The sequence below is a fragment of the Chitinispirillales bacterium ANBcel5 genome, from assembly GCA_029688955.1.
GTDB lineage: Bacteria > Fibrobacterota > Chitinivibrionia > Chitinivibrionales > Chitinispirillaceae > Cellulosispirillum > Cellulosispirillum alkaliphilum.
In genome coordinates, this window is sequence record JARUKZ010000010.1 from 57672 (window position 1) to 115342 (window position 57671).

The window sequence follows — 57671 nt, forward strand, 5'->3', positions numbered from 1 at the left end:
ATCTCCCTTTTTCACCATTCGTGAATCGTAGACAATATCAGCCACATCTACATCTTGTGCAATATCATTGCTTTTAAATGGAATTTGAACTTTCTTAAATAACTCTGTTAGTTTCATTCAACAACACTCTTTTTTTGAATAACTATACTACCCCTAAGGTTGTCTACTTCGCTTCGGTGTTTATAATTATTAATTTCTGTGTACATCATTCCCCAAATAAGAAAAGAGTGTACACGGTGTATCGATCGCCACTATACTCCCAGGTGCAGGTACCTGGCGTTTAACTCTTCCGGATCCAACGATGTATGGATTTAAACCTTTTAAATTCAATAGATTGAATGCATCCCGGAGTTCCTTACCAGTACAATCGGGGATAGAGAAAGTTTGTTCACTTCCGTAGAGCTCAGACTCAGTATAAAGAACAACATCTCCACCTCTCTTTATTAAACTTCCAGCAGCCGGACTCTGGTATTTAACCACATCCCCATCACCTATTACCGTAAGGGAAAAGATATCAGGATTGATCTTTGCCTTAATTTTCCCGACCTCTTCTCCCCTAAAATCAGCTATCCTTAAGGAACGCTCAGAGTTGGTGTGAAGTCTTGGCTGATCATTAAGAATTTTCCGTGCATATTCAAGACGTGAATGACTGAGTATCTGAGTCATAATTTTACTGAAAACCGGTGCAGCAGCAAGCCCTCCCGTTTCTCCACCTGCAGGCTCATCAATCAATATTCCACAAAGCAAAACAGGATCCTCTGAAGGCATAAACCCTATAAAAGAGGACCAAAACCGGGTTTCCGAATACCTGCCACTATCAGGTTTTTGACTTGTACCCGTTTTACCGGCAACACTAACTCCCGGTACCGCTGCGCGTCTTCCGGTACCGTTTTCAACCGCATCTCTGAGTATATACCTAAGCTGTTGTGAAACTTGCTCATTAATTACTCTTCTCACCGGTTTTACCCTCGCACTCTCAACCACTGAACCTCTGGGAGCCTGAACTTTTTCATAAATTAAAGGCGAAACTAGTACTCCACCATTTGCAATACTTGCAAATGGCAGCATCATTTGCAGAAATGTTGCAGATATCTCATGACCCATAGCCATCGTTACTCTCGTTCTGCCAGACCAGTTACGAACAGGGTGTAATATTCCGTTTTCTTCACCCGGAAGCTCAATACCGGTCTTCTTTCCCAAGCCAAAATCACGTACATAATTGAACAGACGCTCATTCCCAAGCTCATCAGCTATTTTTGCCATAGCAACGTTACTGGAAAAACTAATAGCCTCTGTAAAAGTTATTTCACCTCTCGGAACAATATCTCTAATAACCTGATTATAAACCCTATAGACTCCCTGGTTTGCGTTAATAGTATCTTTTGGAGTAGCAACCTTCTCCTGCAGCGCAGCTGCTGCAGTAACAACTTTGAATGTAGAGCCGGGTTCGTAAATTGTGCTTATAGTTCGGTTTTGTCTATCTGATACAGAGTATTGTGAAGGAACGTTAGGATTAAATGAGGGCTCATTAACCATGGCCAAAACTTTCCCTGTCCGAGGCTCCATTATAATGACCTTTCCCCCTTTTGCATCCAATTCCGAAACAGCCTGCCTTAAAACGGATTGGGCAATTCTTTGAATATCGATATCGATTGTAAGATATACATCCGAACCATTAATGGGTTCCTGTTGGGGTAATCCTATTTTTTTGTAAGCCCTGTTATGCCCGTCTCTGTGAATTATGGCCCACCCCTTTTCACCTCTTAAGTGATGATCTAAAGTAAATTCTATTCCTGCCAGTCCATACCCATCTCTGCCTACATGCCCAAGAAGTGGACCGGCTAAATCACCTCCCGGATAGATTCTGTTCAAAGTCCTTTCACCAGACCTACCCTCTCCTCCCCAGATACTTCCATCAATTGCCACCTGTTGGCTTGTGGCGAGTATTCTCCCGTACCTATCTTTAATAGATCCCCTTCGTGGTGAAACCATCTTGCGCTGCTTAGCCTGACTACGACTACGTAAAGCATACCTTTCACCATCGATAATCTGTATGGCAAACAATCTGCTCACCATCACTATCCCTATGGCCAGGAATATGAGACAGACAAAAATTAATCTCAATTTAAATTGAGTCACTCCTCGTTTTCTCCATCAAAAAATGCGCTCGCTAATGTACTCATTTGCTCTGCCGAAGCAAACCCGCTCTCTTCTACATTATAATAGGGCACTATTACGATCTGCTCAGAAGTGGGATAATCAAGGTTTAAAACAGTACGGGCGATATGCTCTATTCTCGTCCTGCTGGATAATTTTTCACATTCCATTTTAACAGTAGTTATCTGTTTCTCCAAAACAGAGAGCGAATCGGACAACAGATCCAACTGCAGTGAAGCAGTATTTATATAGGCCTGCTTCCACACTACAAGCAAAGGCCCCGACAAAACAGTAGACACTATCAGAAGAGCCCATAAAACGATTCGTAACTTTAACACCGGCTTAGACTTAGTTTTTGCCACTTTTTACCTCCTACGCTACTTTTTCAACCACTCGCAAGCGAGCACTCCGTGCACGCGGATTAAACGCTATCTGCTGCTCATCTGCAACTATAGCCTTTCTGTTTACTCTTTTGAGCTGTTTTTTTTCATTACATACGCAAACCGGTAATGAGGATGGACATACACAGCGTCCTTCTTTGCTCCGAATAAACTGTTTTACTATTCTATCCTCAAGAGAGTGATACGATATTACCGCCAAACGTCCCCCCGGAGCAGATAAGTATTTCATACTCTTATTCAAAAATATTTGAAGTTCCTCAAGTTCTCCGTTAACAGCAATGCGTAATGCCTGAAACAATTTTGAAAGAACTTTAAACTTTACATTTATACCATATTCATGTTCGATGCATTGCTTTAGATCAGATGATGTCCTTATCTCCTTATTTTTCATCCACTGTTTTATGGCACGCGCCATTCTTTGAGCATTTTTTATCTCACCGTATTGATAAAGAACTGTACTTAGCTGCTCTTCGGATGATTGTTGGAGAACTTCCCTGGCAGAAATTCCACTACCCGGATCCATCCTCATATCCAAATCTGCCTGTTGTTTGTACGAAAAGCCCCTGTCTTTACTATCGATCTGACGAGAGGAAACTCCAAGATCCAAAAGAAACCCATCTACCTGTGTGATGCCGTAAGTCTCCAGCACACGGTCAAATTCAGAAAAACGAGACTGCTCAATTACTATTCGAGGGTTACTCTCACTAAACAGTTTTTTGCGATTATACTCTATTGCTTCCCTGTCCCTATCTATGCCAATCAAGGTCCCCTCTTTTGAGAGTTTTGATGCAATTGCCCTAAAGTGCCCTCCGCCACCCAGGGTACAATCAACATAGATACCAGCTCTTTTTTTGAGCAGATGACCCAAAACCTCGTCCAGAAGAACCGGGATATGATACTCTTCTACACTCATTGGCTCTTTAATCCTGCTTCAACAGATTGAAAAAACATCTCATCAAAATCATCAGCACTCAGCAGATATTCTTCATATTTAACCCTGTCCCAAATTTCTATATAGTTGGACTGGCCTATAAGAGTAACTTCCTTCTTTATGCCTGAAACGACCATCTGTTTTGCTGTTAAGGTAATGCGTCCCTGGGAATCAAGGGTAGAGTCACTTAAAAGACTAAATAAAAGACGCTTGTGGCGAAGTGTTTCGGGTGTTTCGGGGCGTGATGCAAGCTCATCTTCATAGGCATCCCAAAGATCCTGGGGGTAAGCTCTGAGGCAATTAGTAGGACCACGCACGACCACAAAGGTCTCATCAGCTTCGGGATTAAGGCATTTGCGGAACTTTGCCGGAATATTTACCCTACCCTTTGCATCTATTGAATAATCGAAGCTGCCACGAAAACGGCCCATTCACTTTTCCCCACTTTTACCCACAATTCCCTACTTTTACCCCTTAGAATACTTTATTATAGCTTCAGTGTCAAGCTTTTTATATATAGAATGAATGGTATCGCAGCGATCCAACGGAGAAACAGAGATAATTAAGCAAGATACACCTCTTTGCTTAAGTGCTCCCGACTCTGGGACAGAAAACCTATGGCCTTGATATAGGTTTAGTTGCAATCAACAATTAAAGTAATCAGATAAAGGGAGGAAAGTAGAGCGGAAACTATTTTAAAAAAAGTGAAACAAAGTGAATAAAAGCAAAACTGGTAATGAAAGAACCTGTTTAGAGCTTTTTTTGGACATTTTCACCTACAGGTCTTATTTTTGATAGGTTATTAAAACCAAACTGTTGACCGACTAATTCAGTTACCAGCATATCTGTACCATAAAGGAGTGAAAATGAAAGACTTACCAATCATGTCTGTTTCCGGAATAAGAGGTATTTACGGGGTTACTCTTGATGAGCTTTTTGTTTCAAGAATTGCCTATATCCAAACCAAACTATCGGGTGCAGGAAAAGTGGTAATTGGCCGTGACACACGCCCCAGTGGGGAGCGACTTATGCGGGCCATATGCAGAGGTATAAGAGCTGCTGGTGGTGAACCTGTGGATATTGGGATTGCTCCCACCCCGACAACCTGTGTTGCTGTTTCGGAGCTTAAGGCTTCAGCGGGTATAATTATTACTGCAAGTCATAACCCGTCCCAGTACAATGGCTACAAAATGGTTCACTCATCGGGACGTCTTTTTAAGGGCGATGAGTGCGAAACAGTTTACAGCCATTTTAAAAGGGGGGAGTATCCTCAAGAGCAGGAGCTTAAACAATACGATGACTCACCAGCTAAAACGGTTGATGCGGTTTCGATTCACATAAACAAAATCATTTCTACTGTCGATGTATCCCTTATTGCATCAAAAAGAATGAAAGTAGCAGTAGATTCAATTAATGGTGCTGCGGGGGCTATTTTTCCGGCACTCTTAGAAAAGCTTTCCGTAGAGTGGACAGGTGTTCATAACAAACTGGATGGGGATTTCGTTCACAACCCAGAGCCAAGACCTGAGCACCTCACCGACTTAAGCTCATTACTGAGCACAAGCGACGGATTCTGGGGTGGGTTTATTTTCGATCCAGATGCAGACCGGCTTGCAACAATGGGACAAAATGGTGAAGCTGTATCAGAGGAGATGACTCTTGTACTGGCTCTTGAAAATATTCTTGAGCATACTAAAAGTGATATAGCTACCAATCTGTCTACCTCGATGTTGATAGATGATGTAGGGGCTAAGTTTGGAGTACATATTTTCAGAACAAAAATTGGTGAAGCCAATGTAGTTGAAGGAATGAAAAAGTTTAACTGTAAAGTTGGCGGTGAAGGTAATGGCGGAGTGATCTATCCAGCTATGTCGACTGTAAGGGATGGACTTGGAGCTATGGCACTTATTCTTGAGCTTATGGCTAAAAGGGACAAAAAGCTTTTTCAGCTTACAGCAGCCTGGCCTTCATATCCTATTGTTAAGGATAAAATATCCTGTGAATCTCTTGAACCTAAACAGCTAATAGAGAAGATAAGCGCCAGATTTCCTGATGAGAAGAAAGATCTTCTTGATGGCCTCAAAATCATTCGCGATTATGGATGGGTGCACTTGCGAGCTTCAAATACTGAACCGATCATTCGTTGTTATGCAGAAGCCAAAACGGATCAGCAGGCAAAGGAGTTATCCGAAATGGTTCTTGCAGAAGCGAAGAGATAACTTTTATTACTTTAACCCGGCCTAATCAACAGAATGGCTGGGTATTTCCACTGATGGTGGGCTTGACAGGTACAATTCTTTGCTTATTTTTCTTAAGTAGAGACGTGCCTGCCTCGCCTCTTCCAGGGTTATCAGAGGGTCACCATTTTCAGCACCTGACAGTTCCAGAATTATTCCTCCCCTGAAATTAGTTTCTCCAAGCTCAAACAGTACTTTATGCCAGTCTATTACTCCTTTTCCCGGAGGTAAGTGGCTGTCGTACTTTCCGGTATTATCATTTGCATGAACGATTCTCATATGGCCCGAAAGTTTATACATGACGCTGTATATGTCACCAGATAACCTGGCATGGCCGGTATCAAGACAGGTACAGATATTTAAATTATCCATAGCTCCCATTATCCACATCATATCACTTGTGCTTCCAAAGGGTAAATGGGGAAGCATGTTTTCAAGCACCAGCCCCACTCCAAGTTTCTGACACTTGTTAGCTACTTTATTTAATACATCGGCGGCGTTTCTGAGTCTCTCTGCCCGCTCTTCAATTGAAAACTGAAGCATATTGTCCGGACCAGGGTGTATTACAAAATGTCTTGCTTCAAGTACCCCGGCAGCTTCTGCGGCGCGCATTATCTCATTTTTTGATTTCTCTCTCTGTTGTGGATCGATGGAGGATATATCAACATCGATAAAGGGAGCATGGAAAGAGTAGGGTTCCATGCCAAGTTTTTTCATTAATACGGCTGCTTTTTTAACAGCCTTAATGTCATGGAAATTAAGGTGTGCAGGTGAGGAACATACTTCAATTAAACAAAACCCACCATCCCTAATCATTTCCAGACAATCAAAAATACTCTTCTGGTAAAAACAGCCCGTTGAAAGGCCTACTGGCCAGTCGCTCATTTTTAACCCTTTCTGAAAGAGATTTTCTATAGTTTTCCAGACTACATCTTTGACCGCTTCTGAAACAATATCCCGATCCCTCAACGGATTGGCAGTCAAAAAACTTCAAATCATCTCTGTTTGTTTTTATAAGGCCGGAGAAGATCCTGGTATAGAAGTCAGCTCTTGTGGCTGCGTCATAGAAATACCACTCACTTCCCCATCCATAATCACGTTCAAATTTAGAACGTATTAACCCGGCCACATGCCTGGGGTGCCATCCCAGTGCCAGAAAGATTCTTACTACAAGCAATATGCATGCAGGTTTAAGCAAAAGGTCATTGGGATTTTTGAGGATATGCCTGGCACAGGGAGGTATCATATTCTTTGGAATTAGGTCGTAAGTAAACTCCCAATTTTCTGTTGTATGGTGTTCAAGAGAGTAATACCAGTCGTGAAATTGTGCGACATCGCTTTTTTGATAATCTTCAATAAGATCAAGCATCTGCTCAGATTGATCGGGTATTTGAATAGAGGCTCTCTGAGCTAATTCTGCTGCTTTGCTCAGATCCCTCATACGCTCAACACCTTCTTCTATTCCCATTTCAAACAGTGGCACTGAAGCCATAAGGGGAATTTTATCTTTTATTTCTTCTGTAAGTATTCCGCCTTTTCTCCAGGGTTTTAAATACACACTGTAAGGGATACGTACAACACGGGTATGCAGCTGATCCCCGTATTCTGAGATATCAATAGAAACCATTTCTCTCCCACGCTGCTGTGGAGGGACTTCAATCGCTGTTAGTTCCACAGGAACGCTGGTCTGAGGGGTTGCCCTGTCTCTCACCCGATAAGCTAAGTATTCCATCAACAGACCTAAACCAGAGTAGGCTGCTCCTAAATCTCTGTTAATATTTCTCTGCACCGGCCAATGAGGCTCTGCATAACAAAGTTCAAGATGTGGAGGTACCCTGCCTATACTAGAAAGTTTACCAAATGCAGCACACTTTCGGCTTAAGCACCATATAAAGTGATGTCCCCTTCCGCTTAATACATGAAGTGGAGCTATGCCGTATTCCAAAAGTATCTTTTGTATTGCATTTTCTGATGCACTCTGGAGTGAAAAAGATCGAAACTGATCAAGATAGGGCTCCGCCGGGAAGTCGAAATTAACATACTCCAAGTCCAGATGTGCAATGAGTGAATGTTGGTCCCAAAGAGATCGACTTACATCAAGGCCCGTAGAAAGCAGCTCTTCCAATCCCCCCGGAGTTGTAAAAGAGCTCCCAAGTTCCAACCACGGTGTATCACACTGGGTAATAAAGAACGCAGATACTTCGTCCAGTTTCTTGCCCCCCAGAAACTCAAGCATTCTTTTTTTTACATACACATCTTTGTAATAGTCCTGTATATCCATCGTTCTGTATCCCAAAAAAGCTAAAACGTCTTTCCCTGGACCACCAGAGAGTCAGTTCAAGATCTGTGCCAGTAATCTGTTTTATTCGAATGGCAAAATATTTGCTCATATAGAATTTTGTATACAGTTCTATTTGACCTAAGGAGTGTAATTAAATATGAATGACGCCTTATTTGTTGGGCAAAAGGCAATAGAGTTATCAAAACTTGTGTTAAAAATGACCACAAGCGCAGGTTCAGGCCATCCCTCTTCAGCATTGTCTCTTGCGCACATCGTTACCTCACTTATGTATATTTGTATGCGGTGGGATCCCGATAATCCGTGGAATAAATCAAACGACCGTATCATCTTAAGTGAAGGTCATGCTGTACCTATTATATACGCTGCAGCAGCAGATCTAAATGTCAAAGTAGGAACAAAACAAAATAACAGAAAATTAACTACAAAAGATCTGGATAAATACCGAACTATTTCTTCTGAGTTGGACGGCCACCCTAATCCCTCTTCTGATTTTCCTCTCTTTGACTGTGCAACCGGTTCTCTTGGGCAAGGTCTTTCATGTGCCTGTGGTCTTGCTTCCGGGTGTAAACACTTGGGAATAGAAAACTACTTTTATACGATTATCGGTGATGGAGAAGCACGAGAGGGGCAAATCTGGGAAGCGTGTGATTTTTTGGTAGATTATAAGCTTTTTAACGTTATACCTGTTTTCAATTGTAACGGAATGGCTCAAAGCGACCCAATATCTCCTCAACAATCCATAGAAAAGCTTCATTCGAAGCTAAATGCCTATGGTTTCTCGGTAGAAACTATCGATGGGCACAATTGCGAGGAGGTTCTTTCTGCTCTACAGCGGGCAAAAGAGAATAGAGGTCCCAGTGCCATAGTCGCCAAAACGGTAAAAGGATGGGGGGTTACAGGTTTATCTAAAGAAAATCATCATGGTAAACCATTAAAAGAAAGTCAGCTAACCGATGCCTATAAAGATCTTGATTCACTCCTTCCTCATCCCTCTTCCCCTGTTTCTGTCAAAGTAGGACCCCGGGTACCTAAAGGATTCACCCCTTTAGACTACCAATCGCAAAGCCTTCCAGACCCCGATTTTCAGTTGTTATTAAAAGATGATCCTACTGTGCTTGCAACTATTGAAAAAGGTATTCTTAGCACCAGGCGGGCATACGGTCTTGCACTCAGGGAGCTGGGACGAGTGGACCAACGTGTTGTGGCCCTTGATGCTGACGTAAAAAATTCCACGTTTTCTGAATATTTTGCCAAAACTTTTCCGGACAGGTTTTATGAATGCAGAATAGCAGAGCAAAATATGGTCTCGGTAGCAGCTGGCTTGGCCGCTACAGGGCTGACACCATTCATTTCAAGTTTTGCAAAATTCATAACACGAGCCTATGACCAGTTCGAACTTGCAATGATAGCCCAACTCCCGTTAAAAATGTGTGGTTCACACTCGGGGCTCAACGTAGGTGCAGACGGGCCCAGCCAAATGGGTCTATCTGATCTTGCCTATATGCGCGCATTTAGCACTGTTAAAAATAAGGCTTCAAAACCACTGCTTACTATTTTTAATCCCTCTTGTGCGGTTTGTGCTTATAAATGTGTTGAGTTAATGAATCAAATTGAAGGCGCCTGTTACCTAAGATCCATCAGAACTGATCTGCCTATTCTATACTCACCTCAGGAAGAATTTAAGCCCGGAGGTGCAAAATTTCTACGAATCGGCAGAGATTTGATAATTATCTCCAGTGGTTTTATGGTTCATGAGTGTATCAAAGCAGCAGATAAACTGGAACACGAAGGGATCGAGGTCACACTTATAGATTGTTACAGCTTCCCGGTAGATAAGCAGGTGATACGAGATGCGCTTCAAACTGGCAGCAGCGAAATAGTTACAGTCGAAGACAACCTGGGAAATAGCCTTGGTGCAGAAATAGCCTCTATAGTAGCTTCTGATACAGAGATTAGTGCCAAAGTAACACAACTGCACGCACAGCAAATCCCCCCTTCAGGTTCGACCAAAGAGGTATTGAGGTTTGCAGGACTGGAATTGATGGATAGATGGTACAGAAAAGGGTAATGAAAACCCGATTCGGCTTTCATTACCCTTAACAGTAATTTTTGTGGTTTATTTTACCTCATAATGATAGCATACTGGGCATCCTGGCGGACAAAAATCAACGCATCACCATCCTTCTTTATATAATAGTCGCCGCTAAAATGAACTATGCCTGAGTTAATTAGGGTAAAAGATGGCTCCGGTGATCCAAAATCGTAAGTAACTTGTGACCTAATATCATTATAGAAAAACTGAGTACCTTCAGAATTATATGAGAATTCCTCAAGAGTGTTGGTCTGAGCATTATATTCAACTGTAAAAGCCGTAAGAACACTCAAGTCAGGGCCACCGGTACCAACAACTTCAAATTCCTGATACATGTTATCTATACTTGGCAATGGATCTGGCACAGGAACAGAGAACTGGTCCAAAAGTGTTTCTTCTTCAGGCTCTTGTTCAACAACTATTACCGTTCGCTCCGCTACAACAGTTTCTCCCCCAGAGGAGACTGTGTAAATCACCTTATATTCTCCCGGCACACTAGTATTAACCTGATCATCAGTCTCTACCAGATGGCCAATATCGAAGCCTCGATCATTGTATGCAGTTGCCCCCGGATCCCTAAAATCTGAGTACTGTTCTACAGTAATAGTACTTTCACCAACCATTTCAATCCTTAAGCCATCAGAAGGGGCTTGGTCACCACTATCGCCGTTGTCACCTGTATCGCCATTATTCCCATTATCGCCATTATCGCCATTATTCCCATTATCTCCATTATCCCCGGTGTCTCCAGAATCTCCATTGTCCCCGGTGTCTCCGTTATCACCACCATCTCCATTGTCGATGATTTGTTCATCCTCTCCGGGATCATCCGGTGATACTGAAGAATCGCAGTTATAGAAAAAAAGTGAAACCGCAGCCAGAAGACAAAAAGTTTTACAAGTTTTCCGGGAAAATAAACCCCACACTGTTTTGTTTTTAAAACAAAGCATAGAAAAAACCTTTCTTTTTATGGTTACTCTGATAATCCTAAAACCCTAATTCCAATTAAAAAAAATCAGCTTACTTTTATTCACCCATTGGAAAAAACCTCATTTAATCGCTTTAACTAAGACCTTATAATGGGTAGTACATTATTGTATAAGACTATAATATGATTAATTACCACATGCTCCAACAATGGATATTAAGTTGATTTTTCATTTCCCAGACAGAAGAGAGGATTTTTAGGGGGGATCGTTGAATTCGGGGGCACCCAAAGCTGCATCCAGAAACGTTTCTGGATGCAGCCGGCCTTTTCTATACCTGCATAACACACACCGACTCGGGAACATTTACCCTCAGTGCAATGCTTTCGGAAACAAAGAACACATACTCCATCCCCTCAGGGCCTTCAAATCCGGCCATTAAATCCTGTCCAAGGGCAATAGTGGCAAACTGCTCACCCGATGCAACCAACACCCCACCGGAGTTTAGTGCAGAAGCTTTTATTATTGAACCACCAACAAGGGATTTTAGGTGCTCAAATTCAAGCACCTCTTCCTGTGGATAACGCCTAAAGAGGCTGTTATAGAGTGTAGGTTCAAGAGCTAAACTGTATGGTCCATGAAAGCCAGCTTTGTCTAATTCATTTATGGCTTCAATTACCGATTCTGTTGCATCACCAACACCACTCCACTCTCTAAGCTTTGTCTTTTTTGTCCCTGGGGAATTGGTAAGACCATGTGTTTTCATTGGCTCTGAGCCATAATAGAGAAGTTTATCCTCCATTTTTGCACAGGTAAGAACACTTGAAACAAGGTCTTTCATATCAAACACTATTTTTGACTTGGTGTAAAGATCCAGATCGCGTCCATCCAAAGAGAATGAGCTTGAGATTAGAACAAGCGGTATTGACTGAGCGCTTATAAGTTGGGGACCGCTCTCTCCGTTACCCTCTATGTGCTGATCATGCATTGAAATACTTTTTACACCCAAGCCATATGGTCCTTCAATATGTAACAACTTTCGTGCGCTTAATTGCTGTGTTGCGACTGATTTTACAGTACTATCGATTAAATCCCATACACTTTCTTCAAAAGGTGCATCATCTCTATTTAGAAATTCGCTCATTACTAAGCCTCCCTAAGTGCAACAATAGTTAAGAAATAATCCTAATCTTTTAAATTTCCAACAGTTTTAATTTCCTTTTGCTGTGCAGCACCTTCTTCAAGCATTTCTTCAACTTCTTCGGCACCTTCTTGCATTAATTTTTTCTCATCTGGCAATAACAGCTCAAGCAGTTTCTGAAACTCCCCGGCATGGACCCGTTCTTCATTTGCCACATCCTGCAAAACAGCCTTGGCAAGCTTGTTATCGGTTGCATCTGCCAAAGCCTCATACAGATGAATGGCCTCTTCTTCAGCAGCAAGCGATAAGCGTATAGCCCTGCTTAATTCTCTTTCTGAAATTTTTTTCCCTGGAACCACACCAGAGAACGGGTTTACAAACTCAGCCATTTCTTTACTCCTTTCCCGATCGTGTACCAACACATTTTTTTATCTCTATTCCTGTCCAAAAAGTATATCAAACAGATTTATTTCATTATCATCAGTGATATTAATGCGCATTACACCATAGTACGCAAGGAGTACAGAGATACCGATGGTGAGCAATACTTTAAAAACCCTTCCCCTTTTTACCCCAATCTCTATTCTACCCTCTGTAGCATTTACAAAATAATCGATTACATCTTCTGGTAAATTACAGGTGAATTTGAGATGTATACCACTTAATTCTTCAAGAATGTTTGCAATACTTGGTGGACGTTTTTTTGCCTTTTTTGACATGCATGATTCTACCAGTCGAATCAATTGTGGTGGTAACTTCAATTTATATCGCTTAAGGCGCCTGTAGCGATTTTTCCTTTTAGCCCGATGTAGTCTTTTTCTCTTTTTTTGGCTAAATGCAGCTTGCCCTGTAATAAGTTCATACAAGATACAACCGAGTGAATAGATATCTTCTTTTACTCCCGAATCTTTTCCCTTTAATTTTTCGGGTGAACAGTACTTAACAAAGTTATCGTTTTCTTCAATTTTTTCTTTCCCCGCAAGAGGGGTACTTAAGCCTATATCAGTAACCTGTATGGTTCCGTCTTTAGTTAAGAAGACGTTTGAGGGCCTAAGGTTTCCATGAATAAATGAAATGGCATCATCCTGAGGACAATTAAGCTGATGTAAAGCCTTCAAAGCCTTACATACCATTATCCCCACTGAAGTACATACCTCCAGGGGAAATGCACCTCTGGTTGAGAGAAGCTCAGCTAATGTAGGCTCACTTACCCATTGCTGCTCAAGAAATGGCAAACCGTTATAAAACCCACTACCTAACACCGGAACAACTAAAGGGTGGTGGATCGACTCAAGGAGCTTTTTATCTACTCTAAAGGGTGATGATTTTGTCCTGAAAAGCTTAACTGCTCTAAGCTGCCCCTCAGGTAAAAGAGTCTGGTACACGATAGAATCGCTACCCTCTGAAACAGTACTGATTATTACTCCTGAACCAATTTGTCGTGTTTTTTTTGAATTCATGGTGTTTTAAAACTTTTAGTGTTTACTTAACATCTCAACACAGGTATTTAAAAATTGTGGTAAATCTTTAGGACCTCTGCTTGAGACCATATTTCCATCTATAACAACAGGTGCGTCTATATATTCTGCTCCTGCGTTTTTTATATCAACAGCAACTGATTTCCATCCCGTTAGTTTTCTCCCTTCAAGCACTCGAGCTGAAATAAGCAGCTGAGGTGCATGGCAAATTAAAAAAAGAGGCTTTTGAGTTTCCATAAATGCCCTCGCAAATACAACCGGCTCTTTATGAGCCCTGAGCCTATCGGGAGAATACCCCCCGGGAATAAACAGAGCATCGAACGCAGCCGGATCGGCTGATCCGGTTTCTAAATCGATTGCCACAACGGTCCCTTCCTTTTTTCCCTTTACCTCCGCTCCCTTCTTTAGTCCCAGGTGAACCAGCGAATGCCCAGCTTCCCTGAACGCTTTAGCGGGGGTAGTGTATTCAACGTCTTCAAACATATCATCAATGAGTATAGCAATAACAGCCATTCTCTTCTCCTTTTCTGTTTTTTAAGGTATCGCTTATTTCAGCAACACTGAGAGTAGAGCAAACTCTATTCCATTTACCTACCAGCTATGTAGTCACCGTCATATTCGTTAGAATTGAAAATGTGGAAAAGGATTTCTTAATACTGCAAACCTTCCACGACCTTTCCCCTAACCTGGGCATCGATACTAATGAATTAGATGCAGCCTGAGCTGGTCATGGTTTTTGCTTATCTGAGGATATTCAATTTAAAACGATATCACAGTTTCTAATTACTCGGTTTTGAAAGGATTTGTCATTATGATCAGCTATGGAATAAGCAAAAACTACTCTCTACCAATCCAAACAGTTCTCAAACAACTTCCAAAAGAGCTTACTAAAAAAGGGTTTAGTGTACTCTCAACCTATGACATTGAAGAAACATTTAACGAACATCTTGGGGTCAGCTTTAAACCTTATTATATAATCAGTGCAGCTATTCTCCCGCTTGCTTATAAGGCGCTATTGAAAGAAGAGCATTTTGGGGTAGTCCTTCCCTGCAACGTTGCAGTATTTAAGAAGTCAGATCAAACAGTAGTGACAGGAATTAATCCAAACACCTTCATGCACGTTATCAATAACGAAAATTTAAACGAAGGGGCCCTTGTGGTGGAAAGAAAGCTTCGTGAGGTGCTGATTGCACTGGAGAAACGTGAAAACAAGTTAAAGAGGGAAAAAAACAGCTACAAAGCTACTAAACAACTGGATAAAGTTGTAGCCTAACCATTACCAAAGGAACCGGCTTAACCCCGGTTCCTTTGACTTGAGTTTTCCTGACGCCACAACTCAAACATTTGCCAGAACCTCTCACGTGAAGAATGATCCGTTACCGTGTAAAGCAGGGTATCAGTTTTAAAATTAAATATTTTTTTAAATTGAGCAGCATTTTTAAGCTGATTATTTCTGGACAGTTTATCACTTTTGGTAAGAACAGGGAAAACCGGCAACTTAAGTTCATACAGCCAGCTTGCAGCCTCCTTATCAGCAGCGATGCCCGGATGCCTTATATCCAGTAACCATATAATCCCAGCCAAGTTCTCTCTTCCGGAACAATATTCACCAATTAATCTGCTCCATCGTTCCATCTCCCTGATTGAGGCCCGGGCGTATCCGTACCCGGGAAGATCGACCCATGCACTGCCATCACTGACCTTATACAAATTTGCAAGCGTTGTTTTCCCTGGTTTCTGTGATGTTCGCGCTATTACCCCCGATGAAAATACATGATTAATAAAGGATGATTTACCAACATTTGAACGCCCAAACACAGCATATTCATCCTCAGTAAGGGGGGGTAAATCTGAGAAATGCGCTGCTGATGTAACAAATTGAGCTTTATAAAGTTTGACCTTACCATGGGTTTTATCATTCATCATTTCATAAATTCCTAAAAAAAATGGTTATCTGTTTTGAACGTGATGGTGTAAGTTTTTATTTTTTATCTGCCACCCGGGCATAAATATAACCTTTTTTCCACTCTGCTGTTAAGCAATGCTTAGTATTGGTATAAATAAATAGGAGATTGTGCCTTTAAAGTAGCTTATCAGGCAGCCGGAGTAAATATATGACAATCAATGATGCCATAAAAACAATTGTATCTGGAAAAAACCTCAGCCTTAAAGAAGCCAGAGACACATTCACTACTATTATGAACGGAGAGGCGACCAGCGCTCAAATCGCCGCATTCATTATGGGGCTGCGAATGAAAGGGGAATCGGTTGAAGAGATCACCGCTGCAGCTGAAACTATGCGGGATAAAGCAACCAAGGTGATTCCTCAGAGTTGTGAACATCTGGTCGATACGTGTGGAACCGGAGGAGACAGCTCAAATACTTTTAACATCTCTACAGCTACGGCACTAGTTGCAGCAGGGGCAGGTGCCAGGGTAGCCAAACACGGCAACCGCTCAGTATCAAGTAAAAGTGGGAGTGCTGATGTACTTGAAGCACTCGGTGTGGATATCACTATTACTCCCCAGCAAATGAAAGAGTGCATTGAAAGGGTGGGAATAGGTTTTCTGTTTGCTCCAACACTCCATAAGGCGATGAAGTTTGCTGCAGCGCCCAGAAAAGAGATAGGAATACGAACGGTATTTAATGTTCTGGGCCCTCTTACAAATCCCGCTTTCACAAAACAACAACTCCTTGGAGTCTTCTCAGCCCACCTTACCGAGACTATGGCTACAGTGTTGAACAACACCGGTGCTACCAGAGCATTCGTTGTACATGGCCTCGATTCACTGGATGAAGTCTCTATATCTGCAGGCACCCGTGTATCGGAGGTAAAGGATGGGAAAGTAAAAACGTATACGGTTGAGCCAGAAGACTTTGGCCTAAAAAAATCACCCGCCAAACAGATTGAAGGTGCTGAAGCGAAGCAAAATGCAGCAATAATTACTACTATTTTAAACGGGGAAAAGGGTGCGCCCAGAGATATAGTAGTTCTTAATGCTGGGTTTGCATTGTGTGCAGCCGGAATGTGTGAAGAGCCAAGGGAGGGAGTAGAGCTTGCTCAGAGATCTATCGATTGCGGTTCTGCCCTTAACAAACTTGATGAGCTTGTTTCCCTTACCAACAGTTTCAAAACGGTTGCCCAGCCTTAGAGCTAAGCAACCATTCCTATATCATCGCGGATCTAAAAGACGGGCCATTATCACCCCGTCTATTGCCTCAATTTTTCCAGTTATATCCCCGCCAACTTTACCATCAATATCTATGATGTTGTAAGCAAGTTCTCCTTTATGCTTGTTGATCATATCAGCGATATTAATTTTTTCAGTAGCAAGCAGTGATGTAATCTGCCCCACCATGTTAGGGATATTTTTGTTGGCAATGATTAGTCTTGCAGTACCTGAGTAATCCATCTGACATTCAGGAAAATTAACAGAGTTTTTGATATTACCGTATTCAAGATAATCACGGACCTGATTTGCTGCCATTACTGCACAGTTGTCTTCAGATTCCGGAGTTGATGCACCCAGATGAGGAAAAGGGATGACATTTTCCTGTTTAAGAAGCTGCTCGTCGGGGAAATCGGTGACATAGGTGGATACGGTATTCTCTTCAAGAGCCTCAATCAGGTCGTTATTGTTAACCAGTCCACCACGAGAAAAGTTAAGCAGCCGTACGCCTTTTTTCATTATTGCAAAGCGTTCTTTATTAATCATCCCTTTGGTTTTTTCATTAAGAGGAACATGTATTGTAATGTAGTCTGATTCTGCAAGGAGGCTCTCCAGTCCCCTTGCTCTCTTAACACTGCTTGAAAGCCCCCAGGCCGCCTCAACAGAAATAAAGGGATCGTAGCCTGTAACTTCCATACCTAAAGCTATAGCATCATTTGCCACCATTACCCCTATTGCACCCAGACCAATAACACCAAGTCTTTTACCTCTAATCTCCGGGCCCGCAAAATTTGATTTACCTTTCTCAACGAGTTTTGGTACCTTATCTCCTTCACCAATAAGCCCTTTAGCCCAAAGTACACCGGGTACAAGTTTCCTTGAGGACATGAAAATACCTGTAAGTACCAGTTCTTTAACACCGTTTGCATTTGCCCCGGGAGTATTAAAAACCACCTGTCCATTTTCGGTGCATTTATCAACAGGGATGTTATTAACTCCTGCCCCTGCCCTGGCGATAGCCTTCACCGATGCGGGAATATCCATATCATGCATATTAAAGCTTCTCAGCACTACTGCATCAGGGTTGACTATCTCTGAAGCGATCTCATAATCATCTCGTGGAAACTGTTCGAGTCCCTTGTAACTAATCTTATTTAACGTCTGAATTTTGTACATTTTTTTCTCCTCAGTAGCTTTTGTTGGCACTTTTAGCTGTTTTCCTGTTCAAATTTTCTCATAAATTCCACCAAAGCTTTTACCCCCTCAACCGGCATAGCATTATAGATACTTGCCCTCATTCCACCTACCGATCTGTGCCCTTTGAGGTTAATCAGGCCGGCTTCTGTAGCACTTTTAATAAATGTTGCGTTAAGAGCATCCGTGGGAAGCACAAATGGTACATTCATAAGAGATCTGTGCTGTGGCTCAACGGTGGCCTTAAACAGTTTTGAATCATCCAGAAAACCGTAGAGGATTGCAGCCTTTTCATCATTTATTTTCTGTATTGCTTCAACACCTCCGGCTTCCTTTAACCACTGGAAAACTAGCTTTGCCATATAGATTGGATAGCAGGGAGGGGTATTATACATTGAACCACTCTCAGCGTGTGTTTTGTAGGTAAGCATAGTAGGTGTAAAATCCAGTTTCTGATCCAACAGATCATCTCGTATTATTACTACTGTAACACCTGCCGGGCCGATATTTTTCTGTGCCCCTGCGTAGATAATACCAAAGCGTGTTACATCCATCTTTTCAGAGAGGATATTTGAAGACATATCGGCTACAATCGGTACATTACCGGTATCAGGCAATTGAGTGTACTTGGTACCAAAGATAGTATTATTGGTAGTGATATGTACATATGCAGCATCGGGATCGAACATATCCTTTGTAAGTGAAGGTATGTAGGTAAAATTCTTATCCTGTGATGTAGCCACTTCATTAATCTGTCCATATCTTTTAGCTTCAGCGATTGCCTTTTTTGACCACATTCCTGTGTTTATATAATCTGCTTTTTTGGATTTACCCATAAGGTTAAGAGGAACCGCAGCGAATTGAGTTGATGCACCACCCTGAAGAAACAGAACTTTGTAGTTTTCAGGAATGTCCATGAGTTGCCGGATAAGTGCTTCTGCCTGGGTAATGATATCCATAAAGGCAGAGGAACGGTGGCTCATCTCCATTACAGATGTTCCGGTTCCGTTATAATCAAGCAACTCTGATGCAGCCGTCTTAAGTACCTCTTCTGGAAGTGTAGATGGTCCTGCACTAAAATTATACACTCTGCCCATGAAACTTCTCCCTTCTTAAAATTAGTAAAATAAAGCTAATTGTTTTCTCTTAAATGTAACAGTGCTGAAAGCACCCTGAATTCACCGGTCAAATCCACATTACGAACAAGTACAGAAGAGGGGGCTTTTATGACTACCGGGGTAAAGTTTATTATCCCCTCTATTCCCCCATCAATCAAACGTTGAGCAACCTCCTGTGCGCCCGATGATGGAACGGTGAGTATTGCAAGCTCAATGTGCATCTTCTTCACTGTTTCTGTTATTTCATAAGCCGGAAACAAATTGACCCCGCTGTGCATTGTTTCAATCAGATTTATGTTAGAGTCAAACCCTGCAACGATTTTAAACTCTCCCCCCCTGAAGCGCTCATGATGAAGAATAGCAGACCCAAGATGCCCAAGCCCTACCACACAAGTCACCTTCTCTCTGTTAAAACCCATTCTTAGCGCAATAAGCTCTATGAGGTTTATTACATTGTATCCCCCACCCGCGCTGGCGGTTTCACCAAGATAGCTTATATCTTTTCGCACATTGTGTGCACCCACCCCCAATATTTCACCCAGTGCAGAGGAGGACACCCGCTGCTGACCACTCTCGTTAAGATCACAAAGGACCTGATAAAGAGTACAGAGCCGGGCTACTGCAGGGAGTGGAATTGAACTAGCCATTAAGCCTCCTGTGAAAGTTTTCACAATTAATATAACACCATCACGGGAAACATGCAAGCATTTTTTTGTTTCAGAGCACAGAAAACGCAGCAAATTAACCCTTTTTGTGATTTTTTTCACAGACGTTAAACCCTTACAGCTAATATTAGGGGTTGATTTATCCACTGAAAGGTGAGATAATATCAAAACAGTTAACCAGATTATCGCCATCGCCGTATCAGGCTGCACAAAAGGGCCATTTGCGCAGTCTATTTAGTTTTAGAGGAGCATTCATGGCAATAAATGTTAATGAAGTAAAAAGAAGGTTGCTTGTATTACTCAATAACCCCAATTTGGTGAATGAGTATATACGGCAGTACGGTCCTACAATTGACATAAAGTGTATCAAAGCAGTAAAAGAGAGCCAAAAACGCAATATCCCCCCTGATGCTAAGCACCAGGATGGTGATGATCCCATTTTTGAGATAAAGGCAAAGTGCCCGGTGTGCAATAAAGAAGAGATTACGGGGTATGAACTCAGGGCAAAAACGCAGCAAGTTACGCAAAACCGCTTCCTGGTCCCTTCTTATACCGGAACACAAAATTATAACACTGTCGACTATTCGTTGATCGCAGTAACCATTTGCCCCCGCTGTCTTTACGCATCCCCGGACAAAAAGGATTTCATCCGTCACCAGATCGCTTCGGGTGTTGAGGTTAAAAGCCAGCTTTCGGGAAGTATCCTGATAACTCTTCAGGAAAAAATTGGTGAACGCAAAGCCTTGCTGAATTCGATCACCGATTATGAAACCTATTTTGTCCGTCCACGCTATTACGATTCAGCTATGGATAGTTACCGTCTGGCGATGTCCAGAGCCAAGGTAGAAGCCTGGTATGAACTTCCCTATTCCTATTACAAATTAGGCTCCTATGCATTAAGAATCGCCAAGATTATGAAAGACAGCTCTTTGGATGACACCGAAACGCTTGAAGAAGCCTTAAGTTATTTTGAAGTAGCGTTCAGGACTTCAAACTGCCCGGCTGAAGACCTTGAGATGCAGGTAATCTATCTTATCATTGCAATCAATATACGGTTGAACGACTTTAATAAGGCAAATTCCTATATTTCAGTATTCAGCAATCTAAAAAACACAAGAATCGCCGAAATGAAAGAAAATCCACAACTTACTACTACTATTATCGATAAGTGGAACGACAGAGCAAAATTTCTCTGGGAGGATCGCCATTGTCCCTCGCTCTTTGAGTAAAAATGATGTAGAAGAACCCAAAATCCTCCATAGCCCCCCCCTGAGTTTTGCTGATTAAGTCTTAGAATTTATTCTCTACGTATCAGATCAGCAAAACTTTTATAATTCATAGAATTTATTTTCTTCTGTTTCGTATTTTTCATCTATATTCATTAGTTTGTTTCAGGTTCCGCATAGAGTACAGAAAAACCGAACTGAATTTGTAATCTTATTTTGGAAGAGTTTGCACGTATGGAAAAAGTTACCATAGGAAATGTAGAGTTGGTTCTTTCACATCCGGTTAAAACAGAAATGGAGTGGATCGGACAGGGCGAACCGATACGTCAGCTTGCAGCCTGCTGGATGGTGCTTGAGGAGTCTGATATAGCACTTACTCCCCGCATTATCGGTCTTCCCGGTATAGGGAAAACTACCCTTGCCATGGCTGCGGCGAGGCAGCGAAATCAGGATGTGTACGTAATGCAATGCACATCAGACACCCGACCTGAGGACCTGCTGGTAAGCCCGGTTCTGTCCCAGGATGGAAAAATATCCTACCATGCCAGCCCTCTTCTCAGTGCAGCTATAAAGGGAGGGGTGGCGATCCTTGATGAAGGCAACCGAATGTCTGAGAAGTCCTGGGCATCTCTTGCCGGGCTGTTTGATCACCGTCGCATGGTAGAGTCGATAGTAGCAGGTATCACTGTAACTGCACATGCAGATTTCAGAGCTGCAGTTACCATGAATGAAGATTCCTCAACTTTTGAAATTCCCGACTATATCATGTCTCGTCTTCAACCCGGTATTCGCATTCCGTTTCCACAGCGCGAAGATGAGTTGCGCATCCTCTCCTACAGCCTTCCGTTTAGTTCTAAAGAGGTTTTGGATATCTGTGTTGATTATTTGCAAAGAGCTCATGAACTTGATCTTCCCTACTCGGTCCGTGATGGAATCAATGCTATGCGATATACACTTAAGTTACTTAATAGTGGTGAGCAACAAAAGGACACCCAGAGTGTGTTTAATGAAGCACTGAAGCAAATTTTAGGAGATGAAGCTCTTGATCTTGAAAAACTTGCTTCCAGACGCAAAAATTCCGGTGAACACCTTCCATCAATGAATCTGGGGGATTTTTTCTTTCCCGATGATGAGGACCTGAATCCAGATAATGATGAGGAATACTGAGTGAAACTTGCTTCTGAAATAACTTTAATACCTGTTTTGCACGGTAAAATCGCATTTGCTGCGCATGTTCGTAAACTCTGCAATTCCGAAAATTTTGATGCTATAGCTATCGATGTACCGCTTACTTTTGAGCAGGATTTAGGAGAAGCGGTTGACAGACTACCTTTTATCAGTGCGCTGACAGCTAAAGACAATGAGGACCATCTCTTTTATGTACCCATCGATCCCTGCGATTCGACTATTGAGGCTGTTCGCCAGGCAAGGCAAAAGAGAATACCCTTTCACTGTATAGGATTTCCAAAGCTCTCTATCCCCTCACCGATGCAGGGGCTTCCGGATGAGTACGCAATTAATTCTGTAGGATTTGATACCTTTAGCGCCTTGTGTCTTCATGCTGCAAAGTTACCGCAAAAAGGTTCTTATAACGATGAAGCTGCACGGTTTATTGCACACAAACTTTTACAATTAAAACAGTCCCAAAAAAATGTTTTAGCTTTGGTGCATTTTCGAAGGTTTGCTGCGGTTGTTAAACATTTTGGCAAAGAGGAGACCTATAACGCTCTCTTTGCTCCAGCACCTACCTATTCTCTTTCCAAATTTCTTATTAATCCAGACCACCTGTACTTTGCACTTGGAGAGCTTCCGTTTGTAACTGCAAAATTTGAAAAGGAAAGACAAAACATATTTTCTGAGCCTGTCGATATAATTGATTGCATAAAGGATCTTTTCAGAGAGACCAGGGATGATTATATGGACCACAGCATTGCAGCCGAAGAACTTTCACCTGTCAGGATACAGGCTGCTTTGAGCTATCTGAGAAATTTAACCGTTATGTCCCAACGATTCTTGCCATCACTTTTTGATATAATTGAAGCTGCAAAGGGGGTGGGTGGAAACGCTTACGCAGTACGAATACTTAAAAGTGCACGATATTACCCTTTTCTGCCCTTCGATTCCAATGAAAGAATTATGGATACAGGAATCAGCAATGTTGCGTTATCTTCTGAAGTGGGGCCGGGTGATAAAAAGGAAATTTTCGAATCAACCAATTTGTTCCGGGATATGCAGATGCACTGGAAAACTCTTTCCATCAAACCTGATCCGTCTTTAGAGAAGAGGAAAAAATATAAGTACACCTGGAATCCGTTGGGTATGTGCTCACATCAGCCTGAGGATATACGTATAGAAAATTTCAATTCACACTTAAGGCACCGTTCACTGCAAATTCTTTCAGAGAGCTACAGCAAATCAGAAAAATTTACATCTTCTGTAAAAGATGGGATAGATATACGTGAAACATTACGAAACTGGTACACAGGTGACATCTATGTAAAAGAAATACCGCCGGTTAAAGGCAAAATTGATACTGTGGTGATTTTGTTTGATGAAAATAATGATCACCTGTATCCTCACCGCACTGTCTGGTATGCAGAACATGATCAGGAATCGACTCTTACTTTTTATGCTTCTGACCCCTTTGAAGACCTTATCGGTCCCGGTGTTGCCAGATGTACTTATGGTGGTTTATCTCTTCTTTTTCCACCAAGAACGATTCCCAGTGCATTTGAAGTTACAGGTGAATTGAACCTTACTGACTGTGCTTCTAAACTTGTTGCGGGGGCACTGATGTTTAGCAGAGAGAAAGCTGTGGCAATTGTATCGGCCCAAAAGCCAGATATTAAAAAACGTATGCTGGCTTCCAGGTTTAAAAAGCATCTGGTATGGATACCCATGGCCTCTTTTTCAAGCGAAACATTACGCAAACTTCGCCGGTTTCATATACTGAATGGTAAAAACGTGAGAAGCTGGGCATCTCGTTTCATAGGGGATTAACGTATGATGAGTAAAAAAGTACGTTTCATTCTATTTGTGGTTACAGTGCAGGCTTCAATACTTTTTGCACTGGAGCCGGAGTTTTTTGATTCTCTTGAGGTACGTCTCAGAAATGATTACCGAATTTGTACCGGAAACAGATCTAACCCTTCAACACACTACCTTATAAGGTGGAAAAGGGAGATTGATGAGCTGTTATCATCAACTGATTCCGATTCTCTGCAAAAAGCCTACCTGCGTATGACCAATCGAGATCCGCATGATGTCAGGCCTTGTGAAATTGCCGTCTGGTATAAAGAACAGCTCACTCAGGAGCAGCAGCTTCAAGTGTCGTTAGAAGAGATTGTTAGAAGTAAGGAACTTGCTGAAGCTGATTCTGTGTCTGTAACCCATGAGTTATCTTCCCTGCAAAACCGACCTGCTGATTTTTTTGCAATGCCCGCAGGTATTACACCCCAGAGCTTTAAATGGCTTTTTAAAAGAAATACAGACAGAGAGCTTACAGAGAACAACTCCAGTTATGTTGCAGATTCGATCTATATACAAAACAGGCCATTTACTGCCACATTCTACTTTGATGAGCACGACAGGTATTTCAAATATGAGTTGGTTTCACCATTAGCCCCTGCGGATTCACTTGATCTCAGAGTAAGGCAAGATGCAGCAATTCTTGAAAACCACTTTAAAGGAAAGTTGGAACTTTCTCCTGAAGTTTTCCGTGTCGGTTTTTTTGATATAAAGGAGGGAAAAGGCGCCACATACAGAAGCTGGCAGAATGAGGCTTTTTCGATCACTATACAGCTTTCAACAGCAAACAATCTTTATTATACCAAAGCAGTTGTTCAGTACTCCTTGAATATGTTAAACCTTAAAGAGTCGCAATGAACATTTCATTTCCTTTTTTAGCCCATAGATCACCTTTGAACCGCAACTCTTTTCATAATGGTTTACGTGCATGAAAACACCTGAAATGAAAATCGGCCTGTTTCGGACAGGTGACCTTATAATCCTTCTTCTATTGCTTGCAGGGATGGTAATCGTTTGGCCGCTCATTAGATCTTCTCATCCAGGTGAAGTAGTTATTTTCAGGGACAATCAACCTATAGCAACATATCCCCTTCGAAGTGAAAATGTCATCAGTATAAGGGGCGAACTTGGGCAGGTAGGGATAATGATTTCTGATGGGAAAGTGCAGATACATTCTGTAACCTGTCCTCACCAGATATGCAAACGCTCCGGAGCGATTCAGCGCTCATTTCAGCAGCTTGTCTGTGTTCCCAATCGAATACTTGTAGAGATACGTACATCGGAAGACAGTGGTGGTATAGATGCAATCACCTATTAAACAGAGTCGCGATTCAGATGTAGCAATAAAAGCTACCTGGCTTCTGCTTGCAGTAGCAATAAATGCACTGGAACTTGCCTTCCCCAGACTTCCTTTTCTTCCCTGGCTTAAGCCCGGCCTGGCAAACACAATCACTATCATCTGGATCGTCAAATACGGGCTGACAGATGCTTTGCTTTTTACTACACTCAGGGTGTGGATTTCAGGGTTTTATTTTGGATTTTCTCTTATCACAATGTCACTTGGATTCGGTGGAGGAATTCTATCCACTCTGGCCATGGGTTTAACCTGGAGTCTGTTAGGTAAACATCGTATGATAGGGACAATAGGTCTTGGGATGATTGGAGCCCTGTTTCATAACATTGGTCAAATAGTAGTGGTATACCTGTTGATGGCCCGAAATTTCAGAATTTTTTACCAGATGCCCTTTATGCTTGGCGCTGCACTTATTCTGGGTGGAGCAGTTGGAGCACTTGCACTACCCCTCATGAGACTTCTTGAAAAAAGTAGCGTCAGTGATATTCAGTCTAAACAGGAAACGAACAAAATACCCCCCGGTTTAAGAGATAAAGTTGCTGTAGCATTCACACTGATTCTAAGTTTTACTCTCGTCTTTATATCTGATATAATTTTGCTTGCAGCAGCAGCTATTTGTTTTTCTCTGATTTCAATAATCCTTCAGAAACGGGGCATCCGGAGTGTATTATTTCCATTAAAATTATATTGGATATTTCTCTTTTCAGGTTTTGTTCATCTTTTCTTTTCCTATGGAACTAAAGTTGAGTTGTTACCATTTGTTACCGAAGAGGGGATACAGCAGGCTATATTGCAATGGATAAGACTATGGACTTGGCTTCATGCAACAACTATTTTCAGACGTTTCAAATTCCATGACATCTTCTTTGATTTGCTGGGCAAAGTGTTTCCGTTAAAAAGCTCAACTTTAGATGCTGGGCTGATTGCACTTGATTTTTTTCCCGAAACACTTCAGCATTCTGGCAAACAAAGGGGGGCAAATGTTATCAGGCGGCTGCTAAAGGCCCCGGTACAAACACTCTTCAATTATGTTGAGGGCATGAATCAACGTATTGGCACCATTATCACCCAAAATAGTGAGCTTAAAACATAAAGAAACAGAGCATAATAATTATTATTTATAAATGAGGGACTATGAACAACATTCATGAAAAAGACTGGGCATCAGAGAACTGGGGAGGACACAGTGGGATGGCTAGTCAATCAGAATACAGCATAGTAGATGACAGTGCAGAAGAACGAGCTAAAACAAAACTGAAAAGTGAAAAAGATCGGTCTAAAGAGTAAATAACATACTACTTTTCATTTAAGGATAACTTTTATAACTTATTTACAATTCTTTTTATACCGTCTTTCATTAGTGGCGCACCAAAGTTCAGTAAAAGTCCAAGACGGTAATCGAGAAGCTTAATGTAGGTTAACAGCTTTTTACTATATACTGGGTGGAGATTTTCGACTGATTTCAATTCAATGACTATCTGATTTTCAATGATTAAATCGGCTCTAAACCCTTCTTCAAAAAACATATCTTCAAAAACAACAGGCACTGGCTTCTGGCGTTGAACACCAAGGCCCAGGCTTTTAAGCTGTTTTGCAAAATCGTTTCATAAACAGATTCAAGTAGCCCTGGCCCAAGTTTAGAGTGTATGTGATAGGCAGTGTCGATTATCAAGCCAGATATTTCATTTATCTCCTTCATTCATACTTCCCTCTCTTATATATGCCTCAAGTATTCTTTCCCTCTCTCCCTCTTCATCCTACTCTTCTCTGCGCCTCCCCGACTCTGCGCGATCCCTCTCTCTCCATCCTTCTCTTCTCTGCGCCTCCCCGACTCTGCGCGAACCCTCTCTCTCCCTCTTCATCCTAATCTTCTCTGCGCCTCCCAACCTAAAAATCCAAAGACGCCGTTAACCCCCAGTTCTCACTCCCCCTGTAGAAATCTAATTGAAGCTGGTTAACTATCATCCCTGCCCCGCCAAAAAAGAGATTTCCTTTTCTTAGAGCAGAGAAAACTTCAGGCACACTATCCGGTGCTCTTGAAAACCCAAATCTCAGATAATAATTGGATAAAACCCGGGCTTGGACTCCTGAGCGAAAGACAGTTGTTCTTTTTATTTTACGATCGAACAATCCAAACACCTCAATGTCCATAGGAATAGAGATCTCGACTCCCTGACCCAGAGAAAAATGATAAGCGATTCCAACCACCATTGTACGATACCTTGATGCGGTCCAACCTCTGTTCCTTTCACTTTTATTTAAATCCTGCAGCGTGTCAGCCAGCTCTTCATCGGCATACGCTTCTTTTGTTCTGCTCCATCTGTACCCTACCAAGTTTTTGAGTACAAAAGAAAAATCCAAATTATCCATTACGTTTGTTTGGAAGAATCCAAGATCAAACAAAAGCCTTCTCTCCCTCATATCTTTAATGATGTTTGCAGAGGCTGAATCTTTAAGTTCATGGCTGAACGACATATTTTGATAATGAATGTTGAGTCCATAATCCACAGGGCCCTGACTGTCGACCTGTTCACTAAGTCGCCCAGAGATATTTCCGGTGAATTCATAAAGGTTACCGGAGGTTCCTCTTTGAATAGAGTAAAAGAATCCCAAGGCTCCTTCGTGGTTGGCATAGCTAACTCCTCCTGGTAGCAATAAGTCGTTATAAAGAGAATCATAGCCATACCCTACTGCCAGAGCTCCCCGTTCAGGAACGTGGCTTCTGTAACTAAAAACCAGTGCGGGATTAATTGTACCCTGCATTATTCCCATGGAGAGTGCACTTCCGGCTCCACCCAGAGAGGTGGAAACTACGCTGTTGGCTGAAAGTTGAGGGGTTAAAAACATATCTACGTCAGACCCCTTAGCTACTACTGCGATCAACAAAATTAAACTACATAAAGAAAGGCGATATCTCATTTTTCTCCCCGAAGTCATACATTTAATGCCCGATACAGTTTTAAAATAGATCATGTCATACCGATTTTTCTTCCATCGGGGATTTGTTCACTTAAACTGGGGGCTTCGGTCAAATCAATAAATATTACCCGACATTAAACGAAATAATATATAATAATCTTCACTCTAACAGACATTTTTGCCGGGATAAATATTTTCACTTGCTCTTAATGAGGGCTTTAGCTATTTTGCAATTTAATTTTTTTATCCCAGAATTCCTTCGGAGAGGATATATGAAAGAGAAGATACATCCAAAATACGAAAAAGCTACCTTTACCTGCTCATGTGGAAATGTAATCGAGACCAGGTCCACAGCAAAGAGCACACATTTGGACATTTGCAATGAGTGCCATCCATTCTATACTGGCAAGCAGAAGCTTATTGATACTGCAGGTAGAGTTGAGAGATTCCGCAAACGTTACCAAAAAAACAACAAAAAATCTTAGCTTCCCAAAAGATCTCTTCAGGACGGAAAAGTGTCATACCTTTTCTGTCCTTTTTGTATTCAGGCTGATCTGTTCAGCTTTTTTTCGCATAAATAGTTATGAAGTTTGATATCTGTTTATTTTTTGGCAGATTATTTTTTAGTCCGCTAACGTTAGATGCACCAAAGCTGCTTACTTAGCTTTGCCGGCACTTGAAAGCGATCCTATGATAAAAGAGAAAGTTAAAAACGTACTGATACACCATAGTGAGCTTGAAGCCCGACTTGCCTCACCTGAGGTAACTTCAGACCCCTCCAAAATGGAGAAGCTTGGAAGAGAGTACAATTCTCTGAACAAAAATTTGCCTGTGTATAAAAAGTATCTTGAGATGGTGGAAAATATAGAATCGGCTCAGGAGCTTATTGAGTCAGAATCAGATCCAGAGCTACTTGAACTTGCCCGTGAAGAGCTTTACGAGTATCAGCATCAACTCCCTGAGATCGAGCAAGAGGTGAAAATTCTTCTGGTTCCAAGGGATCCAAAGGATCTCAAAAACGCGGTGGTGGAGATCAGAGCAGGCACAGGTGGTACTGAGGCCGGGATATTTGCCGCCGACCTTTACCGTATGTACACCCACTACGTGGAAAAAAGGGGTTGGAGTATAGAGGTACTGGGCTCAAGTTTTGGAGACCTTGGTGCGGTAAAAGAGGTCATTATGATGATTAAGGGGGAAAACGCGTATGGAACCCTTAAATATGAATCGGGAGTTCACAGAGTTCAGCGGGTTCCTCAGACAGAGACGCAGGGCAGGGTTCATACTTCAGCAGCATCGGTTGCGGTATTTCCTGAAGCAGATGACTTTGAGGTGGATATCGATCCTAATGAGCTGCGTATCGACCTTTTCTGCTCAAGTGGTCCAGGCGGCCAATCGGTTAATACCACCTATTCTGCAGTACGGATAGTTCACTTACCTACCGGTCTGACCGTTTCCTGTCAGGATGAAAAATCTCAGCACAAAAACAAAGCAAAAGCTATGAAAGTGCTTCAAACCAGGCTCTACGAGCAGAAATTAGCCGAAGTGGAAGCAAAAGAATCGGCGGAGAGAAAGAGTATGGTTAGCACCGGTGACCGAAGTGCCAAAATCCGCACCTACAACTTTCCTCAGAATCGCCTTACCGATCACCGGATGAATCTAACCCTTTACAGCCTGGATTCTATAATAAACGGAGAGTTAGATGAGCTCATAAACTCTCTTTCTATTGCTGATCTCAATGAGCAGGTAAAAAAGGCTGGCATGTAATTTCTCGTTTCTGGAGTAGTTTTTATGAACAGGGGTGAAGCGTTACACTATATAGAATCTAAAATCACCTCTGTTTCTGGCGAGTTCAGCCGTCCGGAAGCCGAAAGTATACTTCAAAATCTCCTGAAGATCTCACGAACCGAGCTGTTACTATCACACGCTGAAGCGATAGACTTTCAGACCGAAAGTCGTATTAATGAGATACTAAAACGCAGGCAAAATCATGAACCACTGCAGTACATATTAGGGTCGACCTATTTTTATGATCGTGAATTTAAGGTAAACTCAAGTGTTTTAATACCTCGCCCGGATACGGAGACTCTTGTAGAGGCAGTATTGAACTCTGAGAGTTCAGGGGGAAAAAGATTTATTGATCTGGGAACCGGTTCGGGAATAATTGCTGGTATTTTGTCTTCACACTGCTCGAGATGGCGTGGAATAGCTGCAGATATATCGATTAGTGCACTAAGGGTGGCAAGGGAAAATCTTGGCCCTGAGCTCTCCCTTATTTGCGCAGATATGTTAAAACCGTTTAAAAAACGTAAGGTTTTCGATTTTTTTGTTAGTAACCCGCCCTACATCTCTTCCCGTGATATAGATTTTCTGGATAAAAGTGTAATTGACTATGAACCGCTAAGTGCACTTCTTGGTGGTGGTGATGGGCTCGATTTTTACCGATACCTTGCAAAAGAATCCTCCTCGTACTTAAAAGAGGGAGGAAGGATCTATTTAGAGATTGGATATGATCAAAGTGAAGCAGTTCAAGAAATACTTAGAACTGAAGGGTGGGAAAAAATTACTTTGATTAAAGATCTTGAACGGCGTCCAAGGGTAATTAGCGCATGCCTCAGCACCGATAAAGGCTTGTGATGAGAGAGAATCTTGAAAATCCATTTCCACTACCTCTTTGGTTGAACAAATGTTTTGCAGCTCAAAGTGCCTCTGTTCTCTATAGAGCAGTGGTGGCATTGCGAAACAAAGCGTATGACAAGTTCGCCTTTCTCTCACATCCACCATCGAGGCCTACCATAAGTATTGGTGGAATCCGGGCTGGTGGAACAGGAAAAACTCCGGTAGCCCATTTTTGTGGTGAGTACCTTAGCTCACGGGGCTATGATATCGCATTTTTATCCAGGGGTTATGGGAGAAGAAGTAAGGATCAGTTGCTTATTTCTCCCTCAGAGACGGTGTCCTGGGAAAGTGTTGGTGATGAGCCATCGTTGCTGAAAAAAAATCTTCCTCAGAGTTGGATTGCAGCGGGTTCAAACAGGGTTCAAAGTGCAAAAGAGTTATCGGGCAGGGTTTCTAAGGATACAGTTTTTATTCTCGATGATGGATTTCAGCACCGGCGTTTAAGGCGCAACCTTGATATCATCTGTGTACATGAGCACGTTTTAAGCGATTTTATGATTCCCCATGGGTATTTGCGTGAGCCACTTTCTTCCCTTTTTCGGGCAGATTTTCTGATTCTTACAGCTGGGATCAGTGATTCTGTTGAGAGGCTTACAGAAGTAGCAAAAAAGCTAAGGAACAGGTATAAAAAGCCGGTCAGCATTCTTATTCAGAAGCCTGAGTATTGGGTAAATGGAACAAGTGGTGAGACCAGCGCTGTTTTACCATTAAAGGAGCCGATTGTTGTGTGTGGGATTGCGCGCCCCCATCGTTTTATCAATCTAATCCGCTCTATGGACATAAGGCCATCTGAAATTTTGTCTTTTAAAGATCATCATATATTTCAAATGAATGATTTTTTGGGAATGCGCAATTTATATTCAAAAGGATTAGTCACTACCGAGAAGGACTTTTTGCGGCTTTCATCAATAGATTCAGCGAAATTGCCGCAAACGTGGTATCTTAAGATAAAACTTGATTTTGCTGATAATGAATCACAAACAGCATTTTACTCGACAATGGACAAGTTCAATCATAAAATTACTCAAAAGGAGGCTCTCTAAGATGAGGTTCGTTTATTATTTAATCCTGGTTGTTCTGACTGCAAGTGTTTTTGCATCACCGATTTATGCAGAAGATAGTGATACAGAGATGGAAATGGCCACCATGGAAATGAGCGGCGAAGATATGGAGGATATCGAGGGAGAAACAAAGTATGTAGAAGTTACAAGAGCCTTCCCTAATATTTATGAAGAACTGGATCCCAAATCAAGAGTTATACGCCAGCCAAGAAGAGGTGAGTTTCTTGAACTGATAAGTCAAGGAAGAAGGTGGTATAAGATCAGAACTGAGGATGGTGAAGAGGGGTTTCTTGAGATGAGAGCAGGTCGTGTAGTGGAAAGAAAAGGCATTTTCTCCTCCTGGCAATCAATTCTCGGTTTTATATTGAACATAGTACTGCTTTCAGGGCTTGTTGTTGGAGTAGTTATATTCGTTAAAAAACAAAAGGCTGCAGTAGAAAACTAAAGGTTTTTGTATGTTGATTTTCATGAGTACAGTGCTGATTGCACTCGTTTTTCTGGTTCCTGAAGGAGTGGGTAGCCAACATCCTTCCGATGTTTTTAATGAATTTGGCGCATCCCCCAGCTCAGCACCTGCTCATGAAAATGTTGCTTTAAATGAAGAGGGTTCCGATTCCTCACCTTCAGCACCGTCTCACTCGCGTCATCCATCCCATCTCCCTCCGGATCATTCTCCTGATCACATGGAAAATGAAGAGCAGCTTTATGTGCAGATACAAAGGACCCCCACTAACATCCTTGCACATCTAAGCCCTAACGCACCCATATTGGGAGTTGCCAGAAACGGGGATGTTTTTCCACTTATAGCAGAGGGAAGACGCTGGTGTACTATAGTGTATGACGATACGACTGGGTGGGTAGAGAGAAGGCATGTAGAGATTGTCACCGCCCCTTCATCGGTGTTCCTTGCCGATGCTAAAGCACTATTATTTGCGATCGCTATAATCGTGTTTATTGTGCTTGTGATAGGGGCAATTATCACCTGGCGTCATATTAAAGCTGAAAAACTCAGGGGTGTGGTTATTCCAAAAAACGCCCTGATAATCGCGGCAAAAGACAAAACGGTTCACTATATGTTGAGTGATGTCAAGGCTCCACTTGAAAGATGTTTTACTGAAATAGGATTCAAGGTTAATAAAGCTCACGATTTAATGGCAGCACGCAACATAATCAGTCACTCTCCTCCTGATCTTGTTCTTGTAGACTGGCAGTTTGCTCCCGGTGTTTTAACTGTAATAGAGCGAATGTTCTCACAGCACCCATCAGCCAGTAATGCGTTGTTTTTATTCTATAACATTCCTGACCCCTCCTCTGTTCATCTTCAAAGTGTATTGCCCAATATTGGTTTTTTGGGTCTGACATTTTCTGACAGAGACATTTTTAAGCTTGTAACGCCGCTGATAATCACTGCAGAGAAGAGTATGAATATTCAAAAGAGTGTTAAGTCTTCAGCACTTGAGGGGATCATAAAAGATGGAAACTTGCTTGAAGTACTCCAGTTTATAGAAATTGGCAGTAAGACCGGCTGTCTTATGATTGAAACGAAATCTCCTTTTGGTCTTATGTATTTCAACAGAGGGCGGATAATCTACGCAGCAACTCCAAAATCGCAGGGGAAAAAGGCAATATTTTCAATACTTAACCTAAAATCTGGTAAATTCCGTTTTGTGTTGAATAAAACTCCCAAATCTGCCAATCTTAATCTTTCCACTCTTGAGATTCTGATGGAATGGACAAAGGAACTGGATGAAGCTACTGGGCATTGATTACGGACGCCGCCGTATCGGTCTGGCAGTTACAGATGATGATGGTTACTGTATCAGAGGCCTGGATGTAATAGACAGGAAGAAAACCTCCGACAGTATCGAAAAGCTTTTACACATAATCTGCGCACAAAAGCCTCAAACAATAGTATTTGGGCTTCCGCTCGATGTAGAAGATAAGGAAACAGTGATGAGTCGGGAGGTTAGAGAATTTGCTTCAGAGGTGCAAAAGAGAAGCGCACTGCCAATAGAGTTCATCGATGAGAGTCTTTCTTCACGCAGAGCTACGGAATTTTTATCCTTAAAGAAGAAAAAACAGAGACGCGATAAGGCAATGGTAGACAAAATTGCCGCTTGTTTGATTTTGGAGCGGTATCGTGAGGAAGTATAATGAGGCTTTTTGTTCGTTATTCGATGTGCGTTGTAACCAGCCTGTTGTTGCTCGGCTCTGTTTGCCCAACCTTTGAGCCACCACCACCTCCTCCTTTATCCCAGCCATTTATAACTGATATAGAGCTAAAAGAGTTTAGGAATTCAGGTCAATTTGTAGAAGCTGCCTATGTGCAATGGTCTCCACCGATGGACAGTTCACTGAATGCCACCTCTTACACTCTGCTAAAGAAAACCACCGCTGATTCGCTTTTTGATATCTTGTCCGAGAATATCCCTTCTCATATCACTGAGTACTATGACCGACTATCTGAAGCTGATTTCCCTTCGATACATTACGACACCATTTTCTATAAAGTTTTTGCAACCGATTCTCTTGGACGCCGGGGAGATACATCATCACCCTGTTCGCTCATTCTTGCCCCCCAGCCCTCGTTTACCAGTTATGACACAACAAGCGGCCGCATAAACTGGAGCATGCTTGGAATTCAGGGGGCATTGGATTCCTGGGTTAAGATATGGAATGATGAAGAAACGAAAACATGGAAAAATGAAAAAATCACCAGGTTCAGCGGTGAAAACGATATAATAAATTTCTCTGTCATGCTACCCAAAGACTTTAACCCTCTGAGTACGGGGAAGTGGTATTATGGTTTGCATATAGACGCTTATGGGCGTAACTCTTTAAAAATTGGTGAAATTATGATACCATAACTTTATGGTATCGTTATTACTTATACTTCTGATCTATAGTTTTGTATCTGCATTTTCTGGTTCAGAGTTTTCAAACATCTCTGTGCATTCCTCAGGGTTTTCTATCGATTTTTCATTAACTAACAGTAGTGGTCATCAATCATCAGGATTTGTGTTTGGCTATACCTGCTCCCCATCTTCAAAAGGGGCTCGAACAGTTACTGCAGAACTAGGGATGAATGAAAGTGAAATTTATCCATTAAAAATTGAGCCGATTGTAAGTGACTGGTCGGCAAACAATTACATCCAGTGGTGTGAAATTAGCATACCTGATAACCTTAAAAACCGATCCTCAGTTTTAGACGGCACAATTACCTTTTCCGGCATAGATGGGTTACGAAAAGATGGGATATCCACAAGAAATAATGTGATACTTATTGATCAGCCGCAAAGGGTTTTAACAAAGTCAGCATCACACCATCATCCCCAATTACCCTTTGATCAGGGTGTGAGGATCGATGTTACGACCGATGGGCTTTACCAATTAAGTGTTGGCGATCTTTTGGAGTTGGGTGTATCGGTAAACACTGTTCCGGCAAGATTTTTCAGAATGTTTCAAAAAAATAATGAGATTGCATTATACAGCACAGCAGGTAATTCAGAATACTTTAGCCATGATGATTTGATCGTCTTTTACGGGCAGCACCTTAGGGGCGAAAACTCCCACTTCACTCAGTACAGTAATACTAACACTTACTGGCTAAGCTGGGATACTACACCGGGAAACCGGATGATGGAAATTTCGGGTGCTCAAAGGAGAGATCTTAGAGTCTTTGATAGTCACCAAAGCTCAGATGCAGTAAAAGCCGGAAATTTTCATGATACTATTCATATTGAATATGATAACGAGATACGATGGCTGGGTTCGATCTACCAGCCATCTGACATTGCCTCTATTCCTGTTACCGACACTTTAATTGATAATTGGTATTGGGGATTAATGGGCGCCAATGACCTTACAAGCTATACAATACAGCTCCCTTCCCCTGCAGAAAGTGGATTAGCTCAGGTGCTTATCTCCATGACTGGTCTTACCAGAGTTGCAGGCGACCGAAATGATCATATCTACTCGATCCTGATTAACGGTAAAAAGGCGGGTAATGATAATAGTGCGGTTTGGAAAGGTCAACGACCGTATATTTTTACAAGTGATCCTTTTCCGGTAGATTTGCTCAATAAAGGGGATAATCGTATAGATTTTATCAACCAGCAGCATGAATTTGAAAACAGAGCAGCTCTGAACTGGATTCGTGTGATTTATCCCCGCAACTATGAAGCCTCAGACAATTCACTTCTTTTCAGAAACGACGAATCAACATTCGATAAACTGGTTCAGTATGAAGTCGATGGGTTTGATGACAACAATATAGAATTGTGGGATATCGAGCAAAACCGTTTTTTCACAGAAACAACTATAAAGAGAAATGAAACCAGTAATCCAGGTACCTACTCTTTAGTTTTTCAGGACAGTGTTTCACTGACGAGCCGTTACCTTGCACAAAGTGTCACAAACAGATTAACACCCGACTCAATAAAATTAGATACTCTGGCAGCAAAGTGGGATACTCTTGCGGGAGTGGATTACATTGCAATCAGTGTTGATTCCTTTAAGACAGTTCTCGAGCCCCTTCTTCAAACCCACCGTTCACGGGGCTTACGGACCGCTTTTGTCGACATTGGTGATATATATGATCGTTTTTCCTTTGGCATTCCTAATCCCGAGAGCATTCGTTTATTTATTTCCTTTCTCTTTTCAATCTCAGGGGATAATCCACCACGTTTTCTTCTTTTGGGGGGAGATACCACACATGATTTGGATAAGAAAAACGGTGATCGTAATTTGGTACCAACCAATCTTGCCAGAATCCCGGGATGGGGTCCAGCCAGTAATGATGGTTACTTTGTGACAGTGCGAGGAGACAATCAGTTTCCAGATATGGCTGTGGGCAGATTTCCTGCACAGAATAAAGAGGAGATGAAGACTTTAGTCACAAAGACTGTCAATTATATAAATAACCCGTCCAGGGGGTTTTGGAGAGATAATATTCTTTTGGCCGGAGGTGGTAAACGAGATGAGCCAGAATTTACTAGATTTAACAATCAAATCACCACAGAAGTCATTGGCTCTCAAATGAATATTTTGCGAATGGATGCAGATCCTTCCTCTCCATGGTATAAAAATGAATTCAACGCATCAGGTGCAATGGCTGATTTCATAAATGCCGGCGTTTACCTTGTAAATTTTAATGGTCATGGTGGGGGCAATGTCTGGTCTGATAATCGTTTTTTCAGTTATAATGACATTCACCGCCTGCATAATGGTGGGTGGGGCGGAAGTGGTAAATTACCTATAATTTTTAGCTTTACCTGTCTTACGGGATTTTTTGAAAGCCGATCATACCGTTCCCTTGGTGAGGAGTTGGTTAGGTTTAATGAACATGGTGCCATCGCGTTTTACGGAGCCTCCTCTTATACTTCCCGTAACGGTAATATAATCATAAACAGGCTTCTTCTCGACCAGGGTTTGAATGGTAATTTCGAAACACTTGGTGAGCTTTTAAAGCATACAGAGACATTAATGCTGGTAAAATATGGCAGGGAACATCTTCCACTTATTCGCCAGTATAATCTTCTGGGTGATCCGGCTTTGCCCTGGCATTTAACACCGGACTCTGTTGATTTGACATTAAGTAATGAATTATTGTCTGAAGATGAAAGAATATTGCTTGTAGAAGGAAAAAGTCCCTCTATTGAAGAGGGGCACGTTCTTGTACAATTACAATCAGACTCCCGGGAATGGACGCGAAAGATCAGCACGGTAGAGGATTCTGGTTTTAAAGTGTCGATTCCGGTAAAAGAGGGAACACAAACATCCCGGGGATATATCAGAGCTTATGTTTGGAATGATTCGGCTGAAATGAGAGGAAGTACCCCTTTTTCAAAAAACAACCTTTTAATCTACGATCTAAAAATCAGCCCTTCAACTCCGGCATTTGGTGATAGTGTAACCGTTAGATGCAGAGCGCATGTTCCGGATGGCTCATCGATACCTCAACTTTTTTTATTATACTCCACAGCCCCGCCTCATGGTGATTTTAAGTCACAGGGAGGCATACTTATGAACAGAGACTCTTCGGGTGTTTACACCTCTACTTCTGCAGTTCCTGTCATATATGGTGACAGGCCCGGAGAGATGCTTCAACTTCGGTTCAGGATGGTAGCAGGTGCAGAATCGATTGAAAGCAGTCGATTCACTTACGATATACTTGGCCGGCCGGATCTGCTTTTCTCAAAGGACTCACTGTCTTTTCAGTGGAGTGATGATTCCCTTTTTCTATCATTTGAGGTGCTTAATTCCGGTAATGTTACAGCTCCCCCTTTTAGCGTTGATCTCAACTGGGTAGATACAGAAACCGCTCAACGTACCCGGTTTCATCAACGAACAGCTCCGGATTCTTTGCTACCCGGCACATCCCATCCTTTTAGAATAAGTCTGCCGGATACAACTGGAACCTTAATAGTCGAAGCATCTATAAACAGTGATACTGAATTTGAGGAGATAAGTTTTGAAAACAACATCGCCACCCGTGAGTTTAGTATTTCAAAAGGTCTTCTCCATGTTAGTTCAGATACTGTCACAACCCCGGGAGATGATCTTTCGCTTACGCCTCAGGGTGATTTAAGCAAAGCGTATTCTGTTTTTATCTTTTCTGAAGAACTTGAGGAATCTCAACCCCTTAGCACAGCCTCCCACTGGATACCATCTGCTCAGAATAATCACCAAAAGTTTACTATAGGTACCCGACCAGCTCTTAAAAGTAGCGATACCTTGTTATGGACATTTTCTACTGAAGCAGATAATTCAGATATCTCGGTCATGACCCGGGATCAATATTCAGGAAACTGGCGTTACGCAGGAAACTCATCATTTATTGGTGGCAATGTTCTGTTCAGATCTTCAGAAACAGGGCCTTATGCTATTGCTCACTTAAGTGACAATTCTCCTCCCCGGGTCAGGTTGACAGTGGTCGGAAGAGAGATTAGTTTTTTAGACTATGTGGCAAAGGATCGTCCATTCAATCTTGGTATATCCGACCCCTCAGGTATCTATACGCCTTCCATACGTCTGCTTCTTAATGGAAAAGAGTTAACCCAGGAAAGTCACTCAGAAATTCCGTTACACAAAAATCCCGAAAATGTAAATGTAACCGTTTATCCCCCGTCACAAAGGAACATAGATTCTCTTTTAGTACTTGCTGAAGATCTTGCTGGTAACAGGATATCAGAGACGTTTGCCTATAAACCGGGTGAAGACCTTAAGATACAGTTCCTGTCCTGTCACCCAAATCCATTTACCGCAAGAGTTTCTGATGGAGTAACAGTAGAAAATGTCAGGTTTGCATTTTTGATAACGGATTTGGCAGACATAGAGCTCACGATTTATACTTCAAGTGGCCGTAACATACGAAGCTGGAGATTTCCCGATCTTATAGGTTACCAGGAAATACAGTGGGATGGTCGTGACAGACACGGCTACAGGATCGCAAACGGGACCTATTTTGCTAAACTTACTGCCAGAAATAATTTTAAGAGAGTAAACAGAACAATCAGAATCGCTAAATTAGAAGGCTACAGATGAGTCTCTACATCGTTTCCACCCCTATAGGAAATCTTTCGGACATTACCTACCGTGCAGTAACAGTGCTTAAAGAGTCAGAGCTGGTTCTTGCCGAAGACAGCAGAATAACCAAAAAATTGTTTCATAACTTTGGGATTTCAACACAGATAAAAGCGTACCATGATTTTAATAAGGAAAAAGTAACCCCTTCATTAATAGAGCAGCTAAAAGAGAATACAACTATGGCACTGGTTACCGATGCCGGTACTCCTGGCATTGCTGATCCCGGGTTTTATCTTATACGAGCAGCTATTGCTGAGAATATTACGGTGACACCTATTCCCGGACCTTCGGCTTTTATCAGTGCTCTAATTTCCAGTGGTTTACCCACCGATCGGTTTATATTTGAAAATTTCCTTCCACCTAAGAGTTCCCGCAGAAAAAAGCTTTTTGAGCAGTTTTCAACAGAGCCCCGCACTCTGATATTCTATGAATCACCTCACAGAATTTTTAAAACGCTTCGGGATATTGATGAGGTGTTGGGCGATGTCAGAGTTGTTGTAGCGCGCGAGCTTACCAAAATCCATGAAGAGTTTCTCAGGGGAGCTCCTCAATCATTGCTGAAACATTTTGAAAAACACCCGCCTAAAGGAGAGATGGTTGTTCTGTTCAATACCAGAATCAGGGAAAATGGGTAATTGCACTTACTTTGGAAAACCTGGAGCGGTATTGGCAGTTTCTTTCGTCTTATAAATATGAGATAAACAGCGCACTTAGATGTTTTTTAGTGGCATGAAGGTATTATATTTCTATTTGTTTTACTCTAAAGTGACACTAAAGGTAATAGTTTCATATACATAGAACAGGATCTCAGATGAAGAAAAAAGCACTGATAACTGGTATTACAGGCCAGGACGGCTCCTATCTTTGCGAATTTTTGATGAAAAAAGGGTACGAAGTACACGGGATGATTCGTCGTGCCAGCTATTTTAATCGCAAGAGAATCGACCATCTCTATAAAAACCCACAAAAAAAGCCTAACAACCTGTTTCTTCATTACGGTGATATGTCTGACAGCAGCAATATTAATCGGATGCTAGAGCGTGTTGCGCCTGATGAGATTTATAATTTAGCGGCTCAATCACATGTTAGGGTGTCTTTTGAGATGCCGGAGTACACTACAGACATAGATGCTACGGGTACGCTGCGAATCCTGGACGCGATCAGAGAGGTTGGGATTACTCCCCGTTTTTATCAGGCCTCTACATCAGAACTATATGGAAAAGTGCAGCAGATTCCTCAGAGTGAAAAAACCCCGTTCTACCCCCGTTCACCCTATGCTATTGCCAAGCAATATGCATATTGGATGGTGGTAAATTACCGAGAAGCGTACAATTTGCATGCATCTAATGGGATACTGTTTAATCATGAATCTCCCCGCAGAGGTGAAAATTTTGTCACGCGTAAAATCACCCTTGGTGCGTCAGCCATAAAAAGGGGGGAAATGGAATGTTTATATATGGGTAATTTAGACTCCAAACGTGACTGGGGGTATGCTCCCGATTATGTGCGGGCAATGTGGATGATGCTTCAGCAGAGTAGTTCCGATGACTATGTAATCGCTACCGGTGAAATGCATTCGGTTAGAGAGTTTATTGAAAAAGCTTTCACTATTTTGGATATCCCGATCGAATGGAGAGGAAAAGGAATCAATGAACAGGGTATTGACACCAAAAGCGGCAAGGTTGTTGTAAGAATTGATCCTAAGTACTATCGCCCCACTGAAGTGGATGTGCTTCTTGGTGATCCGCGCAAAGCAAAAGAGCAACTTGGATGGAAACCCAGTGTTGGGTTTGAAGAGCTTGTTGAGATCATGACTCTCTGTGACTACAAAAACTGCTCAGAGGTTAATGAAATAGTCCCGAAGAGTTATAAGTAATACTTTTAATTTCAACACCAGGAGAGGTTTTAAATGGCCGAATGTACAGGTTCAAAGTGTCCATGCACCTACACTTCATGTAAAAGGAGAGGTAATTGCTGTCAATGTGTCAGTTACCATCGTGAAAGTGGTGAGATTCCAGGATGTTTCTTTAGTAAGAACGCTGAGCGTACTTACGACAGATCGATTGAAGCATTCATACGGGACAGAAGCTGAGTTTTATTGTTAAAGGAGTTGGGGAATGAAAAAAAGTGGCAAATTACCTGTTTATACCGCTCTGGTCTTTGGAGTACTTTTATTTACCGGACTAAGCACCCACGTTGTTGCAGAGAGTTGGAAAAATGCAGCCCGGGATGTTGAGTCATTCCCCTTCTCTGAGCACTATATCGACTCGGTAATGAGTTACCATGGTGTGGAACGTCCAGTATCGCCCCTTCGCTCAATCAGCACCCCAGCTTTTGCGGCTTCCGGCGAAAGACTGGTATTTCAGGTTTCCTGGGGATTTGTAAAAGGTGGTTATGTTGTTATAGAAACAAAACCTCAGCCCCACAACCGGACAATCAGAATTGGTGCAAAAGCACTATCCAGTAACTTTGTAAGTGCGTTTTTCCGAATACGTAACTATGTATTATCCACAGTTGATGCCGATGGTCTTTACCCGATCTATTTTGAGCAACATACCCGTGAAGGTAATTACACTGCAGATGGTTATATGCTTTACGAGCATGGGAATCAGGTGATTGTTGAAGGCAGGAGGTCGATGGTTTTGGATGCTCCAAGCTACGTTCACGATTATCTTTCACTGATACCAAGAATACGCTCTATGAATTTCACTAAACATGACGTGTTCTCTCATTATGTTTACATGAACCGTGAAGTAAGCCCCATGACCTTTGAAGTCACCGACAGAGAGAATATCAGCGTAGATGCCGGGTCGTTCAATTGCCTTAAAATCGAGCCTACGCTAATTGGTGAGGGCAGAACGTTAAGCCGAAGGGATCGAATGGAGATCTGGGTAACCGATGATGAGCACAAAATGCCGGTGAAACTTAGAACAAGGGTTAAATTTGGCTCACTCACCGCCAGACTTATTCACTACGAAAGGTTTTGATAGAAATCAGGCAGATTCAGTCCTGCTTGGTTTCCTCACTGATCCAGTTTAAAAAATCGCTGCTTCCCTCAACCAGTGGCAGAGCCACAATACAGGGAGTGGAGTAGGAATGAAGCTGCCTTACTCTTTGAGCCACATCATTGAAAAGCTCGTTGCGCGTTTTAGCAATAAGTATAACTTCTGAATCCTCAACGATCTTATCTTCCCAACGATAAACAGAACTCATTCCATCGATTATATTGGCACAAGCTGCCAGCCTCTCATTAATTAGAGTGCTGGCGATCTCTTTTGCTTCCTGTTTATCCTGAGCTGTTATATATACAAAAATATGATCCACAAGAGTTCTCCTTGTTTTTAGTGAGTACTAAACGCTGCAGAGTTCTTTTTGCTGCTCAAAAATAATTGCTCCCAGTTCTTTCATGGGAACCGGTTTTTCAAAAACGGTGGCTTCTAACTTTTCGATTCTCTCTTCTGCTAATTCCGATACATAGCCGGAAATTATTATTTTCTTAATGTGAGGCTCAACAGCTTCCATAAGCTCAATGCCATCGATTCCAGGCATCATATAATCTGTAATGAGAGTATCCACCTTATTATTTTGGATAAATTGCAGAGCTTTGAGCGGATCGTTAAAGGTATATACAATAATATTGTCAGAGGAAATCTCAATAAATGTTTTTAACAGCTCTGTTATCTGAGTTTCATCATCAACAACGACGACTTGTAGTTTTCTGTGCATGATAGGTTTTACTTTCGAAAGGTGCTTTGGCCTATGTAGTAAATTAAACAAATTTCACTTTTTTTTCAAGATTTTTTCATGGAAATTATTTAGCAACAAAGAAAAAACCATTTTTTCATTCACTGTCTGAGACTTAATATACGAAATAGGAAAATAAATGCAAAGGGGAAGACGATTTATTTTTTTAATACGTACTAAAAGATACCCTTAACTTCAGTTTAGATAGAAAAATATGAATAATTCGACCGCTGTATATGACCAAAACCTGCCGATTTTTGAAGCACGTCAAAAACTGATCTCACTTATCAGTGCACATCAGGTAATAATTGTAGCAGGACAGACCGGCTCGGGTAAAACAACCCAATTGCCGCTGCTGTGCCTTGAGGCGCAAAGGGGCACCAGAGGCAAAATAGCCTGTACTCAACCCAGACGTATTGCTGCAATGTCAGTAGCATCCTATGTTGCTTCTAAACTCAATACTCAGCTTGGCAATTTTGTAGGGTACAAGGTTCGTTTTTCGGAAAAAGCAACCCCTCAAACCGTGATCAAATTTATGACCGATGGAATTTTGCTGACCGAAATTGAACGTGACAAGTTGCTCAGACAGTATGATACGATCATTATCGATGAAGCACATGAGCGCAGCCTTAACATCGATTTTCTTCTTGGATATCTTCGTTTTCTTCTCCCCAGGCGCCCTGACCTCAAGGTCATCATCTCCTCTGCCACTATCGACACTACCCTCTTCTCCAAATCTTTTAACGATGCCCCCGTACAACAGGTGTCCGGCCGCCTTTACCCCATAGAACTACTCTATAAAAATGAGATGATTAGTGAAGAGTCTTTAGATGATTCGGATAACTATGTAGACCAGGCGCTAGTAGCAGTTAAGGATCTTTTTGGAACATGTGGCTGGGGTGACATGCTGGTATTTATGCCAACCGAACGTGATATCAGAGAGACTTGTGAACGACTTGGTGGTGATAATTATTACAGAGATGTAGATATCATTCCTCTGTTCTCACGGCTTTCAAAAAACGAGCAACTAAAGATCTTTACTCCTTCCCGGCGCACAAAGATTGTAGTATGTACCAACATTGCAGAAACATCAATCACCGTTCCCGGGATCAGGTATGTTGTTGATACAGGACTTGCACGCATTTCCAGATATGCACCACGTTTACGTACAAACCGCTTACCCATCGAGCCCATAAGCAAAGCCAGTGCAGATCAGCGCAAGGGACGATGCGGACGTGTGCAGGAGGGGGTTTGTATAAGGCTTTATACAGAAAAAGAGTATCTCAGCAGAGATGAATTCACCCAACCGGAGATCATGCGCAGCAATCTTGCCGGTGTTATTCTCAGTATGAAGGCTCATAATCTTGGGTGCCCTGAAGAGTTTCCCTTCATTCAGCCCCCTTCTAAACAGGCAATCTCAGATGCCTATGCCATGCTTTACGAGCTTGGTGCTCTTGATAATAGAAAGGAGCTTACCCCTTCAGGAAAAGAGATGGCCCGTTTGCCATTCGATCCTCACATCTCCCGAATGATCTTAGCTGCACGGGATGAAAATGCCTTAAAAGAGGTTACAATAATCGCAGCAGCACTATCCATTATTGATCCACGGGAAAGGCCTCTGGATCGTCAGGAGCAGGCTGATCAAATGCATGCTAAATTCATCGACAAATCATCGGACTTCATGACCTTTGTTAACTTGTGGAGTGCCTATCAGAGTGAATGGAAAGCATTGAAAAGCCAGAACCGGATGCGTAAGTTTTGCAAAGAACACTTTTTGTCATACCTCAGGATGCGGGAATGGAATGATGTGTACCAGCAACTCCATGACACACTGTGCAAAATGAAAGGTTTTAAAGAAAACACCTCAGCTGCATCTTACGATTCCATTCATCGCTCGCTTTTATCTGGCCTGCTATCAAACTGTGCATTTTTGGATAACCGGGGCAAATATCGTGGTGCAAAGGGCAAAGAGTTACTTATTTTCCCGGGCTCAGCCCTGGCGAAGAAAAAGAATCAGTGGATAATGTGCCATGAAGTAGTTGAGACTTCACAGGTATTTGCAAGAACAGTTGCCTCTATTAAGCCTTCCTGGCTTGAAGAACTTGCGGTACCTTTATGTAAAAAAAGCTATGACAATCCGTTTTTCGATTCAGGAAGCGGTACTGTGAGGGCTAAAGAGCGCGTTTCACTCTTTGGGATGCTTATCAACTCAAACAGATTAGTCAGGTACGGAAAAGTTAACAAAGACGAAGCTTCAGACATCTTCATCAATCAGGGGTTAATTGAAGAAAACCTCAGATGTTACCATAAGTTTTATAAGCACAACAGAAAAGTAAAATCTGATATCCTCTCCAAGGAGGATCGTATAAGAAGCCGCACTCTTTATGCGGGGGATACTATGTTGTATCGATTTTATAAAGCCCGAATACCTGAAGTATCTTCAATTCACGACCTTAACAGAGTAATAAAAAAGAGAAAAGGTGATGGCTTTTTATATATCAACAAAAAAGACCTCCTGGCAGCTCCGATGCCTCAGAAAGTTCACTCTTATCCCGATAAAATCACTATTGGTGGAAGTGCTTTTCCTATATCTTATAATTTTGAGCCCGGTTCAGACAATGACGGTTTCACCGTTACTTTTCCTTCCTGTGCGCTATCCTACATCCCTGAGAACACCTTAGACTGGATCGTTCCGGCACTGTTACCAGAGAAGGTAAAGGATCTCATAGGCAATCTTCCACGGGAGCTCAGGAAAAAGTTCATCCCTTTAAACGAAACCAGCCAAACTATCGCTTCTGCCCTCTCCCCTTCATCACAGCCATTTGCAAGGGTACTGTCCGATACTATAAAAACTTTATACAACATCGACATCGCCCCTTCGTTTTTTGATGAAAAAAGAGCTGCCCCTCACCTTGTTGCAAAGGTCAAAGTAGTGGATCCAAAGGGTAAAGAGATTATAAGTGGTCGAGGTGCAGAAGTTATAACCAGGTGCTCTGATATCGACACTAGAGCTAACGCTTCCCCACTACAAAAGAGATTTGATTCATTCAGAAAGGTGGGAATAAGAGAATGGCCTGATGAGAATCTGAGTGAGCCAATTGAGATAGGCTCCGGTGATGATGGTATTCCGCTAAAGGGATACGCAGCCTTAAAAGCAGACAAAGACGATTCTGTTGAATACATTCTTTGCAAAACAGAAAAAGAGAGTGATCAGATACATAGATCTGGAGTCCAAAAACTACTTGAAATCGCTGCTGCAAAAGATCTTTCATGGCTTGAAAAAGACCTCTCTTTTTCTCGCAACCTGAAACTTTTATGCACTCCGTTTGGTGGTCCGGATTTAATTAAAAGCCAACTGTATGAGCTAATCTGCGACTATGCTCTGTCATTTACTAAGTTACCCAGAACAAAGCAAGGTTTTGAACAGCTACTCTCTGATACGCACAATAAGTTAAAAGGCACAGGGTACAGATCTGTTACCTTACTTGAAGATTTTATAACTCAATTGAACGAAAATTATAAGAAAATTGGTAATGCAGGCAAAACTATTCCAAAGGATATTCGGGGAGAGTTGTGTGATGACCTTAAGACTTTTACCGATGATCTTATTGATCTGAAAATAGATTACAATGTATTTGTTAATTACCCCCGTTATATGCGCGCTTTCAGTTACAGAATAGAACGGGCAATGAACGATCCTTTAAAATACAGAAACAGCAGATCTCTTCTGGCCCAATACCAGAATTTAGCTAAGAAGTATTCAAACGTAGTAAAAGAAAAGCAGTCAGGAACTGTCGAAGCTTTTAAAGAGTATTTATTCATGGTAAATGAATTCTCCATTTCACTCTTTGCTCAGCACATCCGAACTGCTATGCCGGTCTCTGAAAAGAGGCTTAAGAAAAAATTGCAGGAGATAGGTATTCAGTGATATTTCAGGGGAAGGTTTTCCCCAAGACTATCTCTTCATACAGGTTAGTTAGTTTTCCGATTGTTACAGAGGGAGAGAAGTGTTTTCTGTACTGCTTAAGTGCTTCAGAACCCATCCTTTCCCTTCTTTTTTTATCATGAATCAACTCTTCAATACTCTCTCTGAGGGCTTTAGAGTTCCCTGGTTTGACCAGAATACCACACCTTCCGTTTTGAACAATTTCAGATACAGGTGCTTTATCCAAAGCGATAACCGGCTTTGCGTAACTCATCGCCTCTGCGTAAACGATCCCAAAGGTTTCGTTTATTGAAGGGACGCAGAGAAACTCACAACCGGAAAGCAGGGTATGTTTCATCGTTTCACTAACGCTACCAAGATCGATTATCCTTTCATCAGACCCCAGCACCTCTCCGGGACCAGCCACCACCAGTTTAAAATCAGTTGCAATTGGTGAAAAGGCTTTGAGCAGATCATTCAGTCCCTTATAGTTTTCTTTTCTACCCAAAAACAGGATATAAGGAGAGTCAGTGATTCTTTCAGTCGCGTTCTGTTCATCTGGTTCATTTATAACCGGTGGGATCACTTTCAGTAGTGGTGAAGGGGTTTGTGAGCGGGAAACGAAATTTCGCTTATAGTCTTGTGAATGGCAAATAACTGCGTCAGCTTTGTTATAGGCACTCATCTGAGCAGGTGAATCGCCCCATCGGTTAAAATGGATATAGGGAGATTGAACGATTGGAATTGAAAACGTTTCACAAATCTCAGCCGCACAGCGCCCCAGATACCCTGTGGAATAGGAATGAACCACATCATACTCTTTAAGATAGCCCTGTAACTGTTGTTTGAATGCTGCCTGGTAGAAACGATACAGGGTATCGAATAACTCGGGGGCTCTAATACCTTTTAAATTGGGAAATGACCAGAGTTTCAGTGGCAGAAGAGTGATACGGGCATTTAAAGCAGGAAAAAGGGTAACCACCTGTTTTCCGGATGGGTCCACAGTTTCTCTTTTTTTTACTTGTGCAGCGTACTTTTTATATAAGGATTTATGAATCGTTGTACAGTTATGGGCAAAAATGGTGCACTGATAGTGCTCAGGCAACTGTGCGGCAGTCTGCCGCACATTTTCTTCTACACCACCCACAATTGGCCAGTAATAATCGCTAAGAAGTGCTATTTTTAGATTCACAACGCTACTTTTAAGCCCCCATATCCTTGTAGACAGGAAAATTATATCATAAGGGGGCAATAAAAGCCGTAATTTTTAGTAAGCAGGTAATCAAAGCATGGTTAATGGCTGAAGGAATTACTATTTTCATGTTTACCCTTCACTTAAGATATTTTAGAATATAGATTTATAAGGGTAAACACATGGCCAATTAAGGAGTGTATGTGAAATATCAGAATCTTGAGCTTGATCCGTTTCAGACCGACGCAGTAGAAGCTATAGACAGAGGAGAGTCAGTGATTGTAGCAGCCCCTACTGGATGCGGGAAAACACTTATTGCAGAGTATGCGGTCGAAAAGTCGATCAATGAGGGCAAAAAGGCGATCTATACCGCCCCTATCAAAGCTCTTTCCAATCAAAAGTACCGTGATTTTCGTAGCCGCTTTGGTGAAGAGATCGTGGGGATTCACACCGGGGATGTTACCATTAATCCCGATGCCCGCTTACTCATCATGACTACAGAGATCTTTCGTAATCTTATTCTCGAAGAATCCCCCAGGCTGATGGGGATTTATTACGTTATTTTTGATGAAATTCATTATCTGGATGACCCTGAGCGTGGGACGGTATGGGAGGAGAGTATAATTTTAGCTCCCAAAGCGATACGTTTTATGTGCCTTAGTGCTACTGTGCCCAATATAAAAGAGCTTGGTTCCTGGATGAGTACTGTGCGCGATACCAATTTTGCCCTTATTGAAGAGAAAACGCGCCCGGTGCCACTGAAGCACTCTTTTTTTCACCCCAAATTTGGGATCATGAGCATACGATCGATCAAGCGAAAGTACCGAAAAGATCCGGTGATACGAAAGAAATTTTTGCGCCGAAAACCCTCATCAAGAAGAATCGTTCAATATGTACTGGAGCAAGACAGAATGCCTGCTCTTTATTTCTGTTTTAAGCGCAGGGCCTGTGAATACAATGCTGAACTGCACATGCGCCTTAAGCTTTTGAATGCTCAGGAACTCCAGGAAGCCAGGGAGATGATCGATAAACTGGTAGTGCAGTACAAGCTTGAAGACTATGAGCGTCTTGGGTATTTAAAAGAGATGTGGGAGTCTGGTTGTGCTTTTCATCATGCGGGCATACTCCCTGCTGCTAAAGAGATAGTGGAGCGGCTTTTTACTGCCGGATATATCAAGCTTTTATTCTGCACAGAAACATTTGCTCTTGGTGTAAACATGCCTGCACGTTCGGTGATCTTTGATGAGCTGGAGAAGTTTGATGGTGTTGATTTTAATTACCTTATGACACGGGAATATAATCAGATGGCGGGGAGAGCCGGAAGGCGCGGGATGGACAGTGTCGGCTATGTGTACTCTCAGGTTACTCCCGAAGCAACTGATCCCAACCATTTAGAGCGTCTGTTGTATGGTAAGAATGAAAAGATAAGCAGCCGCTTTTTTGCCTCCTATTCAACTATTTTGAATCTCTACAGCCAATTTGGTGAGAATATTTTTGAGATATTTCAAAACAGTTTTCACAATTTTCGCAAAGGCACCTTTTCTATCACCAAGGCTTACAGAAGAGAAGAGGCGCAGGTACGAAACAGAATTCGCTTTCTTAAATCTGCCGGTTTTCTGGACGGAATAATGCTCACCGAAAAAGGCCAGCTTGCAGCAGGGGTCAGTGGGTATGAGATCCAGGCAGCAGAGTTATTCTTTTCCGGCAGTTTTGAGGAGTGTAGTGTAGAGCAACTGCCGGTGATTATGGCGGCATTAATCACCGAGGAGTGCAGAAGTAAAAAGAACACTCCGGCCACCCCTGCTCATTTAAAATTTAAAGCAGAGAAGGTGATTCATAAGCTTCGTGCAAAAGAGATTCGACATAACATTTCAAATCCGATACGGGAGATGGATTTCTCTCTGGCTGCTCCGGTCTTTTCATGGGCCAGGGGGTGTGATCTTAAAACACTGGGTACTTTTGGGGTGCCTGAGGGTGATTTGGTACGAGTCTTACGAATGGTTATACAACTACTTAGAACGCTACGAGACAGAGTGCCCGACCCGGAAATCAGTGACAAGATGCATGATGCTCTTGTGCTTGTTAACAGAGATGTCGTGGATGCACAGGCACAGCTTGAGGTTGAATAACAGTGAAACGAGGCGGCATTGCCCTAAAACAATGCCGTCCCCTCTTTAGTACGTCTCCGAAAGTAGTTCTCGTATAGTCTGCAAATGAAGCAGATCGTCTTCATAATCATTTTCAAGATCTGCTGCTATCTGCGGTATCGTAACCTGATCCAATAATTTCTCGTATTTGTCGCTTACTATCTTTTCATCCCGCATAAGTGTGCGCAGAATATCTTCTATCTGATACTGGCCCTTTTTTCCATCGTGTTTTAATTCAGAGCCAATCTCATTTTTCCTGGGTGGTTTTTCCCCTAATTGCCGTATGTAGCGAGAGAGGTTTTGCACATGCTCCTCGTGATCTTCCTTGAAGTCACACAGCTGCTCACACAACCCCTCATCCTTTATGTTTTCCAATGCCCAGGAATATTCCCTGGCAGCTTCCATATCCAGAGCTGTTAGATTTTTAAGCTGACGTGCAATCTCCTTATTTTCCACTTGTACCTCCTTTAACCCAAAAAAACCACTACTATAGTGATTACGAAAAAAGGGGGGCCAAACATATTACCTATCTAAGGTTCACGCGACTTTTAAATCCGGCTTAATTTCGCTTTTAATTACTCCGCCTGTAAGAACCATCTTCACCGCGTCTTCAACTGCGACATTAAATGGGCGTACTCTTTCCGTAATCACCATAAATCCACTTGTTGGATTAGGGGTAGTGGGTATAAAGACTGTACTAAACTCTCTGCCACTTCCCTCCGGATCACTAACCGCCCCCGTTTTGAACGCTATCACCCAATTACCCTTACTGGGATATTCCACAAGAACTGGTTGTGTAAAGAAACTCTCGCTCTTTTTTGAGCCCAGCATATCCACCAACTGACGAGTTGCCCTGTAAATAAGCTTAAGAAAGGGTATGGAGCTAAAAAAGGAATCGACCTTTGAGATTAGTGTCTTGCCAACAAGAGTCTTGATCAAAAACCCAAAACCAACAATAAGAGCTATAAGGGATAGGAAGGTAAGCGCTTCTAAGATAAAAGCCCAAACAGTTGATGCCATCAGGTGTTGGGGCATGAGGATGAGAATATCATTTATAGAGTTTTTGGCTAATCTAAACAGAAATGTTATAACAAACCATGACACTATAAGCGGCAGTAACGCAAATAAGCCCTGAAGAAAGTATGAGAAGATGTGTGAGAAGTATTTTTTCATTAAGTTCTCCGCTTCAAACCTGGTGCACAAAAAGCTGCTTAGAATAAAAGGTACATATGTTCAAAAGGTGAAAACCGGGCTTGTTCTTCGGTGCCCTCTTGTGGTTGAGGTTGTCTAAATTGAGGCAAGAAAAACAAAAGCCTGTTTATGGCGCTGCATTCTCTTTGGATCCTTGGGCATTGAGCAAATTGCTGGTTGTTTGCACCTAAAGGTGAAAATGAAGCTGCTTTTAACAAAACTATGGCTGCTACAAACAAAACAATAGGTGTCCTGTTTCTTTTAAGCAGAAAGGTTAGATGAGTAGATTTTAGTACCGTCCCTGGCCTCCTTTTTTCATGTGTAATTTTCCTTGTTTTACGATTTAGAAACCAACTTTATTGTATCTATGTGTATAACAAACATAGAACTGTTATTTATAAATAGGTTCGGTGTCTGGGGAAAGGAGGCTTGAAGCAGAAAAAAAAGGTTTGAAAATTTAGATGGAGGTATCAGAGGAGGCGTAGATCCCCTTTTTCTGCAACAGAGTTCTTAGAGCTATAGGAGAGACCGGTTTTATCAGGAACATATCTGCACCGGCTTGCAGAGCATGAGACTTTAAATCTTCATCTCCATAGGCAGTAATGACGATAATGATAGCCAATGGGTGCAACGTTCTGGCCATGGTGACCAGCTCACAGCCCTGCATTTTTGCAGTACCCTCTATTCTCAGATCGATAATTAATACATCATAGTCTTTGGTTTCTATAAAGGCATAAGCTTCAACGGTGGAATTTGCCACATCTACTGTAACTCCTTGTTTTTGAAGGAGTTTTTGAAAAGCCAAAAGGATAGCTTCTTCATCATCGACAATCAGTATTCTACCCATAGTGCTTTATTCCTCCTATACCTGAAAACAAAAGCAAATCCAGTACCTCTTTTGGGGAAAGTGGGAAATAGTTCTTACATCTCACTCACTCACATCGTATATTATGCACTACCTCATTCAATGTATCACCACCCCCAAGCAAACATTTTATACACATATTTTCACCGCATTAGTGATAGACAGTACTGTTTCTGTACTTATTAGCGATGTAGTAAAAATCCTGTAGCCAAATTCGTAGAGGAGTGCATGAGTTTCGACAAAAGAATTCTTATAGTTGATGATGAGACAGCAATTTTACTTGCCTTCAAAAGGCTTCTTCAAAGACCTGGCATTGAAGTAGTTACAAGCGAAAGCCTCAGTGAAGCAAAAGAGAAGATCGACCGTTCTTTTTTCGATGCTGTTATTGCCGACCTTCGGTTATCGGGGACTTTTGACCAGGAGGGCTTTGAGATCATAAAGTTCACCCGATCCAAGTATCCCCAATCAAAAATCGCCCTCATTACCGCATATGGAAGCAACGGTATAAAAGAGGAGGCTAAAAAGCTTGGCGCAGATTTTTACTTTGAAAAACCGGTATCTAAAGATAAATTATCCCAGATTTTAGACAGCCTGGGCTGATTTTCCATTAAGGTGTACCCCATCAGACTGCTCCCTCCTTTGCCTCATCTATTTTGCACCGGGAAACCGGGATAGAGCACTCTCGCTAACACCAACATTTAAACTGGCGGAGTAGTTTGAACGCTGTTTCAACTGCGCATGTACCTACCTCCGAGCAGAGTCAAGCACCAGGCGGTAACTCAATCCCACTTTTTCCAAAGGGGTTGATCTCAGCCCATGCTCGTATAATCAGAGGTGCCGACACCCCGATATTTGCCGCAAGAATTGGCTGCAGTTCAACTCCTGACGTGATATATACATACGCCAACCCTGCACCCAGAAGCGGCATAATCACAAAGGGAAGCCAGTAGATAATATCGGTGAAATCAGGTCTTTGCTCTTTTGCAACATGCTGCAGCTCCGTTAATTCCAGCAATTTTATGGCTAATGCTCCTCCAAAGGCACACAATACAGGTAATTGTAATAACGATGTATCCATTTCAGGCAATCCTATTTTTAAATGAGGCTACTATTCTTTCGCAAACACTTGCATTCTGTTTATAATGACGACGGGTGGTATAGAGCGTTTCACCTTTTTCACTTTTCAATGATGAACGTACTATCTTTTCCTTATTGGCGTGAATGACACATTCGACTCTTTCTGCACTCATACATTCCTCTTCTGCAATACCCTGTATGGTGCGCCACCTATACTTTTTATTCTCCAGTGCTCGTAACACTTTTTCCAATTCACTGTGACTTTCATCGGTCATGATTGCTCCTCTCCCCTATACGGTAACCTGGCAAAGTAAAAGATATTCATACAGGAAAACTTTCTCCTTTTAGGATCAGATAAAACGGAGCTGCACCATTGGATGTTTATTATTTTAATAAATAGTTTCATAGGAGCAGATTATAAAAGGTGTATTCCTCATTGAGAAGTATGTTATGCTGTATATAAGTAAAATAAAGGTTTATACTCTCGAGGTCAATACCTAAGGATTCAAAAAACTCATCACAGTAAGTACTTACCGTTTTCACTTTTTTAGGAGTAAACTATTCGCGGTTAATTAGTGGCGGATTTTTATTAACAGAACTTTTAATCTCTCCTCTCTTAGTCATAAACTTCCACGACAAAACAAGTACCACCAGGGCTATCCCGGCCTCAACACCAAACCCGATTGACTGGACTGTAAAATCGGTATCGGTAAAAGACAACACTTCTCTCATGGCATTACCTACCCCATGATATAACACCGCAATTACCCCTATTTGACCCGCAGCATTATAAAGCCATGCATAAAAAATTGAACCAGCCAGAATAGATGCGTTGAAAAACCAAAACCCCGAAGTCCCAAAACCAACTGAATGTTGATAGGTCCCTTCCAACAAAAAAAGTGGTACATGCCATAAAGCCCAAACTACTCCTATCAAAATGCTGCCATTTAAGGGGGACATGTGGCTCTGCAATCCTTTTTGAGCGTAACCACGCCACCCGGGCTCCTCTATGGCACCAGCAATGATTCCTACTAAAATGAAAACAGTGGGTGCGCTAAAATCAGTAAGGTGGTTTATACTTTGGCCGAAAATAAGACTACCAATTAACAGGGGTAATCCGGACAAAAGTAAAACAAACCCCAACAGATACAGATACCAGCGAACGGATAACAATCTTAGATCAAAGTTATTACGCAAAAACCCCCTTACGTTTCCGTTCCAAAAACCAAGTTTGACCATTAGTACTGCAACCAAAAAGGGGCCGCAAAACCCCAGTACTGTTAGTAGCAGTGTTGGGAATTGTAGCCAACTCTGGCCGGTTAACACCGCTCCAAACCAAAAAATCCAGGTCCATAGAAGGGTAGTTATGAGATAGATAAAGGGGTTTAGACGATCGGTTTTCACTATGATTCTCTCAAATTTGCGTTTTGTTCCATACGGAACTGAGCTGTTATGAGCAGATCTATTCTTCTGTATCCATAATTTTCAGGCCACATGGAACAATGCAATACGCATTCCAGAATACAACAGAAAGGAGCTTTCTATGAAGCGAATCTGCATATTCCACGTAGACATCCATTACGAGTAGTAGTTATCAGCTCATAATAGGTTCCCAGAGCCCAGGCATAGTACTCCATTATTTGACAGTCACTTTAGTATCAATATAATTTGAATAGAATTAGCCGTAAATCGAAGGGTAATGTTGAATACAACACTCTTCCGGTTTCACTTAAAGCTCACTATCCACCTACTTACTATTTTCAGAGGTTCCCGATGAATACTTTTTATGCTTCGCCTGGGAGAGCGGGCAGTGAAGAGCTTAAAAATGCAATAGTACATTTATCTAATGATTCCTTTATTAACGGTTTGATGAAAACTATAGGGGGACTGCTGGTGGTACTCAACGAGCACCGTCAGGCAGTTGCCATCAATGAGGAGTTCATAAAGTTTCTGAATTTAGATGACAGCGAAACCATTCTGGGGCTGCGATTGGGTGAGATGGTTGGATGTATCCATCAGGATAAAAACACAGCCGGATGTGGCACAACGGAGTACTGTCAGACATGCGGAGCTGCGATAGCAACGGTCTCATCTCTGGCAGGAAATAAGCCCATAGAGCGCACCTGTGCTATTCAGACAGGCAAAAACGGGGTTGGCAATGATCTGTTCTTTTCTGTTCGCGCTGTCCCGATCACGCTTCAGGAGCAACAATTTATCCTGATCTTTCTCCAGGATATCTCAATGCATCAACGCTGGGCCTATTTGGAGAAGAAGTTTTTTCATGACCTTAAGAACATGCTCACCGGTATTATTGGTGTCAATGAGATGATGTGTGAAAAATACAATGATTCACTGTTGGAAAAGATATTTGAAACATCCCTGCGTATGGATCGTGAGATAACCGCACAGCAACTGCTCTTTGGGGCTGTGGGGCAAAACCATACAGCTCTTTACAGTGAAGTTGATATTACTGCTTTTTTCAAAGATCTTCAGGAAGAATTTACAGTTAATCATTCTTCTCTAAACATAAGTCTTGAAGTACTTACTCCGGAGAGTGCGATAGTTTTGCGCACCGACAGGGGATACCTCAGGAAAGTTGTGGAAGAGATGCTTTTCAATGCCGTTGAAGCATCCGGACCGGGAGATTTTATTAAGCTGTGGGTGTCGCGGGACAACGCCACTGCTACAATTTATGTCTGGAATAAAGAGTGTATACCAGATAAAACCGCCTTGCGGGTATTTCAGCGCAACTTTTCAACCAAATCATCACCGGGAAGAGGCATCGGCACTTTTCTTATGAAACTGATTGGTGAGCAGGTTTTGGGAGGAACCGTTTCATTTACATCAACGGTTACCGGGGGAACAACATTCAGGATTACTTTGCCGCTGTGAATTCGCTCTGCCCCTGTTGCTTGGGGGAAGAGCTTTATCTTTTTCATTCTGTAACTGACACTCCATCTATTTTATTCTGAAAGTATTGTGTTAGATTCTGAGGGGGTCATGCTGCCCCCCCCCGGGTACACTGTTGAAACCCAATTGTTCTTCGAGTAAAAACTACCTATCCATACATACAGGTTCTATAATTGCAATACAGAAAACTGAGTAACGACCTAAATTTATTAACAAAGCTTATGAACAAAGGTTATGAAATGTTTCCTAAATTATTTTTGTCATTTATTTATATTGTTCTGGCTATAATTTTCATGGTACTACTCATAAGACGAACTGGTTTTAAAGTGAAACCGTTGCGAAGTCTTATATTTATTCCAATAATAACATAGGTGATAATATTTGGATCAACCATTTATTTCATTAGCGCAGCAGAATTTATCAATGAGGACTACGGTTTTTCAGCTATCATTCCTAACATTTTCAATGGAATATTTCTTGCTATACTGGGACTCGCTGCATTTGACTCCATGAAGCACTCTTTCGACAAAAAAAAATCCCAGGAAGATCTTGGCTATACGGTAAAATACATAGAGCGCCTTCAGCAGCATGGTTTTTTTGAAAGCAGTAAACATATATCGGAAAATCTTTTTAAGGATATTTTTAAGCACCTTGAAAAAGATAGTAAATCCCCAATTAATTCTGCCTACATTGGTAACCTTGAAGTGTTCGGGAAGAGCCTTCAGGAATCCTCGGCTTTCTCTCATGAGCTGACAAATTTAAAATGTTTGGAAAGATTATACAGCGAAATATTCCAAACAGCTCTAAATGCTACTATTAAGGAATCCAATAAAGAAACTGTTTTGAATAACTATTTTAAACCTTACCTGAACCGGAAAAGTGAAGTAAAGTTATGCAAAGCACAGCTTAGAATCGCCACCTATATAAACACATGGCTTGAAGTACTCATAAAATTGTC

55 protein-coding genes and 1 pseudogene (2 of these 56 cut by a window edge) are annotated in these 57671 nt (G+C 41.9%); 29 read left to right on the forward strand and 27 right to left on the reverse strand.

The window, feature by feature from the left end; all coding sequences use genetic code 11:
• The 5 genes from QA601_07420 to mraZ form a co-directional block, all read right to left on the reverse strand.
• On the reverse strand, window positions 1–117 hold the beginning of the coding sequence (locus QA601_07420) for a UDP-N-acetylmuramoyl-L-alanyl-D-glutamate--2,6-diaminopimelate ligase (protein ID MDG5814900.1). The gene continues 1356 nt to the left of window position 1, outside the view; the window shows 117 of its 1473 coding nt (coding positions 1–117); it begins with the start codon at window positions 115–117; its stop codon lies beyond the left edge, outside the window.
• A gap of 72 nt (window positions 118–189) precedes the next feature.
• Window positions 190–2139, reverse strand: a complete 1950-nt coding sequence (locus tag QA601_07425; GenBank protein MDG5814901.1) for a penicillin-binding transpeptidase domain-containing protein — start codon at window positions 2137–2139, stop codon at window positions 190–192.
• Entirely contained in the window at window positions 2136–2519 is a 384-nt protein-coding gene (locus tag QA601_07430) for a cell division protein FtsL (GenBank protein MDG5814902.1), read from the reverse strand. The genes QA601_07425 and QA601_07430 overlap by 4 nt, the downstream gene beginning before the upstream one ends.
• Window positions 2520–2529: 10 nt before the next feature.
• The gene (rsmH, locus tag QA601_07435) at window positions 2530–3471 is read right to left on the reverse strand and encodes a 16S rRNA (cytosine(1402)-N(4))-methyltransferase RsmH (GenBank protein ID MDG5814903.1); all 942 of its coding nucleotides are present in this window, start codon (window positions 3469–3471) and stop codon (window positions 2530–2532) included.
• On the reverse strand, window positions 3468–3920 hold the full coding sequence (gene mraZ, locus QA601_07440) for a division/cell wall cluster transcriptional repressor MraZ (GenBank protein ID MDG5814904.1): 453 nt from the start codon (window positions 3918–3920) through the stop codon (window positions 3468–3470). Before mraZ ends, rsmH begins: the two co-directional genes overlap by 4 nt.
• Before the next feature lie 435 nt (window positions 3921–4355).
• Between mraZ and glmM the strand changes: the two genes are divergently transcribed.
• Window positions 4356–5708 carry a phosphoglucosamine mutase gene (gene glmM, locus QA601_07445; protein ID MDG5814905.1) on the forward strand — a complete coding sequence of 451 codons (1353 nt, stop codon included), beginning with the start codon at window positions 4356–4358 and terminating at the stop codon, window positions 5706–5708.
• 21 nt (window positions 5709–5729) lie between these two features.
• Here glmM and QA601_07450 read toward each other — a convergent pair whose 3' ends face one another.
• Together QA601_07450 and QA601_07455 are read right to left on the reverse strand one after the other, a co-directional pair.
• Window positions 5730–6611 carry a sugar phosphate isomerase/epimerase gene (locus tag QA601_07450; protein ID MDG5814906.1) on the reverse strand — a complete coding sequence of 294 codons (882 nt, stop codon included), beginning with the start codon at window positions 6609–6611 and terminating at the stop codon, window positions 5730–5732.
• Entirely contained in the window at window positions 6553–8007 is a 1455-nt protein-coding gene (locus tag QA601_07455; GenBank protein MDG5814907.1) for a hypothetical protein, read from the reverse strand. Before QA601_07455 ends, QA601_07450 begins: the two co-directional genes overlap by 59 nt.
• Window positions 8008–8164: 157 nt before the next feature.
• Here QA601_07455 and QA601_07460 point away from each other — a divergent pair, with 157 nt between their 5' ends.
• Window positions 8165–10096 (forward strand): transketolase, encoded by a 1932-nt coding sequence (locus tag QA601_07460; GenBank protein MDG5814908.1) that lies wholly within the window; start codon window positions 8165–8167, stop codon window positions 10094–10096.
• Window positions 10097–10149: 53 nt separating this feature from the next.
• Here the strand turns inward: QA601_07460 and QA601_07465 are convergent, their stop codons facing one another.
• The 5 genes from QA601_07465 to QA601_07485 all read right to left on the reverse strand — a co-directional run bounded on the left by QA601_07465 (window position 10150) and on the right by QA601_07485 (window position 14178).
• Window positions 10150–11070: a DUF5011 domain-containing protein gene (locus QA601_07465; GenBank protein MDG5814909.1), complete on the reverse strand. Its 921-nt coding sequence runs from the start codon at window positions 11068–11070 to the stop codon at window positions 10150–10152.
• Between the two features lie 307 nt (window positions 11071–11377).
• Window positions 11378–12190: a family 1 encapsulin nanocompartment shell protein gene (locus tag QA601_07470; GenBank protein ID MDG5814910.1), complete on the reverse strand. Its 813-nt coding sequence runs from the start codon at window positions 12188–12190 to the stop codon at window positions 11378–11380.
• A gap of 41 nt (window positions 12191–12231) precedes the next feature.
• Window positions 12232–12576, reverse strand: a complete 345-nt coding sequence (locus QA601_07475) for a ferritin family protein (GenBank protein MDG5814911.1) — start codon at window positions 12574–12576, stop codon at window positions 12232–12234.
• A gap of 45 nt (window positions 12577–12621) precedes the next feature.
• The gene (locus QA601_07480) at window positions 12622–13647 is read right to left on the reverse strand and encodes a serine/threonine-protein kinase (protein ID MDG5814912.1); all 1026 of its coding nucleotides are present in this window, start codon (window positions 13645–13647) and stop codon (window positions 12622–12624) included.
• A gap of 15 nt (window positions 13648–13662) precedes the next feature.
• On the reverse strand, window positions 13663–14178 hold the full coding sequence (locus QA601_07485; GenBank protein MDG5814913.1) for a type 1 glutamine amidotransferase: 516 nt from the start codon (window positions 14176–14178) through the stop codon (window positions 13663–13665).
• Window positions 14179–14476: 298 nt separating this feature from the next.
• Here QA601_07485 and QA601_07490 point away from each other — a divergent pair, with 298 nt between their 5' ends.
• A complete protein-coding gene (locus QA601_07490; GenBank protein ID MDG5814914.1) occupies window positions 14477–14938 on the forward strand; it encodes a DUF302 domain-containing protein in 462 nt (153 codons plus the stop codon).
• A 20-nt stretch (window positions 14939–14958) separates the two neighbouring features.
• Here the strand turns inward: QA601_07490 and yihA are convergent, their stop codons facing one another.
• Window positions 14959–15591 (reverse strand): ribosome biogenesis GTP-binding protein YihA/YsxC, encoded by a 633-nt coding sequence (yihA, locus tag QA601_07495; protein ID MDG5814915.1) that lies wholly within the window; start codon window positions 15589–15591, stop codon window positions 14959–14961.
• Between the two features lie 188 nt (window positions 15592–15779).
• On the opposite strand from yihA, the gene trpD reads away from it, so the two are divergent.
• Window positions 15780–16817 carry an anthranilate phosphoribosyltransferase gene (gene trpD / locus QA601_07500; protein ID MDG5814916.1) on the forward strand — a complete coding sequence of 346 codons (1038 nt, stop codon included), beginning with the start codon at window positions 15780–15782 and terminating at the stop codon, window positions 16815–16817.
• 21 nt (window positions 16818–16838) lie between these two features.
• Here trpD and QA601_07505 read toward each other — a convergent pair whose 3' ends face one another.
• Genes QA601_07505 through QA601_07515 form a run of 3 tightly spaced genes read right to left on the reverse strand, consistent with a single transcriptional unit; the run spans window position 16839 to window position 19794 of the window.
• A complete protein-coding gene (locus QA601_07505; protein ID MDG5814917.1) occupies window positions 16839–18011 on the reverse strand; it encodes a phosphoglycerate dehydrogenase in 1173 nt (390 codons plus the stop codon).
• A 32-nt stretch (window positions 18012–18043) separates the two neighbouring features.
• Window positions 18044–19126, reverse strand: coding sequence for a 3-phosphoserine/phosphohydroxythreonine transaminase (gene serC / locus QA601_07510; protein ID MDG5814918.1), 1083 nt, complete (start codon window positions 19124–19126; stop codon window positions 18044–18046).
• Window positions 19127–19161: 35 nt separating this feature from the next.
• Entirely contained in the window at window positions 19162–19794 is a 633-nt protein-coding gene (locus QA601_07515) for a redox-sensing transcriptional repressor Rex (GenBank protein ID MDG5814919.1), read from the reverse strand.
• 272 nt (window positions 19795–20066) lie between these two features.
• Here QA601_07515 and QA601_07520 point away from each other — a divergent pair, with 272 nt between their 5' ends.
• From QA601_07520 to QA601_07550, 7 genes are all read left to right on the forward strand, one after another.
• Entirely contained in the window at window positions 20067–21041 is a 975-nt protein-coding gene (locus QA601_07520; protein MDG5814920.1) for a DUF2225 domain-containing protein, read from the forward strand.
• A 231-nt stretch (window positions 21042–21272) separates the two neighbouring features.
• The gene (locus QA601_07525) at window positions 21273–22205 is read left to right on the forward strand and encodes an AAA family ATPase (GenBank protein MDG5814921.1); all 933 of its coding nucleotides are present in this window, start codon (window positions 21273–21275) and stop codon (window positions 22203–22205) included.
• Entirely contained in the window at window positions 22206–24038 is a 1833-nt protein-coding gene (locus QA601_07530; protein ID MDG5814922.1) for a hypothetical protein, read from the forward strand.
• 3 nt (window positions 24039–24041) lie between these two features.
• Window positions 24042–24923, forward strand: a complete 882-nt coding sequence (locus tag QA601_07535; GenBank protein MDG5814923.1) for a hypothetical protein — start codon at window positions 24042–24044, stop codon at window positions 24921–24923.
• Between the two features lie 70 nt (window positions 24924–24993).
• Window positions 24994–25383 (forward strand): NusG domain II-containing protein, encoded by a 390-nt coding sequence (locus QA601_07540; protein MDG5814924.1) that lies wholly within the window; start codon window positions 24994–24996, stop codon window positions 25381–25383.
• Window positions 25367–26512: a Gx transporter family protein gene (locus QA601_07545; GenBank protein MDG5814925.1), complete on the forward strand. Its 1146-nt coding sequence runs from the start codon at window positions 25367–25369 to the stop codon at window positions 26510–26512. The genes QA601_07540 and QA601_07545 overlap by 17 nt, the downstream gene beginning before the upstream one ends.
• Window positions 26513–26553: 41 nt before the next feature.
• Complete coding sequence (locus QA601_07550; GenBank protein MDG5814926.1) at window positions 26554–26706, forward strand: hypothetical protein; 153 nt, start codon at window positions 26554–26556, stop codon at window positions 26704–26706.
• A gap of 32 nt (window positions 26707–26738) precedes the next feature.
• Here the strand turns inward: QA601_07550 and QA601_07555 are convergent.
• Together QA601_07555 and QA601_07560 are read right to left on the reverse strand one after the other, a co-directional pair.
• Window positions 26739–27002, reverse strand: a pseudogene (locus QA601_07555) (GxxExxY protein).
• 304 nt (window positions 27003–27306) lie between these two features.
• Window positions 27307–28338, reverse strand: a complete 1032-nt coding sequence (locus tag QA601_07560; protein MDG5814927.1) for a hypothetical protein — start codon at window positions 28336–28338, stop codon at window positions 27307–27309.
• A gap of 272 nt (window positions 28339–28610) precedes the next feature.
• Here QA601_07560 and rpmE point away from each other — a divergent pair, with 272 nt between their 5' ends.
• The 13 genes from rpmE to QA601_07625 all read left to right on the forward strand — a co-directional run bounded on the left by rpmE (window position 28611) and on the right by QA601_07625 (window position 42649).
• Window positions 28611–28823 carry a 50S ribosomal protein L31 gene (rpmE, locus tag QA601_07565; protein MDG5814928.1) on the forward strand — a complete coding sequence of 71 codons (213 nt, stop codon included), beginning with the start codon at window positions 28611–28613 and terminating at the stop codon, window positions 28821–28823.
• A gap of 205 nt (window positions 28824–29028) precedes the next feature.
• Window positions 29029–30102, forward strand: a complete 1074-nt coding sequence (gene prfA, locus QA601_07570; GenBank protein MDG5814929.1) for a peptide chain release factor 1 — start codon at window positions 29029–29031, stop codon at window positions 30100–30102.
• Window positions 30103–30126: 24 nt separating this feature from the next.
• The gene (gene prmC, locus QA601_07575; protein MDG5814930.1) at window positions 30127–30972 is read left to right on the forward strand and encodes a peptide chain release factor N(5)-glutamine methyltransferase; all 846 of its coding nucleotides are present in this window, start codon (window positions 30127–30129) and stop codon (window positions 30970–30972) included.
• Entirely contained in the window at window positions 30972–32057 is a 1086-nt protein-coding gene (gene lpxK, locus QA601_07580; protein MDG5814931.1) for a tetraacyldisaccharide 4'-kinase, read from the forward strand. Before prmC ends, lpxK begins: the two co-directional genes overlap by 1 nt.
• Before the next feature lies 1 nt (window position 32058).
• Window positions 32059–32520 carry an SH3 domain-containing protein gene (locus QA601_07585; GenBank protein MDG5814932.1) on the forward strand — a complete coding sequence of 154 codons (462 nt, stop codon included), beginning with the start codon at window positions 32059–32061 and terminating at the stop codon, window positions 32518–32520.
• A gap of 10 nt (window positions 32521–32530) precedes the next feature.
• Window positions 32531–33841 carry a DUF4388 domain-containing protein gene (locus QA601_07590; protein ID MDG5814933.1) on the forward strand — a complete coding sequence of 437 codons (1311 nt, stop codon included), beginning with the start codon at window positions 32531–32533 and terminating at the stop codon, window positions 33839–33841.
• Window positions 33822–34229 carry a Holliday junction resolvase RuvX gene (gene ruvX, locus QA601_07595; GenBank protein MDG5814934.1) on the forward strand — a complete coding sequence of 136 codons (408 nt, stop codon included), beginning with the start codon at window positions 33822–33824 and terminating at the stop codon, window positions 34227–34229. The genes QA601_07590 and ruvX overlap by 20 nt, the downstream gene beginning before the upstream one ends.
• Window positions 34229–34942: a hypothetical protein gene (locus QA601_07600; GenBank protein ID MDG5814935.1), complete on the forward strand. Its 714-nt coding sequence runs from the start codon at window positions 34229–34231 to the stop codon at window positions 34940–34942. Before ruvX ends, QA601_07600 begins: the two co-directional genes overlap by 1 nt.
• A gap of 4 nt (window positions 34943–34946) precedes the next feature.
• On the forward strand, window positions 34947–39620 hold the full coding sequence (locus tag QA601_07605) for a C25 family cysteine peptidase (protein MDG5814936.1): 4674 nt from the start codon (window positions 34947–34949) through the stop codon (window positions 39618–39620).
• Window positions 39617–40297 carry a 16S rRNA (cytidine(1402)-2'-O)-methyltransferase gene (gene rsmI / locus QA601_07610; protein MDG5814937.1) on the forward strand — a complete coding sequence of 227 codons (681 nt, stop codon included), beginning with the start codon at window positions 39617–39619 and terminating at the stop codon, window positions 40295–40297. The genes QA601_07605 and rsmI overlap by 4 nt, the downstream gene beginning before the upstream one ends.
• Window positions 40298–40473: 176 nt before the next feature.
• Window positions 40474–41538 carry a GDP-mannose 4,6-dehydratase gene (gene gmd / locus QA601_07615; GenBank protein ID MDG5814938.1) on the forward strand — a complete coding sequence of 355 codons (1065 nt, stop codon included), beginning with the start codon at window positions 40474–40476 and terminating at the stop codon, window positions 41536–41538.
• Window positions 41539–41571: 33 nt separating this feature from the next.
• On the forward strand, window positions 41572–41754 hold the full coding sequence (locus tag QA601_07620; protein ID MDG5814939.1) for a DUF6485 family protein: 183 nt from the start codon (window positions 41572–41574) through the stop codon (window positions 41752–41754).
• Between the two features lie 25 nt (window positions 41755–41779).
• Window positions 41780–42649, forward strand: coding sequence for a DUF3108 domain-containing protein (locus tag QA601_07625; protein ID MDG5814940.1), 870 nt, complete (start codon window positions 41780–41782; stop codon window positions 42647–42649).
• 16 nt (window positions 42650–42665) lie between these two features.
• Here QA601_07625 and cutA read toward each other — a convergent pair whose 3' ends face one another.
• Both cutA and QA601_07635 read right to left on the reverse strand, forming a co-directional pair.
• Window positions 42666–42986: a divalent-cation tolerance protein CutA gene (gene cutA / locus QA601_07630; protein ID MDG5814941.1), complete on the reverse strand. Its 321-nt coding sequence runs from the start codon at window positions 42984–42986 to the stop codon at window positions 42666–42668.
• A gap of 27 nt (window positions 42987–43013) precedes the next feature.
• Entirely contained in the window at window positions 43014–43388 is a 375-nt protein-coding gene (locus QA601_07635) for a response regulator (GenBank protein ID MDG5814942.1), read from the reverse strand.
• Window positions 43389–43620: 232 nt separating this feature from the next.
• Here QA601_07635 and hrpA point away from each other — a divergent pair, with 232 nt between their 5' ends.
• Window positions 43621–47334: an ATP-dependent RNA helicase HrpA gene (hrpA, locus tag QA601_07640; protein ID MDG5814943.1), complete on the forward strand. Its 3714-nt coding sequence runs from the start codon at window positions 43621–43623 to the stop codon at window positions 47332–47334.
• A gap of 4 nt (window positions 47335–47338) precedes the next feature.
• Here hrpA and QA601_07645 read toward each other — a convergent pair whose 3' ends face one another.
• Window positions 47339–48523, reverse strand: coding sequence for a glycosyltransferase family 4 protein (locus QA601_07645; protein MDG5814944.1), 1185 nt, complete (start codon window positions 48521–48523; stop codon window positions 47339–47341).
• A 203-nt stretch (window positions 48524–48726) separates the two neighbouring features.
• Here QA601_07645 and QA601_07650 point away from each other — a divergent pair, with 203 nt between their 5' ends.
• The gene (locus QA601_07650; GenBank protein ID MDG5814945.1) at window positions 48727–50652 is read left to right on the forward strand and encodes a DEAD/DEAH box helicase; all 1926 of its coding nucleotides are present in this window, start codon (window positions 48727–48729) and stop codon (window positions 50650–50652) included.
• 45 nt (window positions 50653–50697) lie between these two features.
• Here the strand turns inward: QA601_07650 and QA601_07655 are convergent, their stop codons facing one another.
• The 3 genes from QA601_07655 to QA601_07665 all read right to left on the reverse strand — a co-directional run bounded on the left by QA601_07655 (window position 50698) and on the right by QA601_07665 (window position 52708).
• Window positions 50698–51126: a ferritin-like domain-containing protein gene (locus tag QA601_07655; protein MDG5814946.1), complete on the reverse strand. Its 429-nt coding sequence runs from the start codon at window positions 51124–51126 to the stop codon at window positions 50698–50700.
• Between the two features lie 81 nt (window positions 51127–51207).
• Window positions 51208–51843, reverse strand: a complete 636-nt coding sequence (locus QA601_07660) for a DUF502 domain-containing protein (GenBank protein MDG5814947.1) — start codon at window positions 51841–51843, stop codon at window positions 51208–51210.
• Window positions 51844–52318: 475 nt separating this feature from the next.
• A complete protein-coding gene (locus QA601_07665; protein ID MDG5814948.1) occupies window positions 52319–52708 on the reverse strand; it encodes a response regulator in 390 nt (129 codons plus the stop codon).
• Window positions 52709–52954: 246 nt separating this feature from the next.
• Here QA601_07665 and QA601_07670 point away from each other — a divergent pair, with 246 nt between their 5' ends.
• Window positions 52955–53326 carry a response regulator gene (locus tag QA601_07670; protein MDG5814949.1) on the forward strand — a complete coding sequence of 124 codons (372 nt, stop codon included), beginning with the start codon at window positions 52955–52957 and terminating at the stop codon, window positions 53324–53326.
• Between the two features lie 160 nt (window positions 53327–53486).
• On the opposite strand, the gene QA601_07675 is transcribed toward QA601_07670, so the two are convergent.
• From QA601_07675 to QA601_07685, 3 genes are all read right to left on the reverse strand, one after another.
• Window positions 53487–53804, reverse strand: coding sequence for a hypothetical protein (locus QA601_07675; GenBank protein ID MDG5814950.1), 318 nt, complete (start codon window positions 53802–53804; stop codon window positions 53487–53489).
• A gap of 1 nt (window position 53805) precedes the next feature.
• On the reverse strand, window positions 53806–54078 hold the full coding sequence (locus QA601_07680; protein MDG5814951.1) for a hypothetical protein: 273 nt from the start codon (window positions 54076–54078) through the stop codon (window positions 53806–53808).
• A gap of 283 nt (window positions 54079–54361) precedes the next feature.
• Window positions 54362–55207: a type II CAAX endopeptidase family protein gene (locus QA601_07685; protein ID MDG5814952.1), complete on the reverse strand. Its 846-nt coding sequence runs from the start codon at window positions 55205–55207 to the stop codon at window positions 54362–54364.
• Between the two features lie 369 nt (window positions 55208–55576).
• On the opposite strand from QA601_07685, the gene QA601_07690 reads away from it, so the two are divergent.
• Window positions 55577–56695: a HAMP domain-containing sensor histidine kinase gene (locus QA601_07690; protein ID MDG5814953.1), complete on the forward strand. Its 1119-nt coding sequence runs from the start codon at window positions 55577–55579 to the stop codon at window positions 56693–56695.
• A gap of 389 nt (window positions 56696–57084) precedes the next feature.
• A protein-coding gene (locus QA601_07695) for a hypothetical protein (protein MDG5814954.1) crosses the window boundary here: on the forward strand, window positions 57085–57671 show its beginning. 1510 nt of this gene lie beyond the right edge of the window; the window shows 587 of its 2097 coding nt (coding positions 1–587); it begins with the start codon at window positions 57085–57087; the stop codon falls past the right edge of the window.

What these genes read in the sequence shown, in the direction of transcription:
- rsmH (MDG5814903.1), bottom strand. Translation starts at nt 3,471, where the DNA reads ATGAGTGTAGAAGAGTATCATATCCCGGTTCTTCTGGACGAGGTTTTG.
- mraZ (MDG5814904.1), bottom strand. Translation starts at nt 3,920, where the DNA reads ATGGGCCGTTTTCGTGGCAGCTTCGATTATTCAATAGATGCAAAGGGT.
- glmM (MDG5814905.1), top strand. Translation starts at nt 4,356, where the DNA reads ATGAAAGACTTACCAATCATGTCTGTTTCCGGAATAAGAGGTATTTAC.
- QA601_07450 (MDG5814906.1), bottom strand. Translation starts at nt 6,611, where the DNA reads ATGAGCGACTGGCCAGTAGGCCTTTCAACGGGCTGTTTTTACCAGAAG.
- QA601_07455 (MDG5814907.1), bottom strand. Translation starts at nt 8,007, where the DNA reads ATGGATATACAGGACTATTACAAAGATGTGTATGTAAAAAAAAGAATG.
- QA601_07460 (MDG5814908.1), top strand. Translation starts at nt 8,165, where the DNA reads ATGAATGACGCCTTATTTGTTGGGCAAAAGGCAATAGAGTTATCAAAA.
- QA601_07465 (MDG5814909.1), bottom strand. Translation starts at nt 11,070, where the DNA reads ATGCTTTGTTTTAAAAACAAAACAGTGTGGGGTTTATTTTCCCGGAAA.
- QA601_07470 (MDG5814910.1), bottom strand. Translation starts at nt 12,190, where the DNA reads ATGAGCGAATTTCTAAATAGAGATGATGCACCTTTTGAAGAAAGTGTA.
- QA601_07475 (MDG5814911.1), bottom strand. Translation starts at nt 12,576, where the DNA reads ATGGCTGAGTTTGTAAACCCGTTCTCTGGTGTGGTTCCAGGGAAAAAA.
- QA601_07480 (MDG5814912.1), bottom strand. Translation starts at nt 13,647, where the DNA reads ATGAATTCAAAAAAAACACGACAAATTGGTTCAGGAGTAATAATCAGT.
- QA601_07485 (MDG5814913.1), bottom strand. Translation starts at nt 14,178, where the DNA reads ATGGCTGTTATTGCTATACTCATTGATGATATGTTTGAAGACGTTGAA.
- QA601_07490 (MDG5814914.1), top strand. Translation starts at nt 14,477, where the DNA reads ATGATCAGCTATGGAATAAGCAAAAACTACTCTCTACCAATCCAAACA.
- yihA (MDG5814915.1), bottom strand. Translation starts at nt 15,591, where the DNA reads ATGATGAATGATAAAACCCATGGTAAGGTCAAACTTTATAAAGCTCAA.
- trpD (MDG5814916.1), top strand. Translation starts at nt 15,780, where the DNA reads ATGACAATCAATGATGCCATAAAAACAATTGTATCTGGAAAAAACCTC.
- QA601_07505 (MDG5814917.1), bottom strand. Translation starts at nt 18,011, where the DNA reads ATGTACAAAATTCAGACGTTAAATAAGATTAGTTACAAGGGACTCGAA.
- serC (MDG5814918.1), bottom strand. Translation starts at nt 19,126, where the DNA reads ATGGGCAGAGTGTATAATTTTAGTGCAGGACCATCTACACTTCCAGAA.
- QA601_07515 (MDG5814919.1), bottom strand. Translation starts at nt 19,794, where the DNA reads ATGGCTAGTTCAATTCCACTCCCTGCAGTAGCCCGGCTCTGTACTCTT.
- QA601_07520 (MDG5814920.1), top strand. Translation starts at nt 20,067, where the DNA reads ATGGCAATAAATGTTAATGAAGTAAAAAGAAGGTTGCTTGTATTACTC.
- QA601_07525 (MDG5814921.1), top strand. Translation starts at nt 21,273, where the DNA reads ATGGAAAAAGTTACCATAGGAAATGTAGAGTTGGTTCTTTCACATCCG.
- QA601_07535 (MDG5814923.1), top strand. Translation starts at nt 24,042, where the DNA reads ATGATGAGTAAAAAAGTACGTTTCATTCTATTTGTGGTTACAGTGCAG.
- QA601_07540 (MDG5814924.1), top strand. Translation starts at nt 24,994, where the DNA reads ATGAAAACACCTGAAATGAAAATCGGCCTGTTTCGGACAGGTGACCTT.
- QA601_07545 (MDG5814925.1), top strand. Translation starts at nt 25,367, where the DNA reads ATGCAATCACCTATTAAACAGAGTCGCGATTCAGATGTAGCAATAAAA.
- QA601_07550 (MDG5814926.1), top strand. Translation starts at nt 26,554, where the DNA reads ATGAACAACATTCATGAAAAAGACTGGGCATCAGAGAACTGGGGAGGA.
- QA601_07560 (MDG5814927.1), bottom strand. Translation starts at nt 28,338, where the DNA reads ATGAGATATCGCCTTTCTTTATGTAGTTTAATTTTGTTGATCGCAGTA.
- rpmE (MDG5814928.1), top strand. Translation starts at nt 28,611, where the DNA reads ATGAAAGAGAAGATACATCCAAAATACGAAAAAGCTACCTTTACCTGC.
- prfA (MDG5814929.1), top strand. Translation starts at nt 29,029, where the DNA reads ATGATAAAAGAGAAAGTTAAAAACGTACTGATACACCATAGTGAGCTT.
- prmC (MDG5814930.1), top strand. Translation starts at nt 30,127, where the DNA reads ATGAACAGGGGTGAAGCGTTACACTATATAGAATCTAAAATCACCTCT.
- lpxK (MDG5814931.1), top strand. Translation starts at nt 30,972, where the DNA reads ATGAGAGAGAATCTTGAAAATCCATTTCCACTACCTCTTTGGTTGAAC.
- QA601_07585 (MDG5814932.1), top strand. Translation starts at nt 32,059, where the DNA reads ATGAGGTTCGTTTATTATTTAATCCTGGTTGTTCTGACTGCAAGTGTT.
- QA601_07590 (MDG5814933.1), top strand. Translation starts at nt 32,531, where the DNA reads ATGTTGATTTTCATGAGTACAGTGCTGATTGCACTCGTTTTTCTGGTT.
- ruvX (MDG5814934.1), top strand. Translation starts at nt 33,822, where the DNA reads ATGAAGCTACTGGGCATTGATTACGGACGCCGCCGTATCGGTCTGGCA.
- QA601_07600 (MDG5814935.1), top strand. Translation starts at nt 34,229, where the DNA reads ATGAGGCTTTTTGTTCGTTATTCGATGTGCGTTGTAACCAGCCTGTTG.
- QA601_07605 (MDG5814936.1), top strand. Translation starts at nt 34,947, where the DNA reads ATGGTATCGTTATTACTTATACTTCTGATCTATAGTTTTGTATCTGCA.
- rsmI (MDG5814937.1), top strand. Translation starts at nt 39,617, where the DNA reads ATGAGTCTCTACATCGTTTCCACCCCTATAGGAAATCTTTCGGACATT.
- gmd (MDG5814938.1), top strand. Translation starts at nt 40,474, where the DNA reads ATGAAGAAAAAAGCACTGATAACTGGTATTACAGGCCAGGACGGCTCC.
- QA601_07620 (MDG5814939.1), top strand. Translation starts at nt 41,572, where the DNA reads ATGGCCGAATGTACAGGTTCAAAGTGTCCATGCACCTACACTTCATGT.
- QA601_07625 (MDG5814940.1), top strand. Translation starts at nt 41,780, where the DNA reads ATGAAAAAAAGTGGCAAATTACCTGTTTATACCGCTCTGGTCTTTGGA.
- QA601_07635 (MDG5814942.1), bottom strand. Translation starts at nt 43,388, where the DNA reads ATGCACAGAAAACTACAAGTCGTCGTTGTTGATGATGAAACTCAGATA.
- hrpA (MDG5814943.1), top strand. Translation starts at nt 43,621, where the DNA reads ATGAATAATTCGACCGCTGTATATGACCAAAACCTGCCGATTTTTGAA.
- QA601_07660 (MDG5814947.1), bottom strand. Translation starts at nt 51,843, where the DNA reads ATGAAAAAATACTTCTCACACATCTTCTCATACTTTCTTCAGGGCTTA.
- QA601_07665 (MDG5814948.1), bottom strand. Translation starts at nt 52,708, where the DNA reads ATGGGTAGAATACTGATTGTCGATGATGAAGAAGCTATCCTTTTGGCT.
- QA601_07670 (MDG5814949.1), top strand. Translation starts at nt 52,955, where the DNA reads ATGAGTTTCGACAAAAGAATTCTTATAGTTGATGATGAGACAGCAATT.
- QA601_07675 (MDG5814950.1), bottom strand. Translation starts at nt 53,804, where the DNA reads ATGGATACATCGTTATTACAATTACCTGTATTGTGTGCCTTTGGAGGA.
- QA601_07680 (MDG5814951.1), bottom strand. Translation starts at nt 54,078, where the DNA reads ATGACCGATGAAAGTCACAGTGAATTGGAAAAAGTGTTACGAGCACTG.
- QA601_07690 (MDG5814953.1), top strand. Translation starts at nt 55,577, where the DNA reads ATGAATACTTTTTATGCTTCGCCTGGGAGAGCGGGCAGTGAAGAGCTT.